46 protein-coding genes are annotated in these 55907 nt (G+C 66.0%); 28 read left to right on the top strand and 18 right to left on the bottom strand.

Going from position 1 to position 55907, the window contains the following annotated elements; all coding sequences use genetic code 11:
* Positions 1 to 218 precede the first annotated feature (218 nt).
* Positions 219 to 1130, top strand: coding sequence for a DMT family transporter (locus tag QQS14_RS09325; protein WP_285906714.1), 912 nt, complete (start codon positions 219 to 221; stop codon positions 1128 to 1130).
* Between the two features lie 45 nt (positions 1131 to 1175).
* On the opposite strand, the gene QQS14_RS09330 is transcribed toward QQS14_RS09325, so the two are convergent.
* From QQS14_RS09330 to QQS14_RS09345, 4 genes are all read right to left on the bottom strand, one after another.
* Positions 1176 to 1814, bottom strand: coding sequence for a class I SAM-dependent methyltransferase (locus QQS14_RS09330; RefSeq protein ID WP_285906715.1), 639 nt, complete (start codon positions 1812 to 1814; stop codon positions 1176 to 1178).
* 43 nt (positions 1815 to 1857) lie between these two features.
* Complete coding sequence (locus QQS14_RS09335) at positions 1858 to 3222, bottom strand: trypsin-like peptidase domain-containing protein (RefSeq protein ID WP_285906716.1); 1365 nt, start codon at positions 3220 to 3222, stop codon at positions 1858 to 1860.
* 1 nt (position 3223) lies between these two features.
* Positions 3224 to 4075, bottom strand: coding sequence for a zinc metalloprotease HtpX (locus QQS14_RS09340; RefSeq protein WP_285906717.1), 852 nt, complete (start codon positions 4073 to 4075; stop codon positions 3224 to 3226).
* A gap of 119 nt (positions 4076 to 4194) precedes the next feature.
* Positions 4195 to 4614, bottom strand: coding sequence for an Hsp20/alpha crystallin family protein (locus QQS14_RS09345; protein WP_285906718.1), 420 nt, complete (start codon positions 4612 to 4614; stop codon positions 4195 to 4197).
* Between the two features lie 106 nt (positions 4615 to 4720).
* Between QQS14_RS09345 and QQS14_RS09350 the strand changes: the two genes are divergently transcribed.
* The 3 genes from QQS14_RS09350 (at position 4721) to cydB (ending at position 8569) form a co-directional block, all read left to right on the top strand.
* Positions 4721 to 6046, top strand: a complete 1326-nt coding sequence (locus QQS14_RS09350) for an ATP-dependent 6-phosphofructokinase (protein WP_285906719.1) — start codon at positions 4721 to 4723, stop codon at positions 6044 to 6046.
* A 120-nt stretch (positions 6047 to 6166) separates the two neighbouring features.
* Complete coding sequence (locus QQS14_RS09355; RefSeq protein WP_285906720.1) at positions 6167 to 7489, top strand: cytochrome ubiquinol oxidase subunit I; 1323 nt, start codon at positions 6167 to 6169, stop codon at positions 7487 to 7489.
* 30 nt (positions 7490 to 7519) lie between these two features.
* Positions 7520 to 8569 carry a cytochrome d ubiquinol oxidase subunit II gene (cydB, locus tag QQS14_RS09360; RefSeq protein WP_285906758.1) on the top strand — a complete coding sequence of 350 codons (1050 nt, stop codon included), beginning with the start codon at positions 7520 to 7522 and terminating at the stop codon, positions 8567 to 8569.
* 93 nt (positions 8570 to 8662) lie between these two features.
* Here cydB and QQS14_RS09365 read toward each other — a convergent pair whose 3' ends face one another.
* Together QQS14_RS09365 and QQS14_RS09370 are read right to left on the bottom strand one after the other, a co-directional pair.
* Positions 8663 to 9235 (bottom strand): EF-hand domain-containing protein, encoded by a 573-nt coding sequence (locus tag QQS14_RS09365; protein ID WP_285906721.1) that lies wholly within the window; start codon positions 9233 to 9235, stop codon positions 8663 to 8665.
* A 116-nt stretch (positions 9236 to 9351) separates the two neighbouring features.
* Positions 9352 to 10245: a helix-turn-helix domain-containing protein gene (locus QQS14_RS09370; protein WP_285906722.1), complete on the bottom strand. Its 894-nt coding sequence runs from the start codon at positions 10243 to 10245 to the stop codon at positions 9352 to 9354.
* Positions 10246 to 10470: 225 nt separating this feature from the next.
* On the opposite strand from QQS14_RS09370, the gene QQS14_RS09375 reads away from it, so the two are divergent.
* From QQS14_RS09375 to QQS14_RS09385, 3 genes are all read left to right on the top strand, one after another.
* On the top strand, positions 10471 to 10935 hold the full coding sequence (locus QQS14_RS09375) for a LexA family protein (protein ID WP_285906723.1): 465 nt from the start codon (positions 10471 to 10473) through the stop codon (positions 10933 to 10935).
* 33 nt (positions 10936 to 10968) lie between these two features.
* Positions 10969 to 12246: a Y-family DNA polymerase gene (locus QQS14_RS09380; RefSeq protein ID WP_285906724.1), complete on the top strand. Its 1278-nt coding sequence runs from the start codon at positions 10969 to 10971 to the stop codon at positions 12244 to 12246.
* A 97-nt stretch (positions 12247 to 12343) separates the two neighbouring features.
* On the top strand, positions 12344 to 13306 hold the full coding sequence (locus QQS14_RS09385) for a hypothetical protein (protein WP_285906725.1): 963 nt from the start codon (positions 12344 to 12346) through the stop codon (positions 13304 to 13306).
* An 85-nt stretch (positions 13307 to 13391) separates the two neighbouring features.
* Here the strand turns inward: QQS14_RS09385 and QQS14_RS09390 are convergent, their stop codons facing one another.
* From QQS14_RS09390 to QQS14_RS09400, 3 genes are read right to left on the bottom strand one after another with little or no spacing between them, the layout of a single operon-like run.
* Entirely contained in the window at positions 13392 to 14054 is a 663-nt protein-coding gene (locus QQS14_RS09390; protein ID WP_285906726.1) for an ABC transporter ATP-binding protein, read from the bottom strand.
* Positions 14055 to 14062: 8 nt separating this feature from the next.
* Positions 14063 to 15226, bottom strand: coding sequence for an ABC transporter permease (locus QQS14_RS09395; RefSeq protein WP_285906727.1), 1164 nt, complete (start codon positions 15224 to 15226; stop codon positions 14063 to 14065).
* A gap of 1 nt (position 15227) precedes the next feature.
* Positions 15228 to 15680 carry a DUF2318 domain-containing protein gene (locus tag QQS14_RS09400; RefSeq protein WP_285906728.1) on the bottom strand — a complete coding sequence of 151 codons (453 nt, stop codon included), beginning with the start codon at positions 15678 to 15680 and terminating at the stop codon, positions 15228 to 15230.
* A gap of 292 nt (positions 15681 to 15972) precedes the next feature.
* Between QQS14_RS09400 and QQS14_RS09405 the strand changes: the two genes are divergently transcribed.
* The 8 genes from QQS14_RS09405 to QQS14_RS09440 all read left to right on the top strand — a co-directional run bounded on the left by QQS14_RS09405 (position 15973) and on the right by QQS14_RS09440 (position 27088).
* Entirely contained in the window at positions 15973 to 18927 is a 2955-nt protein-coding gene (locus QQS14_RS09405; protein WP_285906729.1) for a sensor domain-containing diguanylate cyclase, read from the top strand.
* A 265-nt stretch (positions 18928 to 19192) separates the two neighbouring features.
* A complete protein-coding gene (locus tag QQS14_RS09410; protein ID WP_285906730.1) occupies positions 19193 to 19720 on the top strand; it encodes an RsbRD N-terminal domain-containing protein in 528 nt (175 codons plus the stop codon).
* A gap of 201 nt (positions 19721 to 19921) precedes the next feature.
* On the top strand, positions 19922 to 20959 hold the full coding sequence (gene dsrM / locus QQS14_RS09415) for a sulfate reduction electron transfer complex DsrMKJOP subunit DsrM (RefSeq protein WP_285906731.1): 1038 nt from the start codon (positions 19922 to 19924) through the stop codon (positions 20957 to 20959).
* 43 nt (positions 20960 to 21002) lie between these two features.
* Positions 21003 to 22673: a sulfate reduction electron transfer complex DsrMKJOP subunit DsrK gene (dsrK, locus tag QQS14_RS09420; RefSeq protein WP_425607921.1), complete on the top strand. Its 1671-nt coding sequence runs from the start codon at positions 21003 to 21005 to the stop codon at positions 22671 to 22673.
* Positions 22674 to 23063: a sulfate reduction electron transfer complex DsrMKJOP subunit DsrJ gene (gene dsrJ, locus QQS14_RS09425; protein WP_285906732.1), complete on the top strand. Its 390-nt coding sequence runs from the start codon at positions 22674 to 22676 to the stop codon at positions 23061 to 23063.
* Complete coding sequence (gene dsrO, locus QQS14_RS09430; RefSeq protein ID WP_285906733.1) at positions 23063 to 23836, top strand: sulfate reduction electron transfer complex DsrMKJOP subunit DsrO; 774 nt, start codon at positions 23063 to 23065, stop codon at positions 23834 to 23836. The genes dsrJ and dsrO overlap by 1 nt, the downstream gene beginning before the upstream one ends.
* An 11-nt stretch (positions 23837 to 23847) precedes the next feature.
* On the top strand, positions 23848 to 25098 hold the full coding sequence (gene dsrP / locus QQS14_RS09435) for a sulfate reduction electron transfer complex DsrMKJOP subunit DsrP (protein WP_285906734.1): 1251 nt from the start codon (positions 23848 to 23850) through the stop codon (positions 25096 to 25098).
* Positions 25099 to 25459: 361 nt separating this feature from the next.
* The gene (locus QQS14_RS09440; protein ID WP_285906735.1) at positions 25460 to 27088 is read left to right on the top strand and encodes an FmdE family protein; all 1629 of its coding nucleotides are present in this window, start codon (positions 25460 to 25462) and stop codon (positions 27086 to 27088) included.
* A 1081-nt stretch (positions 27089 to 28169) separates the two neighbouring features.
* On the opposite strand, the gene QQS14_RS09445 is transcribed toward QQS14_RS09440, so the two are convergent.
* A complete protein-coding gene (locus QQS14_RS09445; protein WP_285906736.1) occupies positions 28170 to 29654 on the bottom strand; it encodes a HoxN/HupN/NixA family nickel/cobalt transporter in 1485 nt (494 codons plus the stop codon).
* Positions 29655 to 29786: 132 nt separating this feature from the next.
* Here QQS14_RS09445 and QQS14_RS09450 point away from each other — a divergent pair, with 132 nt between their 5' ends.
* Positions 29787 to 30578 (top strand): substrate-binding periplasmic protein, encoded by a 792-nt coding sequence (locus QQS14_RS09450; RefSeq protein WP_285906737.1) that lies wholly within the window; start codon positions 29787 to 29789, stop codon positions 30576 to 30578.
* Positions 30579 to 30711: 133 nt separating this feature from the next.
* Positions 30712 to 32640, top strand: coding sequence for a sensor histidine kinase (locus tag QQS14_RS09455; RefSeq protein ID WP_285906738.1), 1929 nt, complete (start codon positions 30712 to 30714; stop codon positions 32638 to 32640).
* A gap of 108 nt (positions 32641 to 32748) precedes the next feature.
* Here the strand turns inward: QQS14_RS09455 and QQS14_RS09460 are convergent, their stop codons facing one another.
* The gene (locus QQS14_RS09460; protein WP_285906739.1) at positions 32749 to 34173 is read right to left on the bottom strand and encodes a tetratricopeptide repeat protein; all 1425 of its coding nucleotides are present in this window, start codon (positions 34171 to 34173) and stop codon (positions 32749 to 32751) included.
* Positions 34174 to 34325: 152 nt separating this feature from the next.
* Complete coding sequence (locus tag QQS14_RS09465) at positions 34326 to 35942, bottom strand: flagellar hook protein FlgE (RefSeq protein ID WP_285906740.1); 1617 nt, start codon at positions 35940 to 35942, stop codon at positions 34326 to 34328.
* A 216-nt stretch (positions 35943 to 36158) separates the two neighbouring features.
* On the opposite strand from QQS14_RS09465, the gene QQS14_RS09470 reads away from it, so the two are divergent.
* Complete coding sequence (locus QQS14_RS09470; RefSeq protein ID WP_285906741.1) at positions 36159 to 38072, top strand: methyl-accepting chemotaxis protein; 1914 nt, start codon at positions 36159 to 36161, stop codon at positions 38070 to 38072.
* Between the two features lie 157 nt (positions 38073 to 38229).
* The gene (locus tag QQS14_RS09475) at positions 38230 to 38739 is read left to right on the top strand and encodes an OmpH family outer membrane protein (RefSeq protein WP_285906742.1); all 510 of its coding nucleotides are present in this window, start codon (positions 38230 to 38232) and stop codon (positions 38737 to 38739) included.
* Positions 38740 to 38832: 93 nt separating this feature from the next.
* Here QQS14_RS09475 and QQS14_RS09480 read toward each other — a convergent pair whose 3' ends face one another.
* The 3 genes from QQS14_RS09480 to QQS14_RS09490 all read right to left on the bottom strand — a co-directional run bounded on the left by QQS14_RS09480 (position 38833) and on the right by QQS14_RS09490 (position 41845).
* Complete coding sequence (locus QQS14_RS09480) at positions 38833 to 39180, bottom strand: Hpt domain-containing protein (protein WP_285906743.1); 348 nt, start codon at positions 39178 to 39180, stop codon at positions 38833 to 38835.
* A gap of 81 nt (positions 39181 to 39261) precedes the next feature.
* On the bottom strand, positions 39262 to 40422 hold the full coding sequence (locus tag QQS14_RS09485) for a glycosyltransferase (protein ID WP_285906744.1): 1161 nt from the start codon (positions 40420 to 40422) through the stop codon (positions 39262 to 39264).
* Positions 40423 to 40510: 88 nt separating this feature from the next.
* Entirely contained in the window at positions 40511 to 41845 is a 1335-nt protein-coding gene (locus QQS14_RS09490; protein ID WP_285906745.1) for a hypothetical protein, read from the bottom strand.
* Positions 41846 to 42156: 311 nt separating this feature from the next.
* Between QQS14_RS09490 and QQS14_RS09495 the strand changes: the two genes are divergently transcribed.
* Positions 42157 to 42651, top strand: a complete 495-nt coding sequence (locus QQS14_RS09495; RefSeq protein ID WP_285906746.1) for a 3D domain-containing protein — start codon at positions 42157 to 42159, stop codon at positions 42649 to 42651.
* A gap of 145 nt (positions 42652 to 42796) precedes the next feature.
* On the opposite strand, the gene QQS14_RS09500 is transcribed toward QQS14_RS09495, so the two are convergent.
* Genes QQS14_RS09500 through QQS14_RS09510 form a run of 3 tightly spaced genes read right to left on the bottom strand, consistent with a single transcriptional unit; the run spans position 42797 to position 44698 of the window.
* Entirely contained in the window at positions 42797 to 43600 is an 804-nt protein-coding gene (locus QQS14_RS09500) for a nitroreductase family protein (RefSeq protein ID WP_285906747.1), read from the bottom strand.
* 13 nt (positions 43601 to 43613) lie between these two features.
* Positions 43614 to 44219, bottom strand: coding sequence for a hypothetical protein (locus QQS14_RS09505; RefSeq protein WP_285906748.1), 606 nt, complete (start codon positions 44217 to 44219; stop codon positions 43614 to 43616).
* A complete protein-coding gene (locus QQS14_RS09510; protein WP_285906749.1) occupies positions 44216 to 44698 on the bottom strand; it encodes a hypothetical protein in 483 nt (160 codons plus the stop codon). Before QQS14_RS09510 ends, QQS14_RS09505 begins: the two co-directional genes overlap by 4 nt.
* A 155-nt stretch (positions 44699 to 44853) precedes the next feature.
* Here QQS14_RS09510 and QQS14_RS09515 point away from each other — a divergent pair, with 155 nt between their 5' ends.
* The 8 genes from QQS14_RS09515 to QQS14_RS09550 form a co-directional block, all read left to right on the top strand.
* The gene (locus QQS14_RS09515; protein ID WP_285906750.1) at positions 44854 to 45312 is read left to right on the top strand and encodes a hypothetical protein; all 459 of its coding nucleotides are present in this window, start codon (positions 44854 to 44856) and stop codon (positions 45310 to 45312) included.
* Between the two features lie 29 nt (positions 45313 to 45341).
* Positions 45342 to 46118 (top strand): GGDEF domain-containing protein, encoded by a 777-nt coding sequence (locus QQS14_RS09520; protein ID WP_285906751.1) that lies wholly within the window; start codon positions 45342 to 45344, stop codon positions 46116 to 46118.
* 78 nt (positions 46119 to 46196) lie between these two features.
* A complete protein-coding gene (locus tag QQS14_RS09525; RefSeq protein ID WP_285906752.1) occupies positions 46197 to 49256 on the top strand; it encodes a sensor domain-containing diguanylate cyclase in 3060 nt (1019 codons plus the stop codon).
* Between the two features lie 100 nt (positions 49257 to 49356).
* On the top strand, positions 49357 to 51861 hold the full coding sequence (locus QQS14_RS09530; RefSeq protein ID WP_285906753.1) for an EAL domain-containing protein: 2505 nt from the start codon (positions 49357 to 49359) through the stop codon (positions 51859 to 51861).
* A gap of 47 nt (positions 51862 to 51908) precedes the next feature.
* Complete coding sequence (locus QQS14_RS09535) at positions 51909 to 52166, top strand: hypothetical protein (protein ID WP_285906754.1); 258 nt, start codon at positions 51909 to 51911, stop codon at positions 52164 to 52166.
* A gap of 308 nt (positions 52167 to 52474) precedes the next feature.
* Positions 52475 to 54571: a phage tail protein gene (locus tag QQS14_RS09540; protein ID WP_285906755.1), complete on the top strand. Its 2097-nt coding sequence runs from the start codon at positions 52475 to 52477 to the stop codon at positions 54569 to 54571.
* Positions 54572 to 54620: 49 nt separating this feature from the next.
* Positions 54621 to 55121: a hypothetical protein gene (locus QQS14_RS09545; RefSeq protein WP_285906756.1), complete on the top strand. Its 501-nt coding sequence runs from the start codon at positions 54621 to 54623 to the stop codon at positions 55119 to 55121.
* A gap of 10 nt (positions 55122 to 55131) precedes the next feature.
* Positions 55132 to 55907, top strand: a 776-nt coding sequence (locus QQS14_RS09550) for a phage tail fiber protein (protein WP_285906757.1), incomplete at its 3' end; no start/stop codon positions are given.

Here is a 55907-nt window from a genome sequence, read left to right on the forward strand (position 1 = left end):
GATAAAAGCGCACTTTTTGGGTACTTTTTGGGGCGCCAGCCAAAAAGTACCTCGGCCCGAAGGGACGAAATCTTTTCCAATAAATTCATGCAGCAAGAGCATGGCAACTGCATCGATTGCCACGGCTGCGGCCCCCCCCGGTTCTGCCTGGAAGCCGGGGTTGCGCCCCCTCCCTTCCATGCTGTACACGGGATAATCTTTTTCCAAGGAGACCGCACGTGAACAGCCGCATCCTCCGGGCAGACATCCTGCTTTTTGCCACCGCCGCCATCTGGGGGTTCGCCTTCGTGGCCCAGCGCATGGGCATGGACCACATCGGCCCCCTGACCTTCAACGGGGTCCGCTTCGCCCTGGGTGCCCTGGCCCTGGTGCCGCTGGTGGCGTACATGGAAAAGCGCCGCACCCCGGGCTTTGTGGGCACCGACAGGAAACGGCTGGCCGTGGGCGGCGGGGTGCTCGGCATCGCCCTTTTCTGCGGGGCCACCCTCCAGCAGATGGGGCTGGCCGAGCCGCAGCTGGCGGCCCTCGGCTATGAGGCGTCCACTGCGGGCAAGGCGGGGTTCATCACCGGGCTCTATGTGGTCTTTGTGCCCATCTTCGGCCTGCTCCTGGCCCAGCGGCCCGGCTGGGGCACCTGGCTCGGCGCGTCCCTGGCCGTGGTGGGCATGTATCTGCTCTCGGTCACCTCCGGGGTGTCCATCGCCTTTGGCGACCTGCTCGTTCTGGTCAGTGCGCTCTTCTGGGCCGGGCATGTGCTGCTCATCGGCAAGCTCTCGCCCGGCATGGACGCGGTGGACGCGGTCAAGCTCTCCACGATCCAGTTCACGGCCTGCGCCGTGTTGAGCCTGATCGGAGCCGTGGCCACCGAGGAGATCACCCTGGCCGGGCTGCACAGCGCGGCCCTGCCCATCGCCTACGGCGGGCTCATGTCCGTGGGCGTGGCCTACACCCTCCAGGTGGTGGCCCAGCGCGACGCCCAGCCCGCCCATGCGGCCATCATCCTGAGCCTTGAGGCCGTGTTCGCGGCCGTGGGCGGCTGGCTGATGCTGGGCGAACTGCTCTCCCTGCGCGCCCTGATCGGCTGCGGTCTGATGCTGGCGGGCATGATCTTGAGCCAGCTCAGACCCTGACCCGCCCCCGGCAGTCTCCCGGAAAATTCCCCGGTCCGCCCCGCGTCAGGCGGGCAGGCGCAGCAGGCAGCAGAACCCCTGGGAAAGATGGCCGTGCATGGTCTCGAAGACCGTCTCCTCGAAGAACAGAGGCTCGAAATCGAGAAACAGGGCCTCCATGTGGCTGCGGTCGTGGTGGCGCATGGTCCCGCCGTCCTCCACGTCGAAGATACCGTAGATTCCATATTTCTCCTGGCCGAGCTTGTAGCGGTCCAGGTTGCGCCGGTCGCGGTTGAGCAGGAAGTCGTTGACGTAGAGCAGCCCGCCCGGCCGCAGCACCCGCTTGAGCTCCAGCAGGGCCTCGGCCTGTGCCCGGGTCTCGATGATGCAGGTGAACACGCCGAGCATCAGGGCCGCGTCAAAGGCGTTTTCCTCAAAGGGGAGCGGCCCGCCGGGGTAGGCCACCAGGTCCAGGCCCGGATGCTCGGCCCGGCCCCGCTCCACGAGGGTCTCGGAAAAATCGATGCCCGTCAGGGCCGTGTAGCCCGCCCCGGCCAACTCTGCCAGGGTCCGCCCGTAGCCGCAGCCGAAGTCGAGCACCCGCGCGTCCCTGGCCACATGTTCCTGAAATACGTCCATCCTGAACGGCGTGGTGAAGGTCTTGTCCCTTCCCCGCTCCGTCCAGTATCTTCGTTGATCCTGCATACCCCTCCTTCGGGTGGTGCGTATCGCGATTCGGTCCGTGCCGCTAGAGGGTCAAACGGACATGATACAGCCCTCGGCCGCGCTGCACGCGCATGAACACGGCGCTGTTCATCCTGTTTCGCAAAAAGGCGTTGAGCAGGTCAATGCCCGAGGCCAGCCGCCGGTTGCCGATCTGATGGATGATGTCGCCCTGTTGCAGGCCCAGTTGGGCGGCCGCGCTGCCGGGCCGCACCCGGGTCACCTCGGCCCCGCCGCCCTGGCGGTCGGCGAGTTCGAAGCCCCAGCGGGCCAGCACCAACTCCAGCGCCTTGGCCTTGTCCAGGGGCTGAGGCCGCAGGGCCAGTCGGCGTTCACTCTCGTCGCGCAGCACGGTCAGGGTCACGGTCTCGTTGCGGGTGATGCCGAAGAGCCGGGCCAGGTAGTCGTCCTTGCCCGCCAGTTCGCGGCCGTTGAAGGCCAGGATGATGTCCCCGGGCCGGATGTCCGCCGCTGCGGCCGGGGTCTCGGGATGGACCTCGGCCACCAGCATGCCGCTCAGGCTCTTGAGCCGGAAATAGCGCGCCGTGGCCTGATCCACGTCCTGGCCGAAGAGGCCGAGCCAGATGGGGGCCACGTGGCCCGTGTCGAGCAGTTCACGGACCACGAGCTTGGCCTTGTTCACCGGGATGGCGAAGCCGATGCCCTCGGCCCCGGCCCGGATGGCGGTGGTGATGCCGATGAGCTGTCCGTGGATGTTGAGCAGGGGCCCGCCCGAGTTGCCGGGATTGATGGCCGCGTCGGTCTGGATGAAGCTGCCAAAGGCGCCGCGTTCGGTGGTCATGGGCCGGTTCAGGGCCGAGATCACGCCCGTGGTCACGGTATGGGAGTAGCCGAACGGGTTGCCGATGGCGATGACCGTCTCGCCGATGAGGATGTCGTCGGAATCGCCCATGGACACCTGGGGCAGCCCCTGGGCGTCGAGCAGGCGGAGCACGGCCAGGTCGAAGTCCGGGTCCGAGCCCACAAGCTCGGCCTCGTACTCGCGGCCGTCGAGCAGGCGCGCGGCGATGTCGCCGCCCCCGGCGATGACGTGGGCGTTGGTCAGCACCAGCCCCTTGGCCCCGTCTATGATCACCCCGGAGCCCAGATTGTGGGACGGCCCGGGACGCTGGCCCGGGAACCCGCCGAAAAAGCGGTCGAAGAATGGATCGCCAAAGGGCGAACGCGCCCCGGGCTGGTCGCGCCGGATCACGGTGATGTTGACCACCGAGGAGCTGGTGGCCTGCACGGCCCGGACCACCGGGGTGCGCCGCTCGTCCGTTTCAGTGGCCCGGCTTTGGGCCAAAGCGCCGCCCGGGATGGTCAGCGACACGGGCAGCGTCAGGATCATTGCCAGGATTAAGGACAGGAGGCGCGGCCATCGGTCCATGCTAGCGCGCCCTCCCGGCCATGGCCCGCAGCCGGGCGATGCGCTCGGCCACCGGCGGGTGGGTGGCGAAGAGGGAGGACGCCCCGCTCCCCCGGAAGGGGCTGACGATGAACATGTTCTCCGTGGCCGGACTGCCCTGCATGGGCACGCGCTCGGCAGCGGCGTCGAGCTTGCCCAGCGCCCCGGCCAGATGGAGCGGATCGCCGCTCAGGCGCGCCCCGGCCTCGTCGGCCAGGTACTCGCGCGAGCGCGAGATGGCCATCTGGATCATGCCTGCGGCAATGGGCGCGAGAATGGCCAGGGCAATGGCCGCGATGGGGTTGCCCCGCTCCCCGTCGCTGCGGCCGATGCCGAAGATGGCTGTCCACTGGAGCATGTTGGCGATGAAGACGATGGCCCCGGCCAGCACGGCGGCCACGGTCTGGATGAGGATGTCGCGGTTGGCGATGTGGCCCAGCTCGTGGCCGAGCACGCCCTTGAGCTCGTCGGGGTTGAGGATGGCCACGATGCCCCGGGTCACGGCCACCACGGCGTTCTCCGGGTTGCGGCCCGTGGCAAAGGCGTTGGGCGCGTCCTGGGGGATGAGGGCGATGCGCGGCTTGGGGATGCCCGCCCGGGCGGCCATCTCCTCCACCACGGCGTGGATGTGGGGCGCGTCGCCGCGCGACAGGTCGCGCGCCTTGTACATCTTCAGGACGATCTTGTCCGAGTACCAGTAGCTGCCCACGTTCATGACCATGGCCAGGCCAAAGGCGAGCACCAGCCCGGTGCGCCCGCCCATGAGGCCGCCAAGGAAGAGCAGCAGGCCGGTCAGCAGGCCGAGGAAGAGCAGGGTCTTTATATTGCTCGTCATGGTGTCTGTATCCTCCGGAAAATCATGATTCCATCAGATAGGCACTGTGGCGGCGGCGTCAAGCGCTGGCCGCCCGGGACGCCAGGCCCGTCAGGCAAGACAGGGCGCGGAAAAACGGCTCAATCCACCGGAATCCGGCGGCGGACGGGATGTGTCTTCATCAGGGTCACGGTGAGCAGGCCATCCGTGAACACGGCCGAGACCTCGCCGCCGGTGACACGGCCCGGCCCGGAACACAGCCCGGCCAGGGCGAAGCGGCGGGCGAACGGCCCCACGGCCCGCTCCACGGCGTGGTGGCGCACCACCCCGGCCGTGCGGCCGGGCGACGAGCCGTAGACCCACAGGTCCTGGCCGCGCAGCTCCACGGTCACGTCCTCCTGGGTCATGCCCGGCAGCTCCACGACAACGACCACCCTGTCGGCGCACTCCAGCACGTCAGCCACAGGCACCCAGCAGCGGCCGACGCTGCCGCGTTCCTCCGCGTTTGCGGCCGCAAGACCGGCCATGTCCGCCCAGGGGGGCGCGTTCACCTTGCCCATGCCTGCTCCCGAGCACCCGCTCGCATCAAGAATTATTTGCCCCTCGCCGAAAATCCATATAACAATGCGAGTCATAGCTCAACCTGTCAAACCCGCGAGGAGCCCCATGAAAACCAGCCAGGAAAAACTCGTGACCCCGGCCGAGACCGCCATCGACACGGTGGGCGAGGCCAAGATCAAAAACCCCTTGAGCCTGGGCCGGTTCGTGGACGAAGACGAGGCCGTGCTGGTCCACATCTCGCGGGCCAATGTGGAATTGCAAGGCAAGGGCGGCAAGGGTCGCCGCGCCTTTTTCGAGCCTGCCGGGCCCAGGGACAGGGTCTATTACGATCCGAGCAAGACCAAGTGCGCCGTGGTCACCTGCGGCGGCCTGTGCCCCGGCCTCAACGATGTCATCCGCGCCATCGTCATGACCGCCATCCACGAATACCGCGTGCCCTCGGTGCTGGGCATCCGATTCGGCCTGGCCGGGTTCATCCCCGAGGAAGGCCACGACATCGTGGAACTGACCCCCGAGCGTGTCAGCCGCATCCACGAATTCGGCGGCACCTTCCTGGGCAGTTCGCGCGGGCCCCAGGACCCCGAGGCCATAGTGGACGCCCTGGAGCGCATGAACGTCTCCGTCCTCTTCATGATCGGCGGCGACGGCACCATGCGCGCCGCCAGCGCCGTGATCCGGGAGATCACCAAGCGCCGCCTGTCCATCGCCGTGGTCGGCCTGCCCAAGACCATTGACAACGACATCGACTTTGCCTCGCCCTCGTTCGGCTTTGACACGGCCGTGGAGACTGCCACCGTGGCCATCAAGGGTGCCCATGTGGAGGCCACGGGCGCGCCCTGGGGCATGGGGCTGGTCAAGGTCATGGGCCGTGACGCAGGCTTCATCGCGGCCCAGAGCGCCCTGGCCTGTCAGGCGGTCAACTTCGTGCTCATTCCCGAGGCTCCCTTTGACCTGCACGGCGACAAGGGATTCCTGGCCGCCCTGGAATCACGCATGAGGCGGCGCGGCAACGCGGTCATCGTGGTGGCCGAGGGCGCGGGCCAGGACCTGCTCGACGCCACCAGCAGCACCGACGCCTCGGGCAACAAGGTGCTCGGCGACATCGGCGGCCTGCTCAAGCGGGAAATCCTCGCCCACTTCAAGGCCCAGGGCATCGACGCCACCCTCAAGTACATCGACCCGAGTTACATCGTCCGCTCGGTTCCGGCCAACGCCAACGACCGCATCTACTGCTCGTTTCTGGGCATCAACGCGGTCCACGCGGCCATGGCCGGGCGCACCAACCTCGTCATCTCGCGCTGGAACGGCCGCTACGTGCACATCCCCATCGACCTCGTCACCCGGGGCAAGAAGCGCATCCTGACCGACTCCAACTACTGGCGCGCCGTGCTCGAATCCACGGGCCAGCCCCCCAACATGAGGAACGCCTGATTTTTTTCGATAGTCTTAGTTATTATTCTTGATTTACGAAGAGAACAGGTTTAGCTTTCGCCTACCATCGGACTGACGCATCTGGACTTTTTGATCGGCATTATCCGCAAGGGGGTTTGTATGGATGTGCTTATGCTTTCGCGGCTGCAATTCGCGGCGGCAACCATGTTTCATTTTCTTTTTGTCCCGCTGACGCTCGGGCTGTCGGTGCTTATCGCCTGCATGGAGACCGCCTATGTGCGCACGGGCAACAAGACCTACCAGAAGATGGCCAAATTCTGGGGCAAGATCTTTCTGGTCAACTTCGCCCTGGGCGTGGTCACGGGCATCACGCTGGAGTTCCAGTTCGGCACAAACTGGTCGCGCTACTCCTCCTTCGTGGGCGACATCTTCGGCTCGCTGCTGGCCATCGAGGCCACGGCGGCCTTCTTCCTGGAGTCCACCTTCATCGGGGTGTGGCACTTCGGCTGGGAAAAGCTCTCGGCCAAGGCGCACGCCATCGTGGCCTGGCTCATCGCCCTGGCCTCAAACCTCTCGGCCATCTGGATCCTCCTGGCCAACGGTTTCATGCAGGACCCCACCGGCTACATCATCCGCAATGGCCGGGCCGAACTGACCGACTTCATCGCCGTGCTCACCAACCCCTTTGGCTGGTACCAATTCTTCCACGTCATACCAGGAGCATTGTGCCTGGGAGGCTTTTTTGTCATGGGCGTGGCCGCGTGGCACCTCCTCCGGGAGAGCAACGTGGAATTCTTTCAGAAGTCCTTTGCCATCGGCGCAGGCGTGGCCCTGGTCTTCTCTGTCTTCACTGCCGTGGAGGGGCACTTCCACGGCAACCACATGTCCCAGGTCCAGCCCGCCAAGCTGGCGGCCATGGAGTCGCACTGGGAGACCCAGCGCAACGCGCCGCTCTACCTGCTGGTCATCCCCGGCGAGGACGGCAATCTGGTGGAAGCCCTGCCCATCCCCGGGGCCTTGAGCTTCCTGGCCTACAACGACGTCAACGCCGAGGTGAAGGGGTTGAACGACATTCCCAAGGAGGACCGCCCGCCCATTGTCCTGACCTTCCTCGGATTCCGAATCATGGTGGGCATCGGCACGGTCCTGCCAATGCTCGCCCTGTTCGGCTGGGTGATGCGCAACAAGATCAAGCAGTACCCGCTCTACCTGAAGATCCTGCCCTGGTGCATTCCCCTGCCCTACATCGCCATGCAGGCGGGCTGGGTGCTGGCCGAGGTCGGCCGCCAGCCGTGGATCGTCTACGGGCTCATGCGCACCTCCGACGCCGTCTCGCCGGTCACCACCGGGACCGTGGCCTTTTCCTTCATCCTGATGTGCCTGCTGTACACCCTGCTGGGCGCGGCGGGCATCTGGCTGATGGTCCGACTGGCCAAGAAGGGTCCGGAAGACCACACGCCCATTCAGGTCAAGGCCGCTTAACCCAAGAGACCACAAGGAGACGCTGCAATGATGGAAACATTCGTTGAAACCGGAACAGTCCACTACTATCTGGCTGTGACCTGGTTCATCCTGTGGGGAGTGCTCTGGGCCGTCTACTTCATCTTGGACGGCTTTGATCTCGGCGCGGGCACGCTGCATCCCTTCCTGGCCAAGACCGAGGAGGAAAAACGGGCCATCCTCAACGCCACCGGCCCCTTCTGGGACGGCAACGAGGTCTGGCTCATCACCGCTGGCGGCGTGACCTTTGCCGCCTTCCCCTACGCCTATGCCCAGATGTTCAGCGGGCTCTACACCGCGCTGTGGCTGCTGCTCTTCGCGCTCATCGTGCGCGGGGTGTCTTTTGAGTTCCGCTCCAAGGTCGAGAGCGTCGCATGGCGCAAGACCTGGGACATCTGCCACGCAGTGGGCAGCTTCCTGCCCGCCCTGCTGCTGGGCGTGGCCTTTGCCAACATCTTCCGGGGCCTGCCCCTGGACGAGACCGGGTTCAGCCAGGCCGGGCTGTTTGGCCTGCTCAACCCCTACGGCCTGGCCGGAGGCGTCCTCTTCGTGATCATCTTCGTCATGCACGGCGCGCTGTGGCTGTGCATCCGGACCACGGGCGACCTGCGCGGCCGAGCCGAAAATGTGGCAGTCAAGCTGTGGCCGGTCCAGGTGGTGCTGACCGTGCTCTTCCTGGCCTACACCGCCGTGGAGACCCAGCTCTTCAGCAACTTCTTCCTCTACCCCGCACTCTTCGTCATCCTGGCCCTGCCCGTGGCCGGATTGGTGCTGATGCGCGTCTACATGGGCGCGCGCAAGTGGTGGATGGCCTGGGGCGCTTCCTGCATGTACATCGGCGGCACGACCATGTTCGGCGTGGCCGGCATCTTCCCGGCCATCATCCCGTCCAACCCCAACCCGGGCAACAGCCTGACCATCATGAACTCGGCCTCGAGCCCGCTCACCCTGAGCATCATGCTCGGCGTGGTCCTGGTCTTCCTGCCGGTGATCATCGGCTACCAGTTCTGGGCGTACAAGACCTTCGCCACCCCCATGGGCGAGGGGGACATCCACTACTAGCCCGCCCCTGCTTCCACAAAATGAGACGCCCGGCCTGCAACGGCCGGGCGTTCTTCGTTCAATGTCCCCGCGCCTGTCGCGGGTGGTCAGGGGCTAGTGGAAGGTGTTGGCCTTCTTCCAGGCTTCCCATTCCGCCTCGGTCAGCTTGCCGTCCTTGTTGGTGTCCGCCTCGGCCATGATCCGCTCGGCATTGAGGGGGTAGTGGGTGGAAATCTCGGCGTGGATCAGCGTCCGGTCGCCGTCGGTGTCGATCTCCACGAAGCCGGTGACGAAATGGACCCGCTCAAGCTTGTACAGGATCGACTTGTTCAGCGCGCCGTGCTCCAGGTAATACAGGCTCATGGTCTGCTTGCTGGTGCGCTGGCCCATGGTGTAGCCGTCGTCGCGCTCGGCGATGTAGAGGTTGCCGTCGTCGCCGAAGATGCCGGTGAAGGTTTCCTTTTGCAGCACCTTCTTGGCGTCGAACCAGAGCTTGTAGCCGGAGAAGAGCTGGCCCTCCTGGACGTCGATGACATAGGCGCACTTGCCCTCGCGGGCACCGGCGGCCTCCATGATGTAGGAGGTGCCGCGCCAGGTGCCGCGCAGCTCCGGGGGCTGGGCCATGGCGACCGAGGCGGTCAGGACGAGGGCGGCAAGCAGGGTCGAAAGCAGCGCAAATCGTTTCATGGGGGGGTACACTCCTGTGGTGAAAAATTACGGATTTCTCAATGGGGTATCCCTGTTTTGCGGGACCGAGTCAAGGGGGAGACAAACGGCGGACAAGAGGCGAAGCCGAGCCGGGGTCAACCGGACAAGCCCTGACCGGGACCGAGGCCCCTGCCGCGCGCCCTGGACAGGGTATGGGAGGGCAGCTCGCCGAAGAAGCGCTTGTAGTCGGCCGAGAACTGGCCCATGTGCCAGAATCCCCAGCGCGTGGCCGCGTCGGTGATGGAGGAGGCCCGGCCGCACTCCATCTCGCGCCGGACCATGTTCAGTCGGCAGATGTTCATGTAGGCCTTGGGCGTGAGCCCCAAGTGCTCCTTGAAGGCGTAGATCAGGGTCCGCTCGCTCACCCCCACGATGCGGCAGATGTCCGAGAGCTTCAGGGGCGAGGCCAGGTTTTCGCCGATGTAGCCCAGGCTGCGGCGCACCACGCGCCTGCGCGGCGACTCCACGGGAACCCGGCCCGGCGTGTCGAGGGCGGCGAGGCAGGCACCTAGGCTCCCGGCCACCGCCTGCCATGCGGCATCGTCGCCCCGGCCGGTCAGGGCGGCCTCGCGCACCGCCCACAAGGCGGCGCGCAACCGGGCGACGAGCGCGTCGGGGGGGGACAGCAGCCTGATCGGCCCCTGGTTGGGAATCGCCACCGGACAACCCGTGGCCTTGACCATGGCCGCAAAGGCGTCCTCTTCCACGGACAGGCCAAAGAGGTTGGTCTGCGCAAAGGAAACGCTGTCGATGCGGGTGCCGCCAGGGGTCAGGACAATTTCGCCGCAGCCAAAGGACTCGCCATGGGCATTGGAGGTCAGGCCCGGCTCGGCATGGAGGGCCAGGGCCACCCGGCCCGACGGAATCACGCCGTGCCGCCGGACGCTTTTTTCCACGCGCCACTGGGTGAAATGATAGGGCGCGCGCCGAGCCGAGAACACCTCGACCCCGCATCGGCCGCCCCCGAGCTGGGCAAAATCAATCCGCAAGCCCGGCACGGCGTCCGCCGCCCGGCACAAGGAATCGAAACAGGTATGCGAAACCGCCTTCGCCGTCATATGCACCTTCCCCAGCCGCACCTTGCTGCAATCCGCCCGCCCCGGCAACCCCCTTTGATCATTCCCCTGATTCGACACAAGTTGTTTTTCTTGAGTTGACAAAATTCGCGGTATCAGGTCAAATTGTTTTTCAAAGATTGACATCCTGAGGTGCATATGCCTATTTTTCCAGTGATCGAACGGCTCGACTCCCTGGGCGGTTTCGCGTCGCCGTCCCTGTTGCGGACAGGCCTGGCGCGGCCGCTCCCCCTGGCCGGGGAGGCGGTCACGGCGGGATTCCCCTCACCCGCCGAGGACTACGTGGAAAAGACCCTGGATCTGAACGAATACCTCGCGCCCCGGCCCGAGGCCACCTTCTTCGTGCGCGTGGCCGGGGACTCCATGACCGGCGCGGCCATCCACCACGGCGACATCCTGGTGGTGGACCGATCGCTCACTGCCCGGCCCGGCCATGTCGTCATCGCCCGCATCCACGGCGAGTTCACGGTCAAGCGGCTGCGCCGCACGGCCACGGGCATGGAGCTGGCCCCGGAGAACCCGGACTACGCGCCCACCCCCATCACCCCGGACACGGATTTCGAGATATGGGGCGTGGTCAGGCATGTGCTCCATGCCCTGTGACCCGACGCGGCATCGAAACACCCGGAGCAAACCATGCCCCCGCGCTACGCCCTCATCGACTGCAACAACTTCTACGCCTCCTGCGAGCGGCTCTTCCGGCCCGATCTGCGCCAGCGCCCGGTGGTGGTCCTCTCCAACAACGACGGCTGCGTCATCGCCCGCTCGGCCGAGGCCAAGGCCCTGGGCATCCCCATGGGCGCGCCGTACTTCAAGTACCGCGCCCTGCTGCGCCGCCACGGGGTGGCGGTCTTCTCCTCCAACTACGCGCTCTATGGCGACATGTCGGCCCGGGTCATGGGCGTGCTGGCCCGCTTCTGCCCCGAGGTGGCGGTCTACTCCATTGACGAGGCCTTTGCCAACCTGAGCGGCGTGCCCGGCGGGGCCGACGCCTTTGCCCGGCGGCTCAAGGCCACGGTGGAGGCGTGGACAGGCATCGCCATCTCCATCGGTATCGGGCCGACCAAGACCCTGGCCAAGCTGGCCAACCGCTTTGCCAAGAACCACCCCCGCCTGCGCGGCGTCTTCGACTTCGCGGCCAGCCAGGACCCGGACCGGCTGCTGCGCCACACGGCCATTGCCGACATCTGGGGCATCGGCCGCCGCCACGGCGCGCGGCTCGCCCGGCACGGGGTGGGCGACGCCCTCGCCTTCCGCGACCTGGACCCGACCTGGGTGCGCAGGAAGATGACCGTGACCGGGCTGCACACCCTGCTGGAGCTGCGCGGCCAGCCCTGCCACGCCCTGGCCGACGGCCCGGCCGACCGCAAGACCATCCTCTCCTCGCGCTCCTTTGGCCAGCCGGTGGCCGGGCTGGACGAGCTGCGCGAGGCCACGGCCCTGCACATGGTCCGCGCGGCCGAAAAGCTGCGCCGCCTGCACGCCGTGGCCTCCTGCGCCCATGTCTTCCTGCACACCAACCCCTTCCGGCCCGGGCTGCCCCAGCACAACGACAGTGCTTCGGTGCCCCTGGCCGTGGCCACGGCCCACACGCCCACCCTGATCCGGGCCGTCCACGCCGGGCTGGCGCGCATCTACCGGGAAGGCTTCGAGTTCAAGAAGTGCGGGGTGATGCTCTCGGGCCTGGAGCCGGTGGACGGCCGCTGGCTCAGCCTGCTCGACCTGCCGCCAAACGACACCCCGGCCCACGCCCCCCTCATGCGCGCCGTGGACACCCTCAACGCCCGCTGGGGCCGCGACACCGTCACCTTCGCCGCCGTGGGCCCCCGCGAAGCCGCCTGGCACATGCGCCGCGACATGCGCTCCCCGCGCTACACCACGGCCTGGCCCGAACTGCCCGAAGTGCGGGCGTGAACGGGGATGTGATATTTTACGCCATTAGTGTTGACAAATATCGACCAACATGCATGATCAGGAAAAAATCATCCCAATCCAATCATGGAGGCAAGCCATGCAACGAGCAATCCTCTGCCTTTTGTGCCTGATGGCCCTGACCCTTTCGGCCTGCGCCGCAAAGGATCCCGTGCAAACCATCCTGAAGGACTACAATATGAGCGTCGTGAGTCCGCCACGCGACGGCATGACCTTGGGCGAAATATTCGCAGATAAATATTTGAGTTCCTCCGTCGTTTCCTCCAATAGCATGGACGCAGAAACCATCGAAAGAATCATGAAAAACAATGGAAGAAAGGCTACCCTGACTTCCGTCTCCTCCAACAAGTCCTACGACATTGACGCCAATGCCACGTACATCGGGGACACTGCGGCCATGCTGAAAATCCTGGGCGCGACTTCGTACAGTGTGACCTTCCGCGACGCAACAATCTACTCTCTCCCTCTGGACAACCTGATGAACGAACTTCTGCCGACGACCAAGAGGGAGTCGCTCGAAACGGCACTGAATAAAAACTACTACGTTTCATCGCTACTCGAAGTGGGTGGCATGGAATACACGTTCAAGGACAGTTCCGGGGCCTCGGCCAACCTGGGAGCCGAACTCGATAAGGTCGCCACAAATCTTGAAGGTGGCTTTGACAATTCCAAAGAAGGGAGCTTGATTATCAACGAACCCAGGTTCATCGGCTATAGAACAAAACAGATACTCATCACCAAAGAGCTCGAAGAGAAAAACGAGGTGCTGTATGCGGAGGTTGACGGAATAGTCTCGCAAATCACGAGACGTAGCGCGACCGCCCCCATTGACGGGACCGTCTCACTGGTCACGAGGCGGGCCGCGACAGACCCGGCGGACATCGCCCGCGGGGCGAAGGTTGTTATCACAAGACTCGTGGTGCCTGCCGGAGAGGCCGCGCCCACTCGGAGGAGCCCGGGCGCAACGGTACCCGTGACTGTCACGAGGTATGTCATCGAAGCCCGGGATGTGACGCCGGAAGAACTGAAACAATCACGGTAGATAGCCTCAACCGAGAGACATGAAAACCACGCGGCCCCCGCACCTCTGATGAGGGGCGGGGGCCTTGATGAGCATGGCTCCCGGCTTATGCCATGACACCGTCGGCCATGTGGACCGTGCGGTGGGCGCGGGCCGCGTGGGCCTCGTCGTGGGTGACCATGACCACGGACAGGCCGTCGTTGCCCAGGTCGGCCAGGAGGTCCATGACCGATTCGCCGGTGGTCCGGTCCAGGTTGCCGGTGGGCTCGTCGGCAAAGAGCACGGCCGAGCGCTTGACCAGGGCGCGGGCAATGGCCACCCGCTGCTGCTCGCCGCCCGAGAGATGGCCGGGCAGCTTGTCCCCCTTGCCGCCCAGGCCCACCCGGTCGAGGCAGGCGTCTGCCCGGCGGCGCACCTCGGCCGAAACCGGGGCCAGGGAGTGGAGAAAGGGCAGCAGCACGTTCTCGCGCGCGGTCAGGCAGGGCAGCAGATAGTGGAACTGGAAGACCATGGCAAAGTCCTCGCGCCGCAGCCGGTTGAGGGCGGCTGGCGGCAGGGCGGTGATGTCCTCGCCCTTGTAGCGCAGCTGGCCCGAGTCCGGGGTGAGCAGGGTGGACAGGATGTTCAGGAAGGTGGTCTTGCCCGACCCGGAGCGGCCGACAATGGCCACGAACTCGCCCGGGGCCACGGTCAGGCTGGCCCCGGCCAGAGCCGGGCTCTCCACGCCCCGGGTGCGGAAGGTCTTGATGATGTTGGCAGCTTCGAGCATGGGCACTCCTAGAGCGAGATGAGGGCCTCGGACGGCTCCACGGACGACGCCTTCCAGGCCGGAAAGAATGCGGAAAGGACCGACACGGCCACGATGAGCAGGCAGGTCAGGGCCAGCCCGGCCGCGCTGAAGGCCAGGGTGGCCCCCTCGGTGATGTCCAGGGCCCCGATGACGCGCAGGCTCAGGGCGTGGCCCGCCACATAGCCCAGGCATCCGGCCGCCGCGCCCAGGACCACGGCCTCGAAGCAGAAAATGGCGAACACCCCGGGCCGCGAAAAGCCCAGCGAGCGCAGCAGCCCGATCTCCCGGATGCGCTCGTTGACGCTTGAAAGCATGGTCGCGCCGACCATGGCGCAGGCGATGAGCAGGATGATCAGGCTGACCGAGAGGATGAGTCGCTGCACGAAGTCCACCGAGTACATGCGCTGCCTGACCACGGATTGCAGGGCCTGGACCTCGGCCCCGGGCAGGGCCTCTGCGATCTGATCGACGATCTCCTCGATGGGACACCCGGCGCACAGGGCCGCCACCTCCACATAATCGGCCCGGCCCGGTCGGCCAAAGGCGGCCTGGGCAAAGTCCATGCCCGTGAAGAGCACGGAATCGTCGTCCCCGCCCGTGGGCCGGAGCACGCCGGTGACCACGGCCGTGCGCGAGCCCAGGGAGAGGGTGTCGCCCGGGACCAGCCCAAGGCTGGCCGCGGCCCGCGACCCGGCCAGCACACCGTCCTCGCGGGCGGGAAACTCGCCGTCCACGGCCCAGTAACCCTTGATGGCCATCTCGCGCTCCCAGCGCACACCGATGACGCCCACGGCCGTGCCGTCCACCCGGGCCATGGACACCAGCTTGGGCGCGATGGCCGAGACGCGGCTGCCGTGGTGGATGGCGGCGATGCGCTCCATGGTCCGGGCCTCGTCCAGGTCGCTGGCCCCGAGGAGCATGTCGCCCATGGAAAATCCGCCGTAGCTCACCGTGAGCTTCTCGGTGCGGGGCATGACCAGGATATTGGCCCCGTAGGCCACCAGCTTCCTCTCAAGGGACTCGCCCACCACGCCCGAGACCAGGTTCAGGGCCACGATGGAGGCCACGCCCAGGGTGAAGACCAGCAGCAGAAGCAGCGACCTGGCCCACTTCATGCGTAGGTTGCGCAGGGGGATGACGAGGATGTTCATCTCAGAAGTACCCGCGTCCGGCCATGATGTCGCGCTCGCGGATGGTCACCGCCTCCGGCCCGATGGCCCGGTCCAGGGGCGAGGGATTGCACCCGCCCTTGACCTCGTTGATGCGCGAGGCGTGGAAGCGCTGGCCGCAGTTGACGCAGACCATGAACTCGCCGTCCTGCACATAGCCCTTCTTCTCGCGAAAGCACTCGTCGCAGGCGTCGAAGGCGGCCCGGATCACCCCGTCCGGGCTTTGCAGCAGGAAGAATCTCACCTCGAACCCGTCACGCTTGAGCACATAGTAGTGGGCCTTGCCATCGCTCACCTCGGTCAGGGGAATGGTCACCACGCCGTCGCGCGGCTTCACGGTCTTGAACTTGCCGCCAAAGCCGAACAGGGCGTGGGCCGTGCCAGCGGCGGACAGCAGGCAGACGGCCACCGTCAGGGCGAATATCGTGCGCTTCATTACTTAACACTCCAAGCTTTGCTCTCCGGCCTTCATTCGGGCCAGGGTTGATTTCATACCTCCATGGTATGAAAACAGGGCGGCCCAAGGCAAGGCCAAAGGTTCTTCTTGCACGGCCCATGCCATGGAAAAAGCATCGCCATTGCCGCCCCTTGGACCTCCAGGCAGGGTGCAAGCGTCAGCCTGTCGTGCAAAGGCGTGCACGCCGAGGCGCGGAAACCTGCACATAGCCATGGAGGATATTCCATGCCCGCCACTTGATTCATTCGTTTTTTTCGGTATATTCATTACCATGCGGCACGACTCCGACACGCACCTGACCAGGCGGATCACCGGCTTCCTCGCCTCCCGCGAGGAGTGGCTCATGGAGTGCGTCCTCAACCACGCCGAGCGGCAGGGGTACACCGCCTACACCAGCGCCTTGCTTGAGGCGTGGCGGAGTTCGGTGGCCCGTTTGACAAGCGCCCTGACCGCGACTCTGGAGCGGCACGGCCCGGACTGGGGCGAGTTCTCCCCGCAGGAAACCTTTCTCGACGATCCGGCCTCGGTCTTTGCCGTGGCCGAGTCGGGCCGCCACCGGGAACGGGGCATCACCCTGGACATGTTCCTCGGCCTGCTCAAATACTACCGCCGCGCCTACCTCTCCCTCATCGACGAGCATGGAGCCGAGGCCCTCGGCCCGGAGCTGACAGGGCCGGGCCGCGCCTTTGTCGAGCGCTTCTTCGACCGGGTGGAGGTGGCCCTGATCGTTGACTGGTCAGGGGCCAGCGTCCCGGACGACCGTTTGGCCGAAATGCAGGAGGCCAACCGCGCCCTGACCACCGAAAAGAACATGTTTCTGACCATGTTCGAGAGTCTGGACACGCCCGTGTTCCTCCTTGACGACGATCTCAACGCCGCGGTCATGAACCGGGCCGCAGCTCGGCTGCTGGGCCTTGAGCGCCAGCCCGGGCAGATATACCATGGCAGCCTCGGGGTCGCCGGAGTCGCCCCGGATGCCGAGGGAGCCGGGGTGCCGCTGCGCCAGGCCCTGCCCTGGCTGGCCGAGGCGCTGGAGCGCGCCTGCCCGCTGGAACCGGGTCGGGCCGCCTGCCGCTTCGACGCCGCTGGCGAAACCGCTGACGGGGTGCGCCGCTACGGCGTGGCCGTGTCGCGCATGGGAGACATCTCGGGCAGGTTCACCCACTCCATCGTCGCCCTGGAGGATGTGACCAGCCGCGCGGCCATGGAGCAGCGGCTGGCCCGGGAGCATGAGCGGGCCACCCACTACCTGGACATCGTCGGCTCCATTGTCGTGGCCCTGGACACGTTCGGCAACGTCACCCTCATCAACCGGGCGGGCTGTACCACCCTGGGCTACCAGGAAGACGAGATCCTCGGCCGCAACTGGATCGACCTGATCATCCCGGACGAGCAGCGCGACGAGACCAGGGACTATTTCTACTGCGTCAGCTGCGGCGATGCCGACCTGGAAGCCGAGTACACCAACTACGTGACCACCCGCACGGGCGAGCACCGGCTCATCACCTGGAAGAACCAGCTGCTGACCGACGAGAGCGGCGCACCCTTAGGCGTGCTCGCCTCGGGCACGGACATCACCGAGCAGCGCGCCGCCGAGCAGGCCCTGGCCGAAAAGGAATTGTGGCTGCGCAGCACCTTCGTGTCGCTGGGCGAGGCGGTCTTCATCCTCACCCCCGACGCCCGCATCCTCGACGCCAATCCGGCGGCGCAGGCCATGTTCCAGATGAGCGACGAGGAATTGTCCGGCGCGCCCATGGACATCCTGCACACCGACCGCGACAGCTTCATGGAATTTCAGCGCCGCGCCCATGGCTCCCTGGAGGCAGGCGACCAGGCCCACTTCGAGTACACCATGCGCCGCAAGGATGGCACGGTCTTCCCCACCGAGAACTCGGTCGCGCGCATCATCGGCGACGACGGCTCTGAACTGGGCACGGTCAGCGTGGTGCGGGACATCAGCAACCGCAAGGAGGCGGAGCAGCAGCTCAGGCGCAGCGAGGAAAAATTCCGGCGCATCTTCGAGACCATCGAGGACGGCTACATCGTCACCGACATGGACGGCACCATCAGGATGGTCAACCCGGCCACCTGCGCCCTGCTGGGTTACTCCGAGTCCGAGCTGGTAGGCCGGAGCATGGGCGGGCTCTATGTGGACGACAGCGAGCGGGCCAGATTCGCCCTCGCCCTGGAGGCCACGGGCGCGTCCAGGGGCCACCAGCTCAAGGCCCGGCGCAAGGACGGCTCGCAGATCATCGTCGAGGCCAGCGCCCATCTCGTGTTCGACGAGGCGGGCAGGCCCGTGGCCAAGGAGGGCACCTTCCGCGACATCACCAAGCGCATCGAGGCCGACCGGCAGCTGCGCGAGCGCGAGGAGCAGTACCGCGCCCTGTTCGAGAACAACCGCGCGGTCATGCTCCTTGTGGATCCCAGGACCGGGCGCATCGTGGACGCCAACCCGGCAGCGGTCCAGTTCTACGGCCACCCGGCCGAAGCGCTGCGCTCCATGGCCTTCTCGGACATCAACGCCCAGGACGAGACCGCCATCTTCAAGGAGATGGTGGACTCCCGGCGCGAGAATCGGGCCTACTTCATCCACCGCCACCGGCTGGCAAACGGCGAGGTCCGCGACGTGGAGGTCTATTCCGGCCCCATCATGGTCCAGAGCAACCAGCTCATCTATTCGGTGATCCACGACATCACCGAGCGGGCGCGGCTCGAACGCGAGATGAAGCGGCTGGCCACCACCGACGCCCTGACCGGCGCGGACAACCGCCACGAATTCTTCCGGCTGGCCGAGCTGGAACTGCGCCGGGCCAGACGCTACGGCAACCCCCTGAGCGTGCTCATGCTCGACATCGACTACTTCAAGTCCGTGAATGACACCCACGGCCACCAGGCCGGCGATGCGGTGCTCAAGGCGCTCTCGGCCCTGGTGCGGGCCGCCCTGCGCGACACCGACATCTTCGGGCGGCTGGGCGGCGAGGAGTTCGCCATCATCCTGCCCGAGACCGACCTTGCCGGGGGCGCGCTGGTGGCCGATCGGCTGCGCCGCGAACTGGGCGGGCTCACGGTGCGTCTGCGCGATACCGCGGTCAACTTCACCGTGAGCATCGGCGTGTCCGAGCTTCGAGACAAGGACCGACTCATCGATGATACCGTCAACCGGGCCGACGAGGCCCTCTATCGGGCCAAGCGCATGGGTCGCAACCGGGTCGAGACCGGCTGACCCCTGCTCATTCTCACGCGAAAGGCGTGTCGGCTCAAGGCCTTGCGGCGTGGCGTCCTGCTGCGGGGCACCCATCTCCCCCAAGCTCACAGGCCGGGTTTTCCTGGAAAAAACCTTGACGTTTGCCAAGGGGTTTGGAATATGGTTGGGAGCTTTAAGTGACCTTTTTCACAACGTACTCAAGCCCGGCTTGGGGAATTGCGTGCCCCCCGGAAGGGAATCTTCCGGGATGCACCTGATTTCATTGGCCTTGAAGAGAGAGCGGATGCGGTTTGAAACCGAGCTGGCCGATCGAAAGACTGAACTGTCGGAAAAATGGGCGGATCTGGTTCTCGGGTCCTACCCCAAGGAGACCCGGAAAATCTGGGGCCGACAAAAGGATCGTTTCCAGAACCCGGTGGGGGCCGCCATCTTTGATGCGACCCGGGAGCTGTTCGATCTCATGCTCGAATGGAAGGATGCGGAGAAGATCGCGTCCGGCCTGGACAAACTCATCCGCATCCGGTCCGTGCAGGACTTTTCGCCCTCGCAGGCCGTCAGCTTCGTCTTTTTGCTCAAGAAGCTGCTGCGCGAGGAGTTCTTCAAGCCCATGCAGGCCGGGGGCAGGCTCGACGAGCTGCTCAGGTTCGAGGCCAAGGTGGACAACCTGGCCATGATGTCCTTTGACATCTATGCAAAGGGTCGCGAGACCATGTACCGGCTGCGCGTGGAAGAGGTGAAGCGCGCCCAGAGCAGTCTGCTCAGGAAAGCCGGCATGATAGCGGACGTTACGGCCGATTCGTCGGCTGATTAGGACGCGCCGCGGGGTTGTGGTTGGCATTGGGGGATTCCGGTGGACTGCGCCGAGGGCAGACAGAAACCGCGCCATGCGCGGGTCGGCCAGCGCGCGTACCGCAGACCGCCATCCATCATCTCCGCCGACGGCGCGGGCCGAATGTGGCAGGCCATCCGGGAGTGTCCCGGCCGGTCCAACTTTCAAGCGAGGTGACGGTAGATGAATGCTCTTTACTCACTTCTGTTCGTCTTTCTCCTGGTGTTGATCCCGTTGTTCGGGGTTGATGCTGCGCACATGAAGACTATCTTCGGTGTCTGCATCCCGATCACGGCGTTCATCATCTTCCTGCTCGGCTTTATCTATAAAGTCGTCAACTGGGGCCGGAGCGCAGTGCCGTTCCGCATCCCCACAACCGGCGGTCAGTTCAAGTCCTTCGACCCCGTGCTGTTCAAGCAGAACAAGTACGACTGTCCGCAGACCGGCGCCCAGACCTTTGTGCGCATGGTTCTCGAAGTGTTCGCCTTCCGGTCCCTGTTCCGCAACACCGAGGCATCGCTGCACGAGACCAAGGGCGGCCCGGTGGTGGCCTACAAGTCGAGCAAGTGGCTCTGGCTCTTTGCCATCACCTTCCACTACTCCTTTTTCATCATCGCCCTGCGGCATCTGCGGCTCTTCCTCGAACCGGTCCCGTTCTTCGTCAACGGGCTGGAATTCGTGGACGGCCTGCTGCAGATCGGCGCGCCCACCATGTATCTGGCCGACATCGGGCTGGTGGCTGGCGTGCTCCTTCTCCTGGGCAGGCGCATGATCAATCCCCGAGTCAACTACATCTCCTACGTTTCCGACTACTTCCCCCTGTTCCTGATCCTGGCCATCGCCCTGTCGGGTGTCTACATGCGCTACTTCGCCATGGTGGACGTCATCGCCATCAAGGAACTGACCATGGGGCTTGTGACCTTCAACTATCACATCCCGGAAACCATCGACGTCTCCTTCTTTGTCCACGTCTTCCTGGTCAGCGTACTCATGGTCTACTTCCCGTTCAGCAAGCTGATGCACCTGCCGGGTGTCTTCCTCTCGCCCACCAGGAACATGCCCAACGACACGCGCGCCAAGCACCATGTGAACCCCTGGAACGATCCCAACATCAAGGCCCATTCCTACGCCGACTACGAGAAGCACTTCGGTCCGGCCATGGCCGAGGCCGGCCTGCCGCTGGACAATCCAGAAAACGCGGGTGCCGAGGAAAAGGCCTAGGGTTCACCAACAGGCGAGACCTCTTTATCTAGGAGAGAAGAATATGTCCGACATGCCCAAAGCTGACGAGCTCTTCAAGAGCATAGACTACACGCCACCCCTCACGGGCTGGATGGAAACCCCGGTGGATTTCTCGCCGGGGAACTGGTGCTACCCCGCCAAGCCGGAGAAGATCGAGTACATCAACTCCAAGCTCCCCGGCCTGTGGGGCACGCCCCGCGAATGGTCGCCGGGCGACGCCGACTGGAAGCTGCCCCCCAACTGGAAGGAGACCGTGGTCAACGGGTTCCGCGAGCGTCTTGAGAAGTTCCGCACCCTCAAGCTGTTCATGGACATCTGCGTGCGCTGCGGCGCCTGCGCCGACAAGTGCCACTTCTTCATCGGCTCCGGCGATCCCAAGAACATGCCCGTGCTTCGCGCGGAGCTGATGCGCTCTGTCTATCGCGGCGAGTTCACCCTGGCGGGCAAGATCCTCTCCCAGCTGACCGGTTCGCGCGTCATGGAAGAGGATGTGCTCAAGGAGTGGTTCATCTACTTCTACCAGTGCACCCAGTGCCGCCGCTGCTCGCTGTACTGTCCCTACGGCATCGACACCGCCGAGGTGACCATGATGGCCCGCGAGCTGATGCATCTGGTGGGACTGAACACCAACTGGATCATGGAGCCGGTCTCCAACTGCAACATCACCGGCAACCACCTCGGCATCCAGCCCCACGCCTTCAAGGACATCGTGGACTTCATGGTGGACGACATCGAGGAGATCACCGGCCGCAGGGTCAAGGCCCCGCTCAACGAGCACGGCCACGAGATCCTCTTCATCACCCCCTCGGGCGATGTGTTCGCCGATCCGGGCATCTACACCTTCATGGGCTACCTGATGCTCTTTGACTACCTGGACCTGGATTACACCATGTCCACCTACGCCTCCGAGGGCGGCAACTTCGGCTCGTTCACCAACAACGAGGTCATGAAGAAGCTCAACGCCAAGATGTATCACGAGGCCAACCGCCTCGGCTGCAAATGGATACTCGGCGGCGAGTGCGGCCACATGTGGCGCGTGGTGCACCAGTACATGGACACCATGAACGGCGACACCCAGGGGCCCCAGATGGCCACCCCCAAGTCGCCCATCACCGGCACCGTGTTCGACACCGCTGCCGCCACCAAGATGCTCCACATCGTCGAGTTCACCGCCGACCTGATCAAGCACGGCAAGCTCAACCTCGACCCCAGCCGCAACGACCACCTGCGCGTCACCTTCCACGACTCCTGCAACCCCGCCCGGGGCATGGGCCTGCTGGACGAGCCGCGCTACGTGCTCAAGGCAGTGTGCAACAACTTCTTCGAGATGCCCGAAGGCACCACCCGCGAGCAGACCTTCTGCTGCGCCGGCGGCTCGGGCCTCAATACCGAGGAAATCCTTGAGATCCGCCTGCGCGGGGGCCTGCCTCGCGGCAATGCCCTCAAGTACGTGCAGGACAAGCACGGGGTCAACACCCTGGCCTGCATCTGCGCCATCGACCGCGCCACCCTCATCCCCCTGGCAGACTACTGGGCGCCCGGCGTCCAGGTCACGGGCACCCACGAACTGGTGGCCAACGCCCTGGTCTTCGAGGAGGGCGAGGAGCGGACCATGGACCTGCGCCAGGAGCCGCTGCCCGGCTTTGAGGACGAGGACGACAACTGGACCCCCCCCAACGCGGAGGAGGCATAAATGAAAATGCACTACGGAGCCCCGATCATAGTCGGCCTGGTCATCTTCGTCGGAGCGCTGTGCGCGCCCTTCGTGGTGGGCATGGCCGTGACCAAGACCTACAAGCAGCCCGAACTGAAGATGCCCGCCAATGAAAAGGAATGCGTCGAGTCCAAGGAGTTCATGCGCGAAAAGCACATGCAGCTGCTCAACGACTGGCGCGACTGGGCCCTGCGCGACGGCAAGCGCATCTATACCAACCACGCTGGCAAGGAATTCACCATCAGCCTCCAGAACACCTGCATGAAGTGCCACATCTCCAAGGCGGACTTCTGCGACAAGTGCCACACGGACGCCGGTGTCTCCCCCTACTGCTGGGACTGCCACATTCAGCCGGAGGGTTTGAAGTAATGAAGAACAACAGACGATCCTTCATCAAGCTTGCCGGTATCGCCGCCGCGGGACTTGCCATAGCCCCCAAGGCCATGGCCGCCGCCATGGGGGGGAGCGCCCCGATCAAGGAAGACCCCAAGGGCATCACGGCCAAGCAGTGGGCCATGGTCATCGACACCACCAGGCTCAACACCGCCCAGGGCATCGAAAAGCTGGCCAAGGTCTGCCACTCGGTCCACAACGTGCCCTTCATCGAGGGCAAGCAGGAAGTGAAGTGGCTGTGGCCCGACATCTACGAGCACTCCTTCACCGAGCAGGAGAACCCCTATCTGGCCGACGCGGTCAAGAAGCGCCAGTACGCCCTGCTGTGCAACCACTGCCAGAACCCGCCGTGCGTGCGCGTGTGCCCCACCAAGGCCACCTACAAGCGGCCTGACGGCATCGTGGACATGGACTACCACCGCTGCATCGGCTGCCGCTACTGCATGGCGGGCTGTCCCTACGGCTCACGCTCCTTCAACTGGGGCGAGCCCCGCGACCACCTGGACCTGGCCGCCCTCAACAAGGAGTACCCCACCCGCATGCGCGGCGTCGTCGAGAAGTGCAACTTCTGCGTCGAGCGGCTGGCGGTCGGCAAGCTCCCGGCCTGCGTGGAGGCGAGCAACGGTGCCATCCACTTCGGAGACCTCAACGACCCGAACTCCGAAGTCCGCGCCGTCCTGCGCGAGCGGTTCACCATCAGGCGCAAACCCTCCGCTGGCACCGAGCCCAGCGTGTACTACATCATCTAGGGGGAATCAGAATGCTCGAAATAGCCTTGAAAGGTTCCAAAAGATACTACGGCTGGATCGCGTTCCTCCTGGTCCTGATCGCCATCGGGTCCATGGCCTGGCTCGACCAGATCGTCAACGGTCTGAAGATCACTGGCATGGGACGCGACGTGTCCTGGGGATTCTACATCTCCCAGTTCACCTATCTGGTCGGTCTGGCCGCCTCCGGCGTCATGATCGTCCTGCCCAATTACTTCCACAACTACAAACCCAACAAGCACATGGTCATCTTCGGCGAGTTCATGGCCATCGCCGCCTGCATCATGTGCCTGCTCTTCATCGTGGTGGACATCGGCCAGCCCACCCGCATGCTCAACGTCATCCTGCACGCCACGCCCAATTCCATCCTGTTCTGGGACATGATCGTGCTCAACGGCTACCTGGGCCTCAACCTGCTGGTGGGCTGGGTCTGCCTCCAGGCCGACCGCGCCCGGCTGCCGCATCCCAAGTGGCTGAAACCCTTCATCTACACCTCCATCATCTGGGCGTTCTCCATCCACACGGTGACGGCCTTCCTGTACCAGGGCCTGCCCGGCCGCCATTACTGGCTCACCGCCATCCTGGCCGCCCGCTTCCTGGCCAGCGCCTTCTGCTCCGGTCCCGCCATCCTCCTGCTGGTGATGATGGCCACGGAGAAGTTCACCACCTTCAAGATGCCCAGAAAGGCCGTGACCACCCTGGTCAAGATCATCATGTACGCCATGTGCGTGAACATGTTCTTCTTCGGCCTTGAGGTCTTCACCGCCTTCTATTCCAACATGCCCGGCCACATGCATCCGCTGGTCTACCTGTTCGCGGGCTACCACGGCCACACCGAGCTGGTCGGCCTGATGTGGACCTTCATCGCCCTGGCCGCAGTGTCCATCACCCTGCTGGTCACGCCGAAGCTGCGCAACAACCTGAAGCTGCTGCCCTGGACCCTGGGCATCCTCGTCATCGCCACCTGGATCGACAAGGGCCTGGGCCTGCTCATCGGCGGCTTCAACCCGACCCCGTTCCACACCATCACCCCCTACTGGCCCACGGCCAAGGAGTTGCTGGTGTCCATGATGGTCTACGCCATCGGCGCACTGGTGGTCACCATCCTCTTCAAGATCGCCACGGGCGTGAAAGAGGAACTGGGCCAGTCCCAGGCCATGGCCTGCGGCTGCTCCACCGAAGACGAATGCGACTGCACCCACGGATGCGTCTGCACCGAGGAATGCACCTGCAAAGAGGCTTAACTGACCGTTGATTAAGTCAAAATACGGAGGCTGTTCAAAAATGGTGAGATGCTAGGCGCGAAAAAAGTTCAAGACTGAAGCGTACTTCCTGTACGCGAGGGTTTGAAATTTTTGAAGCAACAACGCAGATCGCCGTTTTTCAACAGCCGCTAAAGCCCTGCCACATAACGTCACCTCGCCGGGCTGAAGACACGGGCCTCGCTCCCCAAGGAGCGAGGCCCTCTTCGTGCCCCGGCCACAGCTTGTGACAAAAGACCACAAGCGGCCAAACAATTGCGCCCGCGCCGCACCCGTGACATACTCCCTTGTCCCGGACAGCCCGCCAGCATCCGGGAACAGACCACCACAAAGGGGAGATCAGATGAATATAGGCCAATACACCTTCGAGGAATTCAAGCAGAAAGCAAAGGAATTTCACGGCTACCCGGCCCCGGGCCTGCTCATCGGCGGCTACATGGTCGAGGCGGCCAAGGCGCGCCTGCCCGAGGGCACCCTCTTCGAGGCCATGGTCGAGTCCGGCAAATGCCTGCCCGACGCGGTGCAGTTGCTCACCGTGTGCAGCATCGGCAACAACTGGATGAAGATCAAGCTGCTCGGCCGCTACGCCGTGTCCCTCTACGACAAGTACACCGGCCAGGGATTTCGCGTGGCCATCGACCAGGACAAGCTCGAAGACTGGCCCGAGATCAAGGGCTGGTTCATGAAGCTCAAGCCCAAGGCCGAACAGGACACGGACAAGCTCTTTGCCGAGATCGAGGCCGCAGGGGACACCATCTGCTCCATCCGGCCCATCACCATCGACCGCAAATACCTCGGCCACGGCCACATGTCAGCCATCGACGTCTGCCCGGTCTGCGCCGAGGCCTACCCCAGCAACGACGGCCCCATCTGCCGCGGCTGCCAGGGCGAGGCGCCCTATGCCAACAACATGGAAGACACCGTCTGTCGCGACGATGCCCCGCCGCTCCGCGCCATACCCGTGGAACAGGCCGTGGGCAAAAAGGCCCTGCACGACATGACCGGCATCGTGCCCGGCGAGTCCAAAGGCCCGGTCACCAGCGCGGGCGATACCCTGGGGGCGGGCGATGTCTGCCGACTGCAACGCATCGGCAAGCACAACGTCTTTGTCCAGGAAGACCTGCCCGGCGACGAATGGGTCCACGAAAACGACGCGGTCAAGGCCTTTGCCAAACGCATGGCCGGTCCCGGCATCACCTTTGATCCCGACCCGCACGAAGGCAAAATCAACTTCCACGCCCAGGCCGCAGGCATGCTCTCCATCGACCTCGATGCCCTGGAGCGCTTCAACCTCTCCCCGGATGTCATGCTCGCCACCCGGCACGACGGCGCCCTCATCCCCGAGGGCAAGGGCGTGGCCGGAACCCGCGCCATCCCGCTCTACATCTCGCGCGAGAAATTCAGCCGCGCCCTGGCCGCCCTGGGCGACGGACCCGTGCTCCAAATCCTCCCCCTGCGCCGGGCCAAGGTCGGCATCCTCGTCACCGGTACCGAAGTCTTCCAGGGACTCATCGACGACAAGTTCATCCCCATCATCTCCTCCAAGGTCATCAACCTCGGCTGCCAAGTTACCAGCACCGACATCGTGCCCGATGACCAGGCCGCCATCACCACCAGCGCCAAGGCCATGCTCGCCGCCGGATGCGACCTCATCGTCACCACCGCAGGCATGTCCGTGGACCCGGACGACGTCACCCGCGCCGCCCTCAACGACGCCGGACTGCGCGACGCCCTCTACGGCGCGCCCATGCTGCCCGGCACCATGACCCTGGTCGGCCGACTCGGCCAGGCCCAGATCATCGGCGTGCCCGCCTGCGCCCTGTTCTACAAGACCACGTCCTTCGACGTCATCCTGCCCAGACTGCTGGCCAACCAAACCATCACCCGACGCATGTTCGCCAGACTCGGCGAAGGCGGCTTCTGCATGAACTGCAAAACCTGCGCCTTCCCCAAATGCCCCTTCGGCAAATAGCCAAGCAGGATGCCTCCGGCGGCCAGGGGGAAGGGGAGAGGAAAACCTTTTGATGCGGGCCGTCCATGGCCCGCACCCCTTCGGGGCGTTGCGGCAGGCCGCAACGTCCAAATCCGCTGTCCTGCGGATTTGTGAAAAGGGTTGTCCCTCTCCCCAGGGCAGTCGCATCGTGCAATTGCAGGATGGGACAATCGATTTCACCTCAAGGTGCAGAGTGGGGGTTTGATGCGTTTGCCGAGCTCTTTTTCTGCTCTTTCTCTCTTCGGCCACTTGCAGCATTGATAGAAGAGTTTCGTCCCTTCGGGCCGACCTACTTTTGGACCGGAGCGCCCAAAAGTAGGCAAAAGTCGCTCTTTAAGACGTGTGATCGGGTCTCCCGCGCCGCGCGCCAGTAACGTCGGGCCTCTGGCGAAACAGTTGTCGGCGTCGATGACTCCGCCTCCGCCGAGTTTCGCCCGAGACGCGGCCCGACGAACTGGCGCTGCGACGCTCACGCCCATTGCGGGGCTGTCGTAAGTGAGACTGACAATGGTGTGATCAGCGTGGATATGAAGACAATCTCGCGAGATCGGAGGCCCATCCAGCCCATTGCGACCACAGTCCTCGCGGCCTCCGAGTGCGCCAGCCCTCAAGCCTCCTAAGGCCTAGAAGCTGACCAAGCGAGGGCTGCGGCTCTTCGAATCACGGAGCCGCTTCGGCGACTTGATTCGGGAGCAGCCCCGATTGGATCAGATTCTTGGCCGTGGAGTGCAGGCGGCCAAGATGGTAAGGCCCTTTTCTTTGGTTACTTTCTTTTGGGCCAGCAAAAGAAAGTAACCCCGCCGGGAGGGCATTCAAAAAAACTGGAGGAGCGAAAGCGACGGCTCTTTCCCTTCCTCTTAATCCTCACCTCGACCATCGCAGCATGGACAATCTCCATCCAACCAAGGTGCTACTTGCAAATTCGATGCGCTTGTCCTGTCCCCATCACCTCTCTTCCTTGCCCGTAAGCCTTTCCAGACGGCGTAGACCCACAAAGTTTTGAAAGAGGGGTCCGGGGGGGATAACTTTTTCCAAAAGTTTTTCCCCCGGAATTCTCCCATCAAATGCTTCCCACAAACATGGCGGTGCCGAGGATGGCGATGGAGGCGGCTCCGCAGATGGCCAGGGTGGCGTAGGCGATATTGAAGAGTCTGGCGTTCTTGCCGGACATGCGCAGGGTGAGTCCGCGCGCGGCCACGGCGGCCCAGGCGAAGAGGGTGGTGGTCAGACCCATGCCTGCGGCCATGACGATGACTGCGGCGAGTCCGGCCCAGAAGATGTTCAGGCCGATGGAAAAGGCGAGGATGACGGCGGCTCCGGGGCAGGGGATGAGGCCGGTGACGAATGAGACCAGGAGTACGCGCCGGGTGTTGACGCTTTCTCCCAGGGCCTGATGGTCGATGTGGCAGGATGTTTCGGCCACGAGTCCGCCGCGCGAGAGGTCGAGCAGGGCCTTGGCGGTGAGGAAGAGGCCCATGAGGGCAAGGAGCGCGTAGCTGGCCGGTTGCAGAGCGCGGCTGGCGGCCTGGAATCCGCCCATGCCGGTGGAGAAGAGCAGGTAGGCCGCGCCCACGGCAACGGCGGCCGAGGCCATGTGGACAAAGGTGATGGCGTTGCCCATGATCGCGCCGGAGAGGAACGAGCCGGGATTGCTCAGAAAGTAGGAACAGACCACGGTCTTGCCGTGCCCCGGCCCCACGGCGTGGACCACGCCGTAGAGAAAGGACAGGGCCAGGAAGGTCCACAGGGCCGGTCCCAGGGGGTCGTCCTTGATGTCCGTGGCAAAGCCGTTAAGGCGGATGTTGAGTTCTTTCTGGATGGCGCGGACATGGCCCATGATCCACTTGAGGGGACCGGGCGGGCCGGAGGCCTCCAGTGGGGCGAGGATGGGCTCGATTTCGCTGTCCGGGGTGCCGGAGAGGGAGAGGTGGACGGCCTCGGGCACGATGTAATACCAGTAGGTGTGGTCCTTTGCAGGGTGGACGGCGTGGCTGATCTGGGCCGTGCCGCCCACCTCGAAGGTGATGGCGTCGCGCAGCAGCAGGATATCGGTATAGTATTCGGGGTCAAAGATCGCTGCCCGGAAGTTCCTGACCTGGTCGAAGCCGAGCCCGAGGGACATGGTGAAGTCGTAGACCAGCCGTCCGTCCGTCAGGCTGGCCCGGAAGGCGGTGACAGCGGGCCGGATGCGGCGGCCTGCGGATTCGATCAGGGTGAAATAGCCGTAGTTGGCGAGGTAGTTGAAGGCTCCCTCGCGGATGGCCTGCTGGCCGGCCGGGGTGGCCAGCCTGTTTTCGTCCAGGCCGAGGTCGGCCATGATGGCCCGGGTGAACATATCGTCAAAGAGCCAGTGCTGGCGCAGTTCGGAAAGGCCGGCCTCGTCCACGACAAAAGTGAGGGAGACATCCACATAGACGTGGGGGTGGGCCGCCGCCCTGGCAGGGAGCATCAGGGCGAGGGCGAACAGAGGGAAAAGCGGGAGGGCGGGCCGCAGCCGGGCTGCCAGGCCCCGGAGGGCGCGCGTCTTGGATACGATGGGCCACATGACTGTTGGTTACTAGTGTACTCCCGAAACGAAGGCAAGGGCGGAGACGACCGGAAATTCACGGACAATGTTGTCATGGCCCGCCATTGCGGGTATTGTGCGTGGCGCACCCCCTGTACCCGAGGAGTCTTCATGCCGAATTTGGTTTTCCTGTCCATTGTCAATTCCGCTCCCGGTCCGTTGCGGCGCATTGGCGTCGTGCTGGCCGCGGCGCTGCTGTTCCAGGCAGTGCTCGCGCTGCCGGGCGGGACCGCGCGGGCCGACGAGGTCGGCGTCCTGCGGCTGGCCGTGGCGGACATGGCCCCCTACGGATTTGTCCACAATGGCGAACCGGCCGGGCTGGCCGTTGAACTGGGCGCGGCCCTGGCGGCCGGGGCGGGCGGCGAGGCGTCGGCCACGCTGTATTCCCGGCGCGAGGCCCTGCGTGCCCTGGCCCAGGGCGAGGCGGACATGGCCGTGCTGCCGGGCGGACCGCCCCCGGGCAGAGGGGTGGTCAACGCAGGCCCCCTGCTTGAATCGTACTATGCGGCCATCGCCCGGAGCGGGACCCCGCTGCGCTCGCGGCACGACCTCGCGGGCAAGACCGTGGCCGTGGTCCGCGACGAGCCGGGCGACCCCCTGCTCTCCACCCGCCACGGCGTGGCCCTGCTGCCCGTGACCAGCCTGTCGCGCGGGCTCAAGCTGCTCCTGGCCGGACAGGTGGACGCGGTGGCCGCAGAACGCCTGGCCCTGCTCCACGCGGTGGATGCCCTGCATCTTCCGGACCGGGCATTGGGAGCGCCCCTGCCCCTCTCCCCGGTGCGCGTCGATCTCCTTCTCTCGCCGACCCTTGACCCGGGCCTTGCCCGGCGGCTGGACGAGGCCAGACAGCTCCTGACCGAGCGCGAGGACTTCCGGGCCATCGCGGCCCGCTACGGGCTGTAATTGGCCGGGCCATCGGCGCAACCTGCCGTGCCAAGGTACAATGATGATGACACGGCACCGCGAGTTGTGTAGGAAAAAGAGCTGGAATGAGGCGTCAAGAATCCCCGATCCAGCCCGTTAGCCGGAAGCGTTCATGAGCCACGACACGTCCACGACCAAGCGCCCGCTCCTGTCCAGCAGGTCCATCTCGCGCGATCTCACGGCCAGTCTGGTCTGCATCGTCCTGCTGGTGGCCACGGCCATGGCTGGCTACGCATACTGGCAGCAGTCCGAGGACATGTGGCGCAAGGCCGGGGAAAAGGGCGAGGACACCATCACCAGCGTGGCCGAGATTCTGGCCGTGCCCATCTGGAACCTGGACTACGACAACGCCCGCCTCATCGGCTCGGTCTACACCCACGACGAAATGGTCCAGGCCATCCGCATCTACGGCTCGCGCAACGAGGTGGTCTTTGCCCACGAAAAATTCTCGGGCGTTCCGCCGGACTTCAGCAAGGTCCGCTCCATCGTCTTCGAAGGGCGTACCATCGGCCGGGCCGAGATAGACTTCACCCTGAGCCGTGAAAAGCAGCAGCTCGACGAGCAGATGCTCGTCTCCAGCCTGATCATCGTGGTGGCCATCTCGGTCATCCTGGCCATCACCGGCCTTTTGCTGCGCATCTTTCTCAACAAGCCGCTTAAGGTGCTCCAGCAGGGCATCGCCCGGGTGGCCAAGGGCGACTTCTCCTACGAATTCGGCGAGGTGCGCCACACCGAACTGATCGAGATCGCCACCCGGTTCCGGCGCATGTCCGCCGAGATCGAGGCGCGGGAGAAGAAGCTCCAGGCCATGAACAAGACGCTCCAGGAGGCCGAGGAAAAATACCGGGGCATCTTCGAGAACGCCATCGAGGGCATCTTCCAGGCCACGCCCGATGGCGTGTTGCGCCGGGCCAACCCGGCCATGGCCCGCATCTTCGGCTACGAGTCCCTGGACGAGTTCCTCTCCAATGTCCGCTCCCTGGGCTCGCGGACCATGGTCAACCCGGACCGGATGCAGGATTTCTACAAGCAGGTGCGCGAGCGAGGCGAGATCAAGCGGTTCGAGGCCGAATACTACCGCCGCGACGGCAAGACCATCTGGGGCTCCCTCAACGCCCGGGCCATCTATGCCGACAGCGGCGAGATCGTGTTCATCGAGGGCATCCTCGAAGACATCACCGACCGCAAGAAGGCCGAACAGGATCTGGCCGACCTCAACCGCCACCTGGAGCAGCTGGTGCGCGAGCGCACCGAGGATCTGGTCAACAAGGCCCGCGAGCTTGAAGAGGCCAACCAGCGGCTGCGCGAGCTGGACGAGATGAAGTCCGCCTTCCTCTCCTCCGTCTCCCACGAACTGCGCACCCCGCTCACCTCCATCCTCGGCTTCGCCAAGCTGCTGCACAAGGAATTCACCCGCAACTACCTGCCCCTGACCAACGACCCGGCCCTGCTCAAGCGCGGCCAGCGCATCCAGAACAACCTGCTGATCATCAGCCACGAGGGCGAGCGGCTGACCCGGCTAATCAACGACGTGCTCGACCTCAACAAGATCGAGTCCGGCAGCATGGGCTGGCGCGACGAGCGGCTGAACATGGGCGATGTGGTGGAAACGGCCGTGCAGTCCGTCACCGGCCTCTTTGCCCAGAACACGCGGGTCCGGCTGATGGCCGAGATCGACCCGACCCTGCCCGTGGTCATCGCCGACCCGGACCGCATGCAGCAGGTGCTCATCAATCTGCTCAACAACGCGGCCAAGTTCACGGACGACGGCAGCGTCACGGTGCGCGCCTTCCCCCGCTTCGGGCAAGTGCGGGTCGAGGTGGCCGACACAGGCCCGGGCATCCAGCTCGACGATCAGTCCCGCATCTTCGAAAAATTCCACCAGAGCAAGGCCGCCGCAGTGGGCGACAAGCCCAAGGGCACCGGCCTTGGCCTGACCATTTGCCGCGAGATCGTCGAGCATTACGGCGGCCGCATCTGGGTCGAATCCGAGGTGGGCAAGGGCTCGACCTTTGTCTTCACCCTGCCCGCCGCCTCCTGAAACGCCAAGCCCCGACATGCGAACAGGCCGTCCCGAATCGGGACGGCCTGTTCGCGTATTGCCAGGAAAAAAGCGGGGGTTGATCCCTTCCCGGGCCGCCTTGGCCCGTTACCCGGCGCGCCCTCCGGCCCCCTCGACCACGCGGCGCAGGGCGGCCTCGGCCAGGGCGCGCATCCGGTCGGTGCGGGGCCGGGAGCCGGTGCGCTCCAGCAGGGCCAGATAGTGGTCCAGGGCGGGTTCCATCAGCGGATGGCCCGGACCCAGTGCCGCCTCATACGCGGCAAGCCCCTGCTCGTAACGGGCCGCAGCCTCGTCGAACCGACCCGAGCCATCAAGGAACAGGGCCAGGTTGCACAGGGCCTGAGCCGTCTCGGGATGGTCGCTCCCAAAGGCGTGCTGACGCACGGCCAGACTCTCGCGAAAACACGTCTCGGCCCTGGCCGCGTCGCCCAGAGCGTCACAGAGCAGGCCCACGGTGGTCAGGTCTGCGGCCACCTCCGGGTGGGTCTCGCCTAGGACGGCCCGGTTGATCTCCAGGGCGCGCTCGGCCAGGGGCAGGGCCTTGGCCGGGTTGCCCGCCGCCTCGTGGAACAGCGCCAGGTTGCCCAGGCAGGAGGCCACGGCAGGATGCCCCTCGCCGTGGACCTTGATCAGCACGCGCAGGCATTCGAGGAAATCCGCCTCGGCCTGATCGAACCGGCCAAGGGCCTGCCGGACCACGGCCAGCGCGTTGAGGATGGGCGCGGTGACCGAGTTGTCCTCGGTGAAAATCTGCCGTTGCAGGGCAAGGCAGCGGTCAAAGACGGCCTCGGCCCGTTCCAGGTCTCCGGCTGCCCAGAGCACAGTGCCCAGTCCTTCGAGGTCGGCGGCGATGTCAGGATGCCCCGGCCCCTTGATCTCCGTGTCCACAATCAGGGCGAGATCCAGCAGTTCTGCGGCCTCGCGGTGGCGGCCTTGTGCGTGCAGCGAGAACCCGGCCTGATGGAGCACCCGGTTGGCCGCCGGGGTTCGCAAGCCCCTTTGGGCCACCAACTCGCGGCAGGCGAGGGTGTGCGGCATGAGCCACTCCACCACGGGCCAGCTCCCGGGATCGGCGTCTGGCAGCACCAGATTGAGGCCATACACGGCGCGCCCGGCCCATTCGATCGCCTCGGCCGGGTCCAGTGAATCGCGCAGCACGGCCCGCACCCCGGGCACCACCTGATAGGTGCGCGCGTCCGGGTCGGTGACCACCAGCCCCCGGGCCACCAGGGGCTCAAGGGTGGCCGTTGCCGCAAAAAAGGCCGCCGCCGGATTGATCAGGGACGGATTGTGGGGCGCGCCCTCCACGGACAGGGCGAAATCAAAGGGCAACGGCTCCGGGGCGAGCATGACGGCCATGAACAGGGCCTCGGCCCCGCCCGGGGCCTCGCTGGCCAGTTCTCTGGCCGCGGCCACAATGGAAGCCGGGTCTGCGGCCAGAGGCGCGGCAGGGTCCGAAACAGAGTCCGGGGCGGTGGGTCGGCGGGCGGGGTCCTGGTCATTGGGGCTCACGGCTGTCTCCTTGCTTGCCCTGTCCCTATCCCGTCCGGGAGCGAAATTCAAGGAACCCGGCCTTGGGGCATGAAACCAAATCCGGCGACACACGGCAAAGGCCGCCGCCGGAACCTGTCCGGCGGCGGCCCGCGAATGCGCTTGACCGATTGTCATCGCTTGATGCTGATGAGTGTGTTGAGCAAGGAGTCCGTGGTGGTGATGACCTTGGTGTTGGCCTGATACCCGCGCTGGGTGATGATCATGTCGGCGAACTCCTGGGCCATGTCCACATTACTCGTCTCAAGGGAGTTCTGCGCAAAGGAGCCCCGGCCGCCCTGGCCCGCCTTGCCCACGATGGCCTCGCCCGAGGCATCGGTGGACACGAAGTTGTTGTTGCCCACGCGGCGCAGCCCCCACTCGCTGTTGAAGCGGTAGTTGGCGATCTGGTAGAAATTCTCGGTCTGGCCGTTGGAGAAGTACCCGCTGAGGAATCCGTCCTGGTCCACGCTGGTGTTGAGCAGATAGCCCCAGGTGTAGCCGTCCTGAATCTGGAAAAGGGTGAAGGAACTCTGGTCGTAGCTGGTGGTGATCCGGGCGTCGCGCTTGGGATCGTCCATGGTCGGCAGGTTGTTCGCATTGAGCCCCACATCGGCCGCCGTGGCCCCGCCCGGCTGCCAGGACGACGACCTGGATGTCAGACCGAAGTCGTAGCTCATGGTCACCATGTCGCCGATGGCTCCCCCGTTGCTGCCGTAAGTGAAGGAAAACTGCGGCTGCCCCTCGGCACTGAACGAGGCCGGGGCCCAGTTGCTCAGGTTCTTGCCGTCGGCCCTGGCCCCGTGGTCCAGGGAATAGGCCGTCTGCTGCACCAGATCCCCCCGATCGGTGAACACCAGCACCCCCATTCCGGCCAGCCCGGCCGACGATGTGTTGAAGGCACTGGTTCCGTCTGCCGAGCCGGGCAGCGTGACCAGATATTCCCAGTACATGTAGCCCGGAACCGCGTTGGACAGGGTCGATGCGTCCACAGGGTCGAAATAGACGGTCAGATTGCGTTCGTTGCCCTCGGAATCGTACACGGTCAGGCCGGAAGAATAGGCGGGCGCGTTGTCCCCGAAGGGTTTGCCGTCGGCGCGGCTGCCGTCGTAGGCAGCCAGCATGGCGAAAAAGGGATTGGTCTGGCTGGAATGCTTGTCACCGGACAGGGCGTCGAGGTTGGTGACCATCTCCACCGAGGTGGTCGCCCGGGGTTGGGAGCGGACCACCCGTGTCGGCTGGCCGTCGATGATCACATCCTCGTAGGGCAATTGCACGTCCGAGACCTGGGCCGCCACAACCCCGGTGTCGCGATCCACGACATAGCCCTGGAGCCTGAAGCCGTGAGGGTCCACCAGATAGGCGTCGAGATTGAAGCGGAACGCCCCGGCCCGGGTGTAGTGGGTAGCGCCTGAGGCCGATGTCGAACCCGGGTCGCGCACACCGAAGAATCCGTTGCCGGAGATGGCGAGGTCCGTGGTGGTGGAGGTCAACTCCAGGCCGCCCTGGGTAAATATGTTGCGCACCGCGGACATGGCCACGCCCATGCCGATCTGGCTGGAGTAACTGCTGCCCGAATCATACTGCCCGCCGCCCGCGGCGAACTGCCGGCTCATGACGTCGCAGAACAGGGCGTCGGAGCGCCGAAAACCGATGGTGCTGACGTTGGCGAGGTTGTTGCCCACCACCTGCATCCGGTTGCCGTGCGCGATGATGCCCGTGGCGCCCACAAACAAGCTGCTGAAACCCATGCATTCCTCCAATCCGGCCCGCATCGGGCCCGGCGGGGAGCGCCCCGGGGGACCCGGCCCCGGCAACATCTTCCCCATTGCTTCTCCGCCGGGGGTTGAGCAAGGAGCATGCCACGGGAAAAATGATCCGCCCTCCCCGCAGCATGTTATTATAATTGCTTTGCCACTCGAAATATGGGCAAAGTTAAGTCATTGACCGCAAAATGGGGAGGAACCATGCGCATTGTTCAAAATCTCGGGGTCGGCCAAAGGCTGATCCTGGTCATCTCTATCGTCATCGTCGTGCTGCTCGGTGCCATCGTCACCGACGTGAGCCTGAGCACCAAAAACCTAACCTTGTCCGTTTCGGACAAGATCCTGTCACAAAACAGCAGAACCGTGTCCTCGACCCTGAGCGGCTGGCTCGGCGACAAGCTGCGCTATCTCAATCTCGCCGCGCAGAACCAGTTCGTCATCGAAGCCGCGCTGGGCGGCGATTTTGAGGCAGCCACGGACTGGCTGATCAAGGCCAAGGAGGCGGACCCGGCCCTGGAATCCCTCTTTGTCCACGACGCCCAGGGCATCTCCGTGGTCACCACCAACCCGGGCGGGCGCGGCCAATCCTATGTGACCCAGGCCTACTTCACGACCATCGTCAGGGAAGGCAAGGCCAACTACATCTCCAACATCATGCTCTCGCCGGTGAGCAAGCAGCCGCGCGTGGCCATCGCCGTTGCCATCCGGGATCAGGGACGGACCGTGGGCTACGTGGGCATGTCCATCATGGCCTCGGCCTTCACCGCCGCCTACATCGACCCGATCAAGGTCGGCTCCGAGGGCTATGCCTTCATTCTCGACCCTGACGGGCGCATACTGGCCCATCCCAACAAGGACCTCATCTTCGAGGATCTGAGCCAGCACGACTTCATCCGGGCCATGATGGCCCGCAAAACCGGCTTCCTGGAATACCAATGGCAGGGATTGACCAAGTACATGGCCTTCAGCCAGGTGCCCGAGACAGGCTGGATCGTGGCCCTGGCGGCCGACCAGGACGACCTCATGGCCGAAGCGAGCCAGCTGCAGATGCGGCTGCTGCTTCTCGGAGTGTTCGGGCTGGCCCTGGCCATCCTTGTCATCTTCCTTGTCTCGCGCAGGCTGATCACCCGGCCGTTGGCCTCCATCGCGGCCCAGGCCGAGGCCATCAGCGGCGGCGACCTCGATGTCCACTTCGACACCAGCTACAGCGGCGAGATGCTCATGCTCAAGGACTCCTTCGAGCGCATGGCCGGGCAGCTGCAACGCATCGTGGGCGACGTGCACGCGGCGGCCGAGCAGGTCTCGGCAGGTGGCGAGGAGTTGAGCGCCACGGCCCAGGACATGTCCATCGGTGCCAACAATCAGGCCGATGCCGTGGACAAGCTCTCTTCGGCCGTGGAGGAGATCGCCTCCAGCATCAGCCAGAACGCCGAGAACGCCCGCGAGACCGAGTCCCTGGCGAGCAAGGCGGCCCAGGACGCCCAGCAGGGCGGCGAGGCCGTGGCCGAGGCCGTGCATGCCATGACCGAGATCGCAGACAAGATCACCATCATCGAGGAGATCGCGCGCCAGACCAATCTGCTGGCGCTGAACGCGGCCATCGAGGCGGCCCGGGCCGGAGAGCACGGCAAGGGATTTGCCGTGGTGGCGGCCGAGGTGCGCAAGCTGGCCGAGCGCAGCGGCGCGGCCGCAGCCGAAATCGGCCAGCTCTCGGCGTCGAGCAACGCGGTGGCCAACCGGGCGGGCAAGATGCTTGAGCAGCTGGTTCCCGACATCCGCAAGACCGCCGAGCTGATCCATGAAATCTCCGCCGCCACTGGCGAGCAGCGGGTGGGGGCCGAGGAGATCAACAACGCCATCCAGGACCTCGATACCGTGGTCCAGCGCAACGCGGCAACCTCCGAGGAAGTGGCCTCCACCTCCGAGGAGCTGGCCGGTCAGTCCGTGCAGTTGCAGCAGACCATCGGGTTCTTCCGCCTCGGCGGGGAGCACGGCGGGCATGCGCCCAAGCGGCCCGCCAAGGGACCGAAGGTGAGCCGCACGGCCCCGGCCGCCCTGCCCGCCTCGTCCGCCAAGGGAGCAGGCCACGGCGACGACGAGTTCGAGCGCTTCTGACGCAGCCCGGCCTGAAACCGCCTTCACCGGGGTGGCGGCTCGCAAGGAGCCGCCACCCCTTTGCATTCGCCCCTTGCCATGACGCCCGGGCCTGCGTAGGGTGACTGCCTCGGCAAGCGAGAGTGAACCCAACCAGTCAACACACGGAGCCAATGATATGAAACGCCTCATCGTCCTGCTCGGCATCGCCCTGCTCGGCCTCGGCCTCTTTGGATGCAACCAGCAGCAGGCCGGACCCTCCATCGGCGTGGTGGACGAAGCCGCCGCCTTCCAGAACAACTCGGCGGCCACCGCGGCCATGACCTACCTCCAGGAGCTGGGCACCCCCCTGCAACACAAGGCCGAGGCAGCCTACAAGGCCATGCAGGAGGACCAGAGCGAGGAAAACGTGACCGCCTACAAGGCCGCCATGGGCGAGCTGCAGAGCGTCATGAACGAGGAGCAGCAGCGCGTGGTCGCCCTCATCGACGCCAAGTTCAACGAAGTGCTCGAAAACTATCGCAAGGAAAAAGGGCTGAGCGTGATCCTCAGCCGCCAGTCGGTCATCGCCCTGGACAACGCCGTGGACATCACCGCCGACATCTCGGCCGCCATGGACGCCATCACCCTGGACCTGACGCCTCCGGCCCGCCCGGCCATGGAAGAGGCCCCGGCCGAGAACCAGTAACCCTCCTCCCATCGACAAGAAAAGGCCTGTCCGCACACGCGGGCAGGCCTTTTTCATTCTGTTCAGGTGTTGGAACGAACGCGGTCCGACAGGTCAGCTGCGGGCCAGAAACTCGCGCATGGCCAGACGCGCGGCGTCGAGCCTGCCGGTGAACTCGGCGTAAATCCGCCGGGTCTTGTCCATGTCTCCGGTCTTGACCGCCTCCTCCATGGCCAGGGCCAGCTGGGCGTTCTCGGTGGAGCGGACAACGCCGCACATGCCTTTGAGGGAATGGGCCAGCTTGGCCGCCTGATCCGCGTCGCCCTGATCCAGGGCCGAGCCCAGAGACTCGGACCGCTCCGGGCTGTCCTCGAGAAAGGCGTTGATCAGTTCGGCGGCCAGCTCCATGTCTCCGGCGAGGCTTTGCACAAATCGTTGTTCGTCAAACAGGGGTTCACTCATGGTCCGGACTCCGGGCCTGCGTCGGCCCTGGCTTGCGTCTGTCAAACACGTGTTCACATTCCACGTACCATTGTCGGCCGGTCAATGGAATGATTTTTCCGATTCAGGACACAGGGACGCGTACAAGGCCTCGTAGCGGCGGGCAGCCCCGGCCGGAGAAAACCCGGCCACCACGCGTTCCCTGGCCGCAAGGCCCAGCGCCCCGCGCCCGATCCGGCCCAGCCCGGCCATGCGGACCATGGCCCGGGCCAGGGCCAAGGCATCGCCCGGACCCACCACCGCGCCGGTGTCGCCTACCAGGGCGGCGCTGTCGCCCACATCCGTGACCACGCTCGGCACGCCGCAGGCCATGGCCTCGCCCACCACGTTGGGCAGGCTCTCGCCGAGGGAGGACGAAACGTGCAGGTCCATGGCCGCCATCACCCGCTCCATGTCGGGCCGCTCGCCCAGGAGCCGGATGCGGCCGGGATCAAGCCCGGCCTCGGCCAGCCACGCGGCCAGCCGCTCGTTGTCGCGGTCCACGCCGTGCCCGGCCAGAACCAGGACCGCCCCGGGCAGTTCCCGGGCCGCCATGCCCGCCGCCAGCAGCAGAGTGCGGTGGTCCTTCATGGGGTCGAACCGGGCCGCGTGGCCGATGACGAGGTCGTCCTCGCCCAGGCCGAGTTCGGCGCGCACCGCCAGCCGGGCATCGGCATCGGGCCGGAAGCGGTCGGCGTCGAACCCGTTGGGAATGATCTCGAAGCGCCGGGGCGCGTAGCCCAGGCCGAGGTGAAAGTCCCGCGCGGCAGCCGAGTTGGTCACCACCGCGTCCGGGAAGCGTGAAAGGGCGGCGCAGGTGCGCAGCGTCAGGGCCGTGGTCCGCCGATAGCGGACGAGGTCCATGAAGGCGCAGCGGATGTTCCAGACCAGCCGGGGTCGGCCACCCATGGGAAAGGCCAGGGCGCGGGCCACCAACCCGAGAAGATCGGCGTGGTAGAGCCAGGTCTGGACCAGATCGGGCCGGTAGGAGCGGAGCATGCCCGCCAGCCGGGCCAGCCCGACCGGGGACGGCACGCCGCGCCGCATGTGCAGGGAGTCCACGCCCACGCCATCGCGCTCCAGACGCCGCCCCATCTCGCCCGGCGCGACCAGACTGACCACGCGGCAGGGGAAGCGGGCCGCGTCCATGGTGGTCGCCAGCCGGTGGAGCGTGGTTTCGGCGCCCCCCACATCGAGGCCGGTGATGACGTGCAGTATCTTCATGATGATTTCGCGGCCTGTGCGCCGCCCGTCCTGAACTAGCACCATCCCGTGCAAAAAACCATAGCCGAGGCCGGACAATCAGCCATTGTCAGCCCTTGTTCCAGCCCGTGCGCAAGCCATGAAGGCAGTCGTCTCCGGCCTCGCGATTCCAGCGGCCGCCCTCGAAGACGAGCAGGACCTCCTGCATGGCCAGGGTCCGGCAGTTGTTGAGGCAGACCTTGGTCCGCTGCGCCTCAAAGGAGCGGGCGACCTTGCGCGTGGGCGGCAGGTAGCCGCGCACCCAGACATCGCGCCACGGATCACCCGAGACGATGAACGGATAGGCGCGCTCGGCCGTTGCCGCGCCGCGCCGAGGCGCGGCCACCACCGTGGGCCGGTCCAGGCGCACCGACTCGGAGCTGTCCAGAAACCTCAGCCGCGTGCCGCCGCACAGCAGCGCCCCGCAGCGGGCATCGCCATAGACAAAAACCAGGGAGTTGTCCGGCTCGGTCAGCCGCCGCACCCGCCGGGCCAGCCCGGCCGGGGAGACCTCGACCGGCAGATCGGCCAGAGGCGACACCTCGACCCCGTTGAGACACTTCACGGGATGGCGGGGCACCAGCCGATCTTCCAGCCAGGGCACGGGCTGGAAAAAACGCAGCCGCGCGCCCAGCCCGTCCAGCCGGGCCGCAGCCATGGCCGCCAGGGCCATGTTTCGCTGCATCGGGCCGTGTTTCGATCCTTTGGACCGGGCCAGCAGCAGCCTGCCGCAGAGCATGGCCAGATCGGCAGGGCCGCGCCCGGCCAGCATCCGCTGCCCGGCCAGAGCGAACAGGCGGCTCAGAGGAGGCGCGGGACCGGGGCCGCCGGGCCAGGGTTGCATCCGGTCGGCCAGCACGGCCAGGATGCGGCAGAGAAACCGGACAACACCGGCCTCGTCCGCCATGCCAGAGGCCCAACGGGCCACCCGCGCCGCCGCATCCTCTTCCAGGCTGGCCGCCAGGGCCACGAGCATGGCCGCCCCGCGCAGGCGGGAGTGTCTGCCGCGCGCATCCCGCGACAGGCCGCCCGACTTGGAGCCGGACTCCTGCTCCGCAAGGCCGGTCGATCCGCACCCGGCCCCTTCCCTGCCCAAGACCTCGCGCCGCCATCCGGCCCAGTCGCCATCGAACCGGCTGGCAGCACCGGCCAGGGACTCCAAGCCCTCGGGCAGCCAGTATTCAGCCACAGGGTATCCGGCCTCCATAAGCTCCAGCAGCCCGCACAGACGGCCGGGTGTGGGCAGGCTACACACGGCCGCGCGCAGTCCGCGCGTGCGCCTGTCCGCCAGCATGGCCGCCAAACCGCCCTCGGGCCCGCCACCATCCACCAGATAGCCGCCCCGCGATCCGCGCACCAGATACGCATCGCCGTATCGTATGGGAAGCACCCTGAATTGCGTCATTTTCACCGCCGCCAGAGATTCGGAAACGCTGTATGGTGATTAGCTTATGCAATATTGATGCGTCAACCTATATTGGCAATATGCATATAAAATGCTGCTTTTCTCGGATTGGAGAAAAACCGGTGAATTCAGTGGGGTAGGGACGACCCGTGTTCGGCCCCCCGGGCCGGACTCCGGGCATTGGTCTGGATAATCAAGATGTTGGCGACAGAAAAACCTGTCTTCATAGAGGAAATCGAAAACGTTGACAAGTCCAAATCATACAATTATATGCCATCAGTCAAAAAAACGTACAGGAGACTTCACAGCCAATGAAAACATTCATCAACTACGCGCTAACGCCCGTGCTGTGCGCAGCCATGGTCATCCTCGCTGTAGTTGCATTTGCCAAACAGCAGGAGATCGACACGCTGCGCCACAAGCTCGCCCTGTCCGAGCAGACCGCCGTGGCGCGCAAGAACATGGTCGAGGAGGCCCGGCTCATCCAGCGGGCCATGCATGCCAACCCGGTGCGCACCGTCACCGTCACCGCCTACAACCCCACTGTCGAACAGTGCGACGACGACCCGCTCATCGCCGCCAGCATGCGCAAGGTCCGCGCAGGCACCATTGCCGTGTCCCGCGATCTCTTCGACCAGGGCTGGGTGTTCGGCCGCAAGGTCCGCATCGAGGGGCTCGGCATCTTCGAGATCAACGACCTGATGAACAAACGCTTCACCCAGCGCATCGACATCTTCATGTGGGACGAGGGCGAGGCCAGACAGTTCGGCAAGCGCAGCATCAAGGCCGCCCTGCTCGAAATCTGACCCGCCGCCGGGCCTGACCCCAAACCCGGCATCCGACCACTCCATACGATCACGGCCACAAGGGCCACGCATAGGGCGCGCCCCCCGGAAAACAGGGGGCGCGCCTTGTGCGTTTCGTGATTTGATCTGGTAGGCCTTGGGTGGTTCAGTCGAGCCAGCGCAGTTCCACTTCGCGGCGCAGGGGAATGCGCGCGTAGCGGTACTTGGGATAGCCAAGCATGAGGGCTGCGTAGACGCCGTGCCCCTCGGGCAGGCCCAGGGCCTCGCGGATGGGGCCGTAGCCCTCGGCCGCCTCCATGAGAAACCCGGCCCAGCACGCCCCCAGCCCGTGGGCGTGGGCGGCCAGCTCCAGGTAGGCGGCGGCCAGGGAACAGTCCTCGGCCGGGTTGAACCCGTCCTCGGGCGCATGGGCCACGGCCACATGGGGCGCCCCGTGGAGCACCTTGTCCACGCCCCGCTCCCAGTTCCTGATGACCCCGGGAAAGACGTTGTTGATGGCCATGAATTCCACAGTCAGCCCGGCCAGTCGTCGCGTGGCCTTGCGGGTGCGGGTGACGATCCAGCGGGCGGGCTGGCCGTTCTTGGCGCTGGGCGCGAACCGGGCCACGTCGAGCAGGTCGGCCACCACCCCCTCGGGGATGGGCTTGTCGCGATAGGTGCGCACCGAGCGGCGGCCGCGCAGGAACTGGTACGCCTGCTCAAGGCTGATCCCCAGATCGCGCTCCACGGGCGGGCACTGGTCCGGTGCCAGCCCCCGGTTCACGGGCATGGCGGGCAGGGTCAGGGCTGCCACGGGACACACGGCCACGCAGTGGCCGCAGCCGATGCAGGTCTTCCTGGCCGCCGGCCTGAGCCGGGGGAAGCCCTCGCCGTCCTCCACGATCAGGGAATAGGGGCACTCGGAGGCGCAGGCACCGCAGCGCTTGCACAGCGATGTGTCGCAGAACACCCGGCCAGTCCCCCTACCGGGTCGCGCCGAGCCGGGCGGACACGGACGGGACCACCGCGCCCATGACCCCGCGCAGGGCCTCGGCCAGGATGTCGGAGCGGGTGGAGTAGCCGGGCACGACCACGTTCTCCACCTCGCTGGTGAACCGTTCGGAATGGATGATGGCCCCGTCGCGCTGGAGCATGATGCTCACCGAGACCTTGCCCGCCCAGGTGGTGGTGCCGGTCTGGTTCAGCTCGGTGGCCAGGACCTCGCCGGTGATCAGGGGCGTTGAGCCAGGGGCCACGCTGGAGGTGCGGTACTTGGGATCGCACCCGGCGGCCTTGAGCTCGTCGAACAAGGCCCATCCCACCCAGTCGGCCACGTCCGAGAGAGGCTCCAGAGCCGCCCCCTTCCTGTCCGAGCCCAGCTTGTCCACGGGCCTCTTGTCCGCGAACTTGAAGACGATCACCTCGCCCACGCAGGGACCGGCCTGAGGCCCCAGGGCGTAGGTCAGCTTGACAGCGTTCTCCTTGGCGCATCCGGCGGCCAGGGCCAGCAGGCACAGCAGGGCCAGACACGCGCCCGCCCTTGCGGTGGCGCGAAACGATCCGCGCACCATGGCGCACAATCCGATCATGTTCCATCTCCTTGCCCGTCCGGGGTCTTTTCGTTCCCGGCGGGCGGTTCGTCGCGTTTATCAAGTTCTCTGTCCATGCGGTCCAGAATTTTCTTGGTGATGCCAAGCAGCCTGTCCAGGCTCTCCTTGACAAAGGTTCTGGCCTTGATGTCCAGCTCGTCGTCCAGCGCCTCGCGCGCCGCGTCGCCGGAGGGGCTGTCCGGGGACGCCGGGGCCGTTCCTCCGTCCAGGGGGGCGGCACCGGCCATGAGCGCTTCGCGCACCGCGTCGATACTGCGGCGCACCAGCGAGAGTTCGTCGCGCAGGGCTTCGTCCCTGGCGCGCATCTCCTCCCTGAGCGCCGCCACCTCGGCCTCCAGGGCGCTGACCCTGTCGCCATCAAAGTCCCTGCCTCGCGGGGCCTGGTCGCAGGCCGCAAGCCCCAGCAGAAGAACCAGCCCGGCCAGTGTCGCGGAAATATGCCCGTGTGTCCGTCTCATGCCCCAGCCTGTTACCACACAGCCAGCCGCCCTGACAATGCGTTCACGCCCACCCGAATGATCGGACCTTGATTTCGACGCGAAATCCCGTACAATGCGGATGGTTATGAACAGCAATCGGCCCCGGGCCGCAAGACACGAGGCGATACCCCGCAATGCTTCCCATCCGCACACTGGCCACGGCCCTGCTCCTGCTCTGCCTCACCGCCCCCGCCCTGGCTGGTGACTTCGTCGAAGCCCCCCGACCGGACACCTTTCGCGGGCTGGCCTGGGGCACCCCCCTGGCCGACATCCCCGACCTGGAACGCGTGCCCGGACCCAACTACCGCAACACCTACCACCGCGACGAAGAGCGGCTCACCTTCGGCGAGGCCGAGATCGTGTCCGTGGCCTATTATTTCCGCAAGGACCGGCTCTACCGCGTGGGCGTGGCGTTCAAGGGCCGGGCCAACCATTTTCTGATCAAGGAACGCCTGCTCGGCCAGTATGGGCAGGGCCGGGGCGTCGGCTCCCGCTACGGCTGGATGTGGCCCGACTTCTCGGTGGAGCTGACCTACGACGACTCGGCCGGAAGCGGTGCCCTCTACTACACCTTTGAGGGCAAGCTCGACTGACCGGCCCCCACGACAGGACACGGAAGCCCATGGCACAGGACAAACCGCCCTCAGGCAGAATCAAGGCCCGCTACACGCTCTTCTACGTCCTAAGCGTGGCCGCGCTGGTGGCGCTGCTGTGCACCAACTTCGGCGTCATCTACACCCTGGCCCTGGCTCCGCCGGAAGATCCCGAGATGACGATGAAGCTCGTCTACATCGTCATGGTGGCCGGATTCCTGGTCCTGGCCGCCCAGGCCCTGCTGATCTTCACCCGGGTGCTGGCCGCCCTGGGCCGCGACAGCCGCGAGATGGAGCAGATGCGCGAGCAGATCGACCAGCTCTCGGTCTATGACGATCTGACCAAGGTCTACAACCGCTACAAGTTCGAGTCCGTGGCCGAGCGCGAGATGGACAATGTCCGCCGCTACGCCACCCCCCTCTCGGCGGTCATGTTCGACATCGACGACTTCAAGGGCATCAACGAAAGCCATGGGTACAAGACCGGCGACCTGCTGCTGATCAATCTGGCCCGGTTCGTTGGGGCCAGACTGCGCAAGACCGATTACGTCTTCCGCTGGCGCGGGGGCAAGTTCATCATCCTCGCCCCGCACACCGACATCGACAAGGCGGCCATCATGGCCGAAAAGCTCCGCCAGATCGTGGGGCACAAACTTTTCGGCGGCAAGATCCGCATGCGCCTCTCGCTGGGCGTGGCCCAGTGCCGCAGCGACGACACCGTTGAGACCTTCCTGCACCGGCTCCAGTCCGCCCTGACCGGGGCCAAGAGCCAGGGCAGAAACCGGGTCGTGCTCGCCAGGGACTGATCCCCGCCGGCATGACGGGCTGATCTCTTGGGGCTGCGTCTTTGGACCGCGTCCGGGGCCACTTCTCGGGGAGGGAACATGGCTCGAATCATACGGGAATTTCTCGCCCTCTACGGCCCGCTGGCCCTGGCCATCGTCCTGGCCTCGCTCTGGTTCCTGCACAGCCGCGACCAGGACCACCTGGACGCCGTGCGCCAGCGCCAGCCCCTGATCCTGGAGCACGAGGCAGCCATCATCGAGCGCGCCGTGGACGCCCTGTCTTCGGATGCCCGGTTTCTGGCGCGGCTGGCCGGGCACACCCTCGGCGCACCCGCCGGAACGAGCCTGCCCGGCCTTGAGCGCACCTTTGCCGACTTCGCCCTGGCCAGACCCCACTCCCTCATGGTCCGCTTCATCGACACCCACGGCATGGAGCGCCTGCGGGTGGATCAGGCGTGGTCCGGCCCGGTCTCCATGCCGCCGGAACTGCTCCAGGACAAGAGCAACCGCTACTACGTGAACGAGGCGCTGCGCGCCAATGTGGGCAGCGTCTTTGTCTCGGACTTCGACCTGAACGTGGAGCACGGCCGCATCGAGGTGCCCCACCGGCCCACCCTGCGCTTTGCCAGCCCGGTGGCCGACCCGGGCGGGACGGTCCTCGGCCTGGTGGTCATCAATTACGACGGCAGGCACTTGCTCGATCAGGTCCGGCGGGCAGGGGCCACCGGCGAGGGAGTGACCCTGCTCTGCGACGATCGGGGCTTCTGGATGCTCGGCCCCTCCACCGACGAGGAATGGGGCCGAGACCTCGGCCGCCCGGAGGCCGCCATGGCCGCCCGCTTTCCCGAGGCGTGGCAGACCGTTTCGAGGCAGGAGGCCGGTCAGACGCAGACCAGTGAGGGACTCTTCACCTTTGTCACCGTGGACCCAGCCTCGCGCGCCGCCCCGGATCACACCTCCCTTGCGGACGGTCAGGGCGCCGCGCAGTGGCGGCTCATGACCTGGGTGCCCCCGGCCGCCCTCTCCCCCACCTGGGTCACGCCCTTTTCCGGGCTGGCCGCGCTCTTTTTGCTGACCCTGGTGCCGGGATGCTGGTTCCTGGCCAGCTACCGAGTGCGGCAGGCCGAGGTGGAGGCGCGCCTGCGCGAGAGCGAGGCGCGCACCCTGGCCATCAGCCAGTCGGCCCAGGACGCGATGATCATGATCGACGACCAGGACCGTGTCACCTTCTGGAACCCGGCCGCCGAGCGGCTGTTCGGCTATGCGGCCGACGAGATCATGGGCCAGCGGATGCACTCCCTGCTGGTGCCCGAAGGCATGCGGGCCAGTGCCGAGGCGGGCATGGCCGGGTTCGCCCAAACGGGCCGGGGCCATGTGGTGGGGCAGGTGGTGGAACTCGACGCCCTGCGCCAGGACGGCACCCTCGTGCCCGTGGAGGTGGGCGTGGCCTCGGTGCGGCTGGACGGCCGCTGGTACGCCGTGGGCACCCTGCGCGACATGACCCGGCGCAGGCGCTACGAGGCCGCCCTGCGCCGCAGCGAGGAGACCAGCCGCACCCTGCTCAACGCGCCCGACGACGTGGCCATGCTCATCGAGCCAAGCGGCAGGATAGCGGCCATCAACGAGACCGGGGCGCGCCTCTACGGGCAGGAGGTCAAAGCCATGATCGGCCGCGCCATCTTCGACTACATGCCCGGGGAACGGGCCGAGGCAATGCGCGCCATCCTGCGGGGCATCATGGAGCAGGCCGAGCCCGCCCGGTTCGAGGCCACCCGCGACGGCCGCCGCTACCACGCCAGCGCCTACCCCGTGACCGGGCCGGACGGGGCCGTGGAACAGGTGGCGGTCTTTGCCCGCGACGTCACCGAGCAGCGGCTGGCCCAAGCCGCGCTCCAGCGCTCGGAGCAGCGCTTTCGCGACGTGAGCGCCGCGGTTGGCGAATACATATGGGAAACCGACGAGCACGACACCTTCACCTTTGTCACCGATGATGTCTTCACCGTCCTCGGCCGCACTGCCGAAGAACTCCTGGGCCGCACCCCGGCCACATTCCTCGCCCCGGACCAGGCCGACGACTTCGCGCGCTGGCGGGCCGACCTGTATGCCAGGCGCGAACCCTTCTCCAAGGTCGAGTTGCAATGCGTCACCCGGGACGGCCGCACGGTCTGGCTCCAGTCGAACGGCGTGCCCTTTTTCGATGAGGACGGCCGGTTCCAGGGCTATCGCGGGGCTGACATGGGCATCTCGGACCGCAAACAGGCCGAGGAGGCCATCAAGACCAGCGAGCGCAAGCTGCGCGCCCTGGCCGAGTCCGCCTACGACGCCATCGTCATGATCAACGGACAGGGCCGGGTCTCCTTCTGGAACCCGGCCGCGGAACGCCTCTTCGGCTTTGCCGAGGACGAAGCCATGGGGAGGCCCATCACCGATCTGGTCACCCCACCCGAGTTGCGCGACAAGACCCTCGACGCCCTGCGCCAACTGGCCGCAGGCAACGGCCCGCCTTCGCTGGGAACCCTCCAGGAGGTCGAGGCCGTGCGCAAGGACGGCTCCCGGTTGCCGGTGGAGCGCTCCGTGTCCTCCTTCCGCCTCGGCGACGAGTGGTACGCCGTGGCCACTATCCGCGATATCACCGAGCGCAAGGCCACCGAGGCCCGCCTGCGCGAGCTGGCCACCACCGACAGCCTGACCGGCCTGAGCAACCGCCGCCGCTTCATGGAGCTGGCCGAGCGGGAGTTCGCCAGAGGCAAGCGCTACCAGGGCGCGCTGACCATGCTCATGATGGACATCGACCACTTCAAGCGGGTCAACGACACCCACGGTCACGACGTGGGCGACGAGGTGCTGCGCGAGCTGGCCCGCATCTCCCGCGCGGCCCTGCGCGAGCCGGACGTGCTGGGCAGGCTGGGCGGCGAGGAATTCGGCGTGCTCCTGCCCGAAACAGACGCCAGGGCCGCCATGGAGGTGGCCGAGCGGCTGCGCCGGGCCATCGAGAACACGCCCATCGCCACGGCCGCAGGCGAGATGCGCATCACCGTGAGCATCGGCGCGGCCACCTCGGAATGCGACGCCGAATCCGTGGCCACCCTGCTCAAGCGGGCCGATGTGGCCCTGTACACGGCCAAGGAGGCAGGCCGCAACCGGGTGGTGGCCGGATGACGACGAGGCACCCCGTATTTGCTTCACTTTTTCGCGGCCTCGGCGTATGCTGGGGCATGGTCGGGATGCCGACCCCAAACCCCGTGACCGGGAAACACTGATGCGCCCACGCCGTTTGTCTTCGTTCTTCGAGTTCACCTCCCTGGGCATGCTCCTGCCCGCGGTGCTCACGCTGGCCCTGTTCGGCGGGTCCATTTTCCTCTATCTGCTCCCCTCCATCCACAACGCCTTCATGGACGACCGGCGCGAGAACATCCGCATGCTCACCGGCACGGTCATTAACACCCTGGCCCATCTGCAGCAGCGGGTCGAGGCCGGGGAACTCGCCCCGGACGAGGCCCGGACCATGGGCCGCGACCTGATCAGGGCCATGCGCTACGGCCCTGAGGGCAAGGACTATTTCTGGATCAACGACGACACCCCGCGCATGATCATGCACCCCTACCTGCCGGAGCTTGAGGGGCGCGAACTGGCCGACTACACCGACCAGAAGGGCAAGGCCCTGTTCATGGACTTTGTCCGGGCGGCCAACTCCACCGGGGGCGGATTCGTGGACTACCACTGGCAGTGGAAGGACCAGCCCGATGTCGTGGCCCGCAAGCTCTCCTTTGTGCGCAAGTTCGAGCCCTGGGGCTGGATCGTGGGCACGGGCATCTACCTTGACGACGTCCAGGGCGAACTGGCCCGCTACCGCACCCGGCTGACCCTCATCTTCATCGCCATCCTCCTGGTGGTGGCGGGCATCGAAGTCTATGTGCTGCGCAAGTTCGCGCGCGGCGCCAGGGAGAGAGCCAAGATACGGCTGCAACGCGAGCGGCTGCTCGAAGCCCTGCGCTCGGGCGAGGAGCGCTACCGCACCATTGCCGACTTCGCCTACGACTGGGAGATATGGATCGGCACCGACGGCGGGGTGGTCTACTGCTCGCCAGCCTGTGAGCGCATCTCGGGCCATCCGCCCGAGCGATTCTTCGAGCGGCCCGGGCTGCTGCGCGAGATCATCGTGCCCGAAGACCGGGAGGCGTGGGACAAGTATCTGGCCTTCATCAACAACGAGGTGGGCGGCTCCCTGGATTTCCGCATCGTCACCCGCAGCGGGCAGACCCGCTGGCTGGGCGTGGTGGGCCGGGCCGTGTACGGCATCGGCATGAAACCCCTTGGCATCCGGTGCAGCTTCCGCGACATCACGGACCGCAAGGAGATGGAGGAGCAGCTCAGGCATCAGGCCCTGCACGACCCCCTGACCGAACTGGCCAACCGCACCCTGTGCCTGGACCGCATCGGCCAGGCCATGCGCCGGGCCGGACGCCGGGGCAGCTATTACTTTGCCGTGGTCTTCCTGGACCTTGACCGGTTCAAGATCATCAACGACTCTCTGGGCCACCGCTTCGGCGACATGGTCCTGGTGGAAACGGCCAACCGCCTCTCGCACCATGTGCGCACCCTGGATACGGTGTCGCGCTTCGGCGGCGACGAGTTCGTGCTGCTGCTTGACGAGCTGGCCAGCCCGGGCGAGGCCATCCGCATCGTCAAGCGCATCCGCGAGGAACTGGCCCAGCCCTTCCATTTCAACGGCCACGAGGTGCAGACCACGGCCAGCTTCGGCATCGTCCTGAGCCCGGTCCCGGACATCCGCTCCTCCGAGGTGCTCCAGCGCGCCAACATCGCCATGCATCAGGCCAAGGAGGCGGGCCGCAACCGGTTCAAGGTCTTCACCGCCCGCATGCTCGAAAGCGCCGTGGACCAGCTGACCATGGAAAACGACATGCGCCGGGGCCTGGAATCCGGCGAGTTCCATGTGGAGTTCCAGCCCATCATGGACCTTGGCGGCTCGGACATCATGGGTTTCGAGGCCCTGGCCCGCTGGCAGCATCCCGAGCGCGGTCCCATCCCGCCCTCGGAGTTCATCCCCATGGCCGAGGAATCGGGCACCATCATCAAGCTCGGCGAGTGGGTGCTGCGCGAGTCGCTGATGACCCTGGCCCGCTGGCGCAAGCAGACCAAGGGAGCCGATGACATCTTCATCTCCGTCAACCTGTCCGGCAAGCAGTTCGCCCGCGCCGAGTTGGACAAGCTGGTCATCGACGCCCTGCGGGCCGCCGAACTGCCGCCCGAGGTGCTCAAGCTTGAAATCACCGAGTCTGCGCTCATGGACCACCCCGAGGCGGCCATCCACGTCCTCAAGCGGCTGCGGCGCATCGGGGTGCGCTTCTCCATCGACGACTTCGGCACGGGCTACTCCTCCCTCTCCCAGCTCCAGCAGCTGCCCGTGGACACCCTCAAGGTGGACCGCTCCTTCATCTCGCGCATGAAGACCGACCCGGAAAACATGGAGATCGTGCGCGCGGTCATCGCCCTGGCCCACTCCCTGGGCCTCGACGTGGTGGCCGAGGGCGTGGAGGACGCGGGCCAGCTGTGTTCGCTCATGGAGCTTCGGTGCGAGTCCGTGCAGGGGTTCTACTTCCACAAACCCCTGTCCCCCCACGATGCAGAGGCCCTGCTCCACCGCCGCGCCGAGGGCGGCGACGCCGCGCCCGGACACCAGATGCGCGAGGCCAGACAGGATTGCGAGGACGAGCAGCTGCGCCGCGAGGCCGAATCCGCCTGACGTTAAAGCCCCTTGTCATCGCCCCCGGTGATGCTTACACTCTTGGCATGACCAGACAATTCGATCCAGAACTGCTGTATGTGGAATGCAGCCAGTGCGGTCAGCCCATCCTTTGGGGACACGGCATGACCTCCAGGCTGCTGGCCATGGCCGGGATTGACGCCACCGCCCTGGACGAGCGGTGCGTCATCGTGTCCGAGGGCTGCCCGGCCTGCCGTCCCGGCGAGACCTCCTTCACCACCCAGGTCGTGCGCCTGGGCCGCGAGAAGGAAGGCCGCCAGATCCAGCCCGCCGCCACCAACTAACAACACCCACCGCCCGGCACGAGGCCCACCGCCCCGATGCCGGGTCCGTTTGCGGCCGGTTCCTCCACCGGTCCGTTCCTGTCTCCCCGGCCTTTCGGGGACACCGCTCCCTCCCGACCTCTCCATCCCCGCATTACTCGGCCGCATAATCGGGCGGCATACCCTGTCAACAGGGAATGTCAGCCCCCTCACGCCCTCTGACGTGCTTTTTTCGCCCGTTCTCCATCCCGGCCAAAAACCCGGGCTAGCCTGTGCAGCATATCCCGACACGCCCGCCCGGGCTGTCGAAACAGCAAGGAGACGCGGACATGAGCATAGCCACCCCGGCACTGACCAATTTCACGGCGGGCGAGATCAGCCCCCGCCTGGCGGGCAGGATCGACCTGTCGCGCTATTTCAACGGCTGCCGCACCCTGGAGAACTTCCACGTCCACCCCCACGGCGGGGCCACGCGCCGCAGCGGCCTGCGTTTTGTCACCGAGGCGCTGGGCCAGGACCGGCCCGGACTGCTGGTGCCCTTCGAGAGCAACGCGGACGAGGCGTACGTCCTCGAATTCGGCGAGGACGGCACGGGCCAGGGGCGCATGCGCGTCTTCTCGGGCAACGGCCCGGTCCTGATCGACGGCTCCCCCCTGGTCATGGACGTGCCCTACCGGGCCGACCAGCTTGAGCGGCTGCGTTACGCCCAGTCGGGCGAGGTACTGGTGCTGGCTCACCCGGATCACCCGGTGCGCACCCTCACCCGCAAGGCCCACGACCAGTGGGAGCTTGAGGAGATGACCTTCACCGGCCGCCCGGCCTCCTGGACCGAGGGCAATCACCCGTCGGTTGTCGCCTTCTTCGAGCAGCGGCTGGTGCTGGCCGCCACCCCGGCCCAGCCCGGCACCCTGTGGTTCTCGCGCACCGGCGACATGACCGACTTTCGCCTGCGCACCCGCGAGGCCCCCCTTGACGGCTGGCGCGACCGCGAGATCGTGGACGCAAGCGGCGACGGCCTGCGCGACGGCCGCCCGGGCGACACCTTTGCCCTGCTCGACGGCGACGGGTTCGAGAAGCTCGACGGCCTCAAGGGCCAGCACCCGGACGGCACCACCCGCTACTATCGCTACAAGGGCGCGGCCAACCTCACTGCCTCGGGCGCGGACCGGACCGTGACCTTCAAGGCCAACCCCTCGGGCTTCCAGATCGAGCCCGTCCGCGACGCCGAGGGAGAGCTGAACGCCGCTTTCTGGGACTGCTTCGAGCCGGGAGACCGGACCGAGGCCCCGGCCGGTGAAGCGCCCCTTGACGACGACGCCATCGAGGTCACCCTGTCGGGCAGGCAGGCCAACGCCATCGAGTTCCTGGTGGCGCGCGGCAAGCTCTGGGTGGGCACGGCAGGCGGCGAATGGACCCTGGGCGGTTCCCTTGGCGACGCGGTCACTCCGGCCTCCATCAAAGCGAGCCAGGAGGGCACCTGCGGCGCGTCCGCCACCCGGCCCGAGGCCGTGGGCTTCGCCACCCTCTACATCCAGCGCGCCCGCCGCAAGATCCGCGAGATGGCCTACCGCTACGAGTCCGACGCCTATGTCTCGCGCGACCTGACCATCCTCTCGGAGCACATCACCCGGCCCGGCCTGACCCAGATGGCCTTTGTCCAGGAGCCGGACTCCATCCTCTACTGCGTGCGCGCCGACGGCGTGCTCCTGGCCCTGACCTACGAGCCGGATCAAGAGGTGGCCGCCTGGTCGCGGCTGCCCACGGACGGCACCGTGGAGTGCGTCACCGCCGTGCACAACCCGGCCGAGGGGCGCGACCAGCTCTGGGCCGTGGTCCGGCGCTCCGTGGGCGGCCAGCCGCGCCGCCATGTGGAATACCTCGAAGCCGAGTTCAACGGGGTCATGGAAGACGCCTTTTTCGTGGACAGCGGCGTGACCTACGCTGGCGCGCCCGTCCAGACCCTCACCGGCCTCGGCCACCTGGCCGGGCGCACCGTGGACATCCTGGCCGACGGCGCGGTGCAGACCGCGCGCACGGTCCATCAGGACGGCACGGTCCATCTCGACCTGCCCGCGTCCAAGGCCCATGTCGGCCTGCCCTATGTCTCGCTCCTGCAACCCATGCGCCTTGAGGCGGGCAGCTCCCGGGGCACGGCCCAGACCAAGAGGAAACGAATCACCAAGGTGGCCGTGCGCTTTCACGACACCCTGGGCGGCCGGGTCGGCCCCTCGCCGCAGCGGCTGGAGCCGGTCTACTTCCGCTCGCCCGCCGTGCCCATGGGCCGGGCCAGCGCATCCTTCAGCGGCGACAAGACCGTCAACTTCCCCGGCGGCTGGACCCCCGATGGCCTGCTGACCGTGGTCCAGGACCAGCCCCTGCCCATGACCGTGCTGCTGGTGGTGCCCACCGCCGTTGTCAACGAATGACCCGGGCCGAGCCCGGAGACCCCTCAACCCCATAACAGGAGAACAGACCATGGGAATGGACCAGCACGCCGGAGGAATCTTCCAGCAGGAAGTGAACCGGCAATCCGTCGGACTCTTCCGGCAGGGATCAAACCTGGCGGGCAGCATGTATCAGCTGCTCACCGGAACAGGCGCCACGCCCGGCCGGGCCGGTGAAGCCGAGGAGGCCGCGCACCTTCAGGAACTGGAGGCGTCCGCCAGGGCCCACGACATCCTCGGGCGCACCGATTCGGACGCCGACGCCCTGCGCGCCGGGCGCGAGGCGGAACGCGCCTCCAAAAACGCGGCCTGGGGCGCCTCGAACCTGGCCATGAGCGGCTCCAAGGCGCTGCTGCGCGAGTCGGCCAGGATCAGGGACGGCCAGGACGAGGAGGACATCCGGGCCGAGGGGGCCGAGGCGGCCCGCGATGCCCTGAATCAGGGCCGTGCCACCGGAAACATGACCCGTATCAACGGATCGGCCAACCCCCTGGGCTCAATCCTGTCCCAGGGCTCGAAAATCTACAAATAGGGAGAGGACCATGACCGTCTCATCCATCGAATCAAAAACCCTGTACGCGGGCAACGGCTCCACGGCCAGCTTCGCCATTCCCTTCATGTTCCTGCGCGACGACGACATCGAGCTGGTGCTCTCCACGGCCCAGGGCGAGCACCCCCTGGCCGTCAGCACCGACTACACCTTGAGCGGCGCGGGCAACCACACCGGGGGCCAGTGCTTCCTGACCGTGCCCCCGGGCCAGGGCGAGGTGCTGGTCATCCGGCGCAACCCGGCCATGGTCCAGGAGGTGGACTACGTGGAGAACGACGCCTTCCCGGCCGCCACCCACGAGGCCGCCCTGGACAAGCTGACCATGATCTGCCAGGCCCTGGCCGAGCGGCTGGACCGAACCATCACCTTCCGCGTCTCCTCGGCCGTCACCGGCGTGAGCCTGCCCGAGCCGGAGCCGGGCCGCGCCCTGGCCTGGAACGACACCGGGACCAACCTGGCCAACAAGGACGTCACCGGCCAGGGCTCGGTGTTCCTGCCCCTGTCCCTGGATCAGGGCGGCACAGGCGCGGCCACGGTGGCCGAGGCCCTGGCCAATCTCGGCTTCACCCCCCTGGGCGCGGCCCTGGCCGCTGTCCCGGACGCGGCCCAGGCCCGTCAGGTCCTCGGTGCCCAGCCCGCCAACCCCGCCATCCTCACCAGCGACAGCGCCGCCACCCTGGCCGTGGGCTACGCCGAAACCTCCGCGCCCTACACGGATGGCGACATTGTCGTCGCTGCCGGGAGCCTGCGCACCGTGGACACCACCGA

It is taken from the genome of Pseudodesulfovibrio pelocollis, from assembly GCF_030282845.1.
GTDB lineage: Bacteria > Desulfobacterota > Desulfovibrionia > Desulfovibrionales > Desulfovibrionaceae > Pseudodesulfovibrio > Pseudodesulfovibrio pelocollis.

Excerpts from the sequence above, each read along its gene's own strand:
- QQS14_RS09330 (WP_285906715.1), bottom strand. The coding sequence starts at position 1,814 with ATGCAGGATCAACGAAGATACTGGACGGAGCGGGGAAGGGACAAGACC.
- QQS14_RS09335 (WP_285906716.1), bottom strand. The coding sequence starts at position 3,222 with ATGGACCGATGGCCGCGCCTCCTGTCCTTAATCCTGGCAATGATCCTG.
- QQS14_RS09340 (WP_285906717.1), bottom strand. The coding sequence starts at position 4,075 with ATGACGAGCAATATAAAGACCCTGCTCTTCCTCGGCCTGCTGACCGGC.
- QQS14_RS09345 (WP_285906718.1), bottom strand. The coding sequence starts at position 4,614 with ATGGGCAAGGTGAACGCGCCCCCCTGGGCGGACATGGCCGGTCTTGCG.
- QQS14_RS09350 (WP_285906719.1), top strand. The coding sequence starts at position 4,721 with ATGAAAACCAGCCAGGAAAAACTCGTGACCCCGGCCGAGACCGCCATC.
- QQS14_RS09355 (WP_285906720.1), top strand. The coding sequence starts at position 6,167 with ATGGATGTGCTTATGCTTTCGCGGCTGCAATTCGCGGCGGCAACCATG.
- cydB (WP_285906758.1), top strand. The coding sequence starts at position 7,520 with ATGGAAACATTCGTTGAAACCGGAACAGTCCACTACTATCTGGCTGTG.
- QQS14_RS09365 (WP_285906721.1), bottom strand. The coding sequence starts at position 9,235 with ATGAAACGATTTGCGCTGCTTTCGACCCTGCTTGCCGCCCTCGTCCTG.
- QQS14_RS09375 (WP_285906723.1), top strand. The coding sequence starts at position 10,471 with ATGCCTATTTTTCCAGTGATCGAACGGCTCGACTCCCTGGGCGGTTTC.
- QQS14_RS09380 (WP_285906724.1), top strand. The coding sequence starts at position 10,969 with ATGCCCCCGCGCTACGCCCTCATCGACTGCAACAACTTCTACGCCTCC.
- QQS14_RS09385 (WP_285906725.1), top strand. The coding sequence starts at position 12,344 with ATGCAACGAGCAATCCTCTGCCTTTTGTGCCTGATGGCCCTGACCCTT.
- QQS14_RS09390 (WP_285906726.1), bottom strand. The coding sequence starts at position 14,054 with ATGCTCGAAGCTGCCAACATCATCAAGACCTTCCGCACCCGGGGCGTG.
- QQS14_RS09395 (WP_285906727.1), bottom strand. The coding sequence starts at position 15,226 with ATGAACATCCTCGTCATCCCCCTGCGCAACCTACGCATGAAGTGGGCC.
- QQS14_RS09400 (WP_285906728.1), bottom strand. The coding sequence starts at position 15,680 with ATGAAGCGCACGATATTCGCCCTGACGGTGGCCGTCTGCCTGCTGTCC.
- QQS14_RS09405 (WP_285906729.1), top strand. The coding sequence starts at position 15,973 with ATGCGGCACGACTCCGACACGCACCTGACCAGGCGGATCACCGGCTTC.
- QQS14_RS09410 (WP_285906730.1), top strand. The coding sequence starts at position 19,193 with ATGCGGTTTGAAACCGAGCTGGCCGATCGAAAGACTGAACTGTCGGAA.
- dsrM (WP_285906731.1), top strand. The coding sequence starts at position 19,922 with ATGAATGCTCTTTACTCACTTCTGTTCGTCTTTCTCCTGGTGTTGATC.
- dsrK (WP_425607921.1), top strand. The coding sequence starts at position 21,003 with ATGTCCGACATGCCCAAAGCTGACGAGCTCTTCAAGAGCATAGACTAC.
- dsrJ (WP_285906732.1), top strand. The coding sequence starts at position 22,674 with ATGAAAATGCACTACGGAGCCCCGATCATAGTCGGCCTGGTCATCTTC.
- dsrO (WP_285906733.1), top strand. The coding sequence starts at position 23,063 with ATGAAGAACAACAGACGATCCTTCATCAAGCTTGCCGGTATCGCCGCC.
- dsrP (WP_285906734.1), top strand. The coding sequence starts at position 23,848 with ATGCTCGAAATAGCCTTGAAAGGTTCCAAAAGATACTACGGCTGGATC.
- QQS14_RS09440 (WP_285906735.1), top strand. The coding sequence starts at position 25,460 with ATGAATATAGGCCAATACACCTTCGAGGAATTCAAGCAGAAAGCAAAG.
- QQS14_RS09445 (WP_285906736.1), bottom strand. The coding sequence starts at position 29,654 with ATGTGGCCCATCGTATCCAAGACGCGCGCCCTCCGGGGCCTGGCAGCC.
- QQS14_RS09450 (WP_285906737.1), top strand. The coding sequence starts at position 29,787 with ATGCCGAATTTGGTTTTCCTGTCCATTGTCAATTCCGCTCCCGGTCCG.
- QQS14_RS09455 (WP_285906738.1), top strand. The coding sequence starts at position 30,712 with ATGAGCCACGACACGTCCACGACCAAGCGCCCGCTCCTGTCCAGCAGG.
- QQS14_RS09465 (WP_285906740.1), bottom strand. The coding sequence starts at position 35,942 with ATGGGTTTCAGCAGCTTGTTTGTGGGCGCCACGGGCATCATCGCGCAC.
- QQS14_RS09470 (WP_285906741.1), top strand. The coding sequence starts at position 36,159 with ATGCGCATTGTTCAAAATCTCGGGGTCGGCCAAAGGCTGATCCTGGTC.
- QQS14_RS09475 (WP_285906742.1), top strand. The coding sequence starts at position 38,230 with ATGAAACGCCTCATCGTCCTGCTCGGCATCGCCCTGCTCGGCCTCGGC.
- QQS14_RS09480 (WP_285906743.1), bottom strand. The coding sequence starts at position 39,180 with ATGAGTGAACCCCTGTTTGACGAACAACGATTTGTGCAAAGCCTCGCC.
- QQS14_RS09485 (WP_285906744.1), bottom strand. The coding sequence starts at position 40,422 with ATGAAGATACTGCACGTCATCACCGGCCTCGATGTGGGGGGCGCCGAA.
- QQS14_RS09490 (WP_285906745.1), bottom strand. The coding sequence starts at position 41,845 with ATGACGCAATTCAGGGTGCTTCCCATACGATACGGCGATGCGTATCTG.
- QQS14_RS09495 (WP_285906746.1), top strand. The coding sequence starts at position 42,157 with ATGAAAACATTCATCAACTACGCGCTAACGCCCGTGCTGTGCGCAGCC.
- QQS14_RS09505 (WP_285906748.1), bottom strand. The coding sequence starts at position 44,219 with ATGATCGGATTGTGCGCCATGGTGCGCGGATCGTTTCGCGCCACCGCA.
- QQS14_RS09510 (WP_285906749.1), bottom strand. The coding sequence starts at position 44,698 with ATGAGACGGACACACGGGCATATTTCCGCGACACTGGCCGGGCTGGTT.
- QQS14_RS09515 (WP_285906750.1), top strand. The coding sequence starts at position 44,854 with ATGCTTCCCATCCGCACACTGGCCACGGCCCTGCTCCTGCTCTGCCTC.
- QQS14_RS09520 (WP_285906751.1), top strand. The coding sequence starts at position 45,342 with ATGGCACAGGACAAACCGCCCTCAGGCAGAATCAAGGCCCGCTACACG.
- QQS14_RS09525 (WP_285906752.1), top strand. The coding sequence starts at position 46,197 with ATGGCTCGAATCATACGGGAATTTCTCGCCCTCTACGGCCCGCTGGCC.
- QQS14_RS09530 (WP_285906753.1), top strand. The coding sequence starts at position 49,357 with ATGCGCCCACGCCGTTTGTCTTCGTTCTTCGAGTTCACCTCCCTGGGC.
- QQS14_RS09535 (WP_285906754.1), top strand. The coding sequence starts at position 51,909 with ATGACCAGACAATTCGATCCAGAACTGCTGTATGTGGAATGCAGCCAG.
- QQS14_RS09540 (WP_285906755.1), top strand. The coding sequence starts at position 52,475 with ATGAGCATAGCCACCCCGGCACTGACCAATTTCACGGCGGGCGAGATC.
- QQS14_RS09545 (WP_285906756.1), top strand. The coding sequence starts at position 54,621 with ATGGGAATGGACCAGCACGCCGGAGGAATCTTCCAGCAGGAAGTGAAC.